We start from the raw sequence: 50,789 nt of genomic DNA on the forward strand, positions 1-50,789 counted from the left end.
TTTGTAAGTCCGGCGGTGTCCTAGTCTCCCACAGGGTCCCCCCTGCAGTACCATCGGCTCTAAAAGGCTTAACTTCCGGGTTCGGAATGGGACCGGGTGTTTCCCTTTTGACATGACCACCGAAACACTATGGAAATATCAGTCGTTCCCGACCGTATTTCGGGAACCGTACAGTGGACGCGAACATCGTTGTAGGTTTGATACAAGCCCTCGGCCTATTAGTATCGGTCAGCTCCACACATTGCTGTGCTTCCACATCCGACCTATCATCCCCGTGGTCTACAGGGGGCCTTACCAGATTGTTCTGTGGGAACCCTCATCTTGAAGCGTGCTTCCCGCTTAGATGCTTTCAGCGGTTATCACTTCCCAACGTAGCCAACCAGCCGTGCTCTTGGCAGAACAACTGGCACACCAGAGGTTAGTCCGTCCCGGTCCTCTCGTACTAAGGACAGCTCTTCTCAAGATTCCTACGCGCGCAGTGGATAGGGACCGAACTGTCTCACGACGTTCTAAACCCAGCTCGCGTGCCGCTTTAATGGGCGAACAGCCCAACCCTTGGGACCGACTCCAGCCCCAGGATGCGACGAGCCGACATCGAGGTGCCAAACCATGCCGTCGCTGTGAGCGCTCGGGCAAGATCAGCCTGTTATCCCCGGGGTACCTTTTATCCGTTGAGTGACGGCGCGTCCACATGCCACCGTCAGATCACTAGTCCCGACTTTCGTCCCTGCTCGACCTGTCGGTCTCACAGTCAAGCTCCCTTGTGCACTTACACTCAACACCTGATTGCCAACCAGGCTGAGGGAACCTTTGGGCGCCTCCGTTACCTTTTGGGAGGCGACCGCCCCAGTCAAACTACCCATCAGGCACTGTCCCTGAACCAGATCATGGTCCTAGGTTAGATATCCAGAACAGCCAGAGTGGTATTTCAACGATGACTCCACAACCACTGGCGTGGCCGCTTCACAGTCTCCCACCTATCCTACACAAGCTGTACCGAACACCAATACCAAACTATAGTAAAGGTCCCGGGGTCTTTCCGTCCTACTACGCGTAACGAGCATCTTTACTCGTACTGCAATTTCGCCGAGTTCATGGTGGAGACAGCGCCCAAATCGTTACTCCATTCGTGCAGGTCGGAACTTACCCGACAAGGAATTTCGCTACCTTAGGATGGTTATAGTTACCACCGCCGTTTACTGGGGCTTAAGTTCACCGCTTCGCCGAAGCTAACAGTTCCCCTTAACCTTCCAGCACCGGGCAGGAGTCAGTCCGTATACATCCTCTTTCAAGTTGGCACGGACCTATGTTTTTAGTAAACAGTCGCTTGGGCCTGGTCTCTGCGACCCTCCACGCTTCACCGCGCAAGACGGCTAACGCATCGGGTCCCCCTTATCCCAAAGTTACGGGGGTATTTTGCCGAGTTCCTTCACCATGATTCTCTCGATCGCCTCGGTATTCTCTACCAATCCACCTGTGTCGGTTTAGGGTACGGGCGGCTCACAACTCGCTCACGAAGCTTTTCTAGGCAACATAGGATCACCCACTCACCACACACAGTGTGGCTCCTCATCATGTCTCAGGCATACAGACGGCGGATTTGCCTACCGTCAACCCTACACACTTGACCCGGGACAACCATCGCCCGGGATGGGCTACCTTCTTGCGTCCCTCCGCAGCTTGCCTACTACACCCTCGGTTCACAGACTCACCAACACATCACCCGAAGGATCCGTGCCGGCTCGCGTGCTTAGCATCAGATGATTCAGCATGGACGTTGTTTCGCCGGTACCAGAATATCAACTGGTTGTCCATCGACTACGCCTGTCGGCCTCGCCTTAGGTCCCGACTTACCCAGGGCAGATTAGCTTGACCCTGGAACCCTTGGATATTCGGCGGACGGGTTTCTCACCCGTCATTCGCTACTCATGCCTGCATTCTCACTCGTGTGCACTCCACGGACTGGGTCACCCCGCCGCTTCACCGCACACACGACGCTCCCCTACCCACCCACACACCTGCCTTACAGAGGTTATTGTGTGAGTGCCACAGCTTCGGTGGATAACTTGAGCCCCGCTACATTGTCGGCGCGGAATCACTTGACCAGTGAGCTATTACGCACTCTTTCAAGGATGGCTGCTTCCAAGCCAACCTCCTGGTTGTCTGCGCAACTCCACATCCTTTTCCACTTAGTTATCTCTTGGGGACCTTAGCTGATGATCTGGGCTGTTTCCCTCTCGACTACGAACCTTATCGCCCGCAGTCTCACTGCCACGCTCTCACTTCCCGGCATTCGGAGTTTGGCTGATTTCGGTAAGCTTGTGGGCCCCCTAGACCATCCAGTGCTCTACCTCCGGAAAGAAACACGCGACGCTGCACCTAAATGCATTTCGGGGAGAACCAGCTATCACGTAGTTTGATTGGCCTTTCACCCCTATCCACAGCTCATCCCCTCGGTTTTCAACCCAAGTGGGTTCGGTCCTCCACGACGTCTTACCGTCGCTTCAACCTGGCCATGGATAGATCACTACGCTTCGGGTCTAGAGCGTGCGACTGTATCGCCCTGTTCGGACTCGCTTTCGCTACGGCTACCCCACACGGGTTAACCTCGCCACACACCACTAACTCGCAGGCTCATTCTTCAAAAGGCACGCCGTCACCCTCACGGGCTCCGACGGATTGTATGCGATCGGTTTCAGGTACTATTTCACTCCCCTCCCGGGGTACTTTTCACCTTTCCCTCACGGTACTTGTCCGCTATCGGTCACCAAGGAGTATTTAGGCTTAACGGGTGGTCCCGCCAGATTCACGCGGAATTTCAGGGGTTCCGCACTACTTGGGGTAACACTCACAAGTGCACAACATACGGTTACGGGACTCTCACCCACTCCGGTCCAGCTTCCCAACTGATTCACCTTCGCTGCACATTTCTCACTTGTTGATCACATGACAGTATGATCCGAATGGCCCCACAACACCGCGCATGCAACACCTGTCAGCTATCACACACACACGGTTTGGCCTCCTCCGCTTTCGCTCGCCACTACTCACGGAATCACTATTGTTTTCTTCTCCTACGGGTACTGAGATGTTTCACTTCCCCGCGTTCCCTCCAACTGCCCTATACATTCAGGCAGAGGTTGCCGGACACAACTCCGGTAACTTCAAGGTTTCCCTATTCGGAAATCCCAGGATCACAGCTCGTTTACCAGCTCCCCAGGGCTTATCGCAGGTTACAACGTCCTTCATCGGCTCTTGGTGCCTAGGCATCCACCGATCGCACTAAGTAGCTTGTAAAAAAACACTACAAAGATGCTCGCGTCCACTGTCCAGTTCTCAAAATACGGGCGACACCACCACCAACAACCACAACAGTCATCAGTATGCGGTTCGACACAGAGAGCGTCACCATGCGTGACCGACCCCTCAGAACCCCAACAGCGTGTCACACCCCTCCTCACGGACACCACCTCGTTCCACACCCCAAAAGGGCAGTACTAGAAACAACATCCACTCAGACGAGTGCATTGGTCAATGTTCCACAATCCAGAGCCACGACCGGCCAACAACGTGCGTGTTGGAACCAGCGTGAATGACAAACAACACAACGGCTGCCTGTACAAAGCTCCTTAGAAAGGAGGTGATCCAGCCGCACCTTCCGGTACGGCTACCTTGTTACGACTTAGTCCTAATCACCAGTCCCACCTTCGACAGCTCCCCCCCAAAAGGGTTGGGCCACTGGCTTCGGGTGTTACCGACTTTCATGACTTGACGGGCGGTGTGTACAAGCCCCGGGAACGTATTCACCGCAGCGTTGCTGATCTGCGATTACTAGCGACTCCGACTTCATGGGGTCGAGTTGCAGACCCCAATCCGAACTGAGACCGGCTTTTTGAGATTCGCTCACCCTTACAGGCTCGCAGCTCATTGTACCGGCCATTGTAGCATGCGTGAAGCCCTGGACATAAGGGGCATGATGACTTGACGTCATCCCCACCTTCCTCCGAGTTGACCCCGGCGGTCTCCAATGAGTCCCCACCACTACGTGCTGGCAACATTGGACGAGGGTTGCGCTCGTTGCGGGACTTAACCCAACATCTCACGACACGAGCTGACGACAGCCATGCACCACCTGTGTACCGACCAAAAAGGGGCCTCCATCTCTGAAGGTTTCCGGTACATGTCAAACCCAGGTAAGGTTCTTCGCGTTGCATCGAATTAATCCGCATGCTCCGCCGCTTGTGCGGGGCCCCGTCAATTCCTTTGAGTTTTAGCCTTGCGGCCGTACTCCCCAGGCGGGGTACTTAATGCGTTAGCTGCGGCACGGATCACGTGGAATGTGACCCACACCTAGTACCCACCGTTTACGGCGTGGACTACCAGGGTATCTAAGCCTGTTTGCTCCCCACGCTTTCGCTTCTCAGCGTCAGGAAAGTCCCAGAGAACCGCCTTCGCCACCGGTGTTCCTCCTGATATCTGCGCATTCCACCGCTCCACCAGGAATTCCGTTCTCCCCTAACTTCCTCTAGTCTGCCCGTATCAGAAGCAGGCTCAGGGTTAAGCCCTGAGTTTTCACTTCTGACGCAACAAACCGCCTACAAGCTCTTTACGCCCAATAATTCCGGACAACGCTCGCACCCTACGTATCACCGCGGCTGCTGGCACGTAGTTGGCCGGTGCTTCTTCTACGCATACCGTCACTCTCGCTTCGTCTGCGTTGAAAGCGGTTTACAACCCGAAGGCCGTCATCCCGCACGCGGCGTTGCTGCATCAGACTTCCGTCCATTGTGCAATATTCCCCACTGCTGCCTCCCGTAGGAGTCTGGGCCGTATCTCAGTCCCAATGTGGCCGGTCGCCCTCTCAGGCCGGCTACCCGTCGAAGCCTTGGTGAGCCACTACCTCACCAACAAGCTGATAGGCCGCGAGCCCATCCCAAACCAAAAAATCTTTCCAACAACCACCATGCGATGAAAGCTGAATATCCAGTATTAGCCACCGTTTCCGGCGGTTATCCCAGAGTCTGGGGCAGGTTACTCACGTGTTACTCACCCGTTCGCCACTCGTGTACCCCGAAGGGCCTTACCGTTCGACTTGCATGTGTTAAGCACGCCGCCAGCGTTCGTCCTGAGCCAGGATCAAACTCTCCGTTGAAAAATATCGACAACCACCAAAGGCGGCAACGTCGTCACATCAACAAGTTCGAAACCCGACATACCAGAAAACTGGCAAATCAAAATTCCATACTCAAAGAAACCATAACCACCAACCAAACCCCCACAAAAGGGATCCAATCAATGGCCACGGGTAAATTTAGGCATTGACCTTAGACACGCTGTTGAGTTCTCAAGTTTCGGGCACGACCCGCGCTCACATCCCACGACGCTCGCTTGGGGCAACTCGACAACCTTACCGGCAATCTTTCGGAGTGTCAACTCCGATCCTCGACCGGCTGGCAGTGGGCCATGCGTCGCAACGCCTGACTTCCTGCCGTGGACTGCCTTGCGGCAACCCGTTCAACTTTAGTTCATCGAACTTTCCGTTGCAAATCCGTCGTTTCCGGCGGATCTGGCGCCATCATGCCCCGGGCTTGGCCGGAGCGGCAGGCGCGAGAGAAGACTATAGCCACTCCGCGGCGCGTCGTCCACTCGGCGCCGAGACGGTCGACCGGGCGCGCCTACGGTCTGACCACAAGTGCCATTTTCTCACCCCGCCACCCCCGCGCAGACAGGCCTCCCGCTAGGGTTTGAAGTGCTGGTTCGACCTGTGCACGCAGGCCGACGCAAGAGGGAATCCGGCGAGAATCCGGAACTGTCCCGCAGCGGTGAGTGGGAACGACACCACCCGTCCGGCATGCGAGGGATCGCACGCCACCGGACGAGCAGCACTGGGTCTGGGCCTGGGAAGCGGTGGTCGAGGAAGACGCCTTCGGGCGAAGTGCCCACGAGTCCGAATACCTGCCAGCGGCGTCGTACCCGCCAGGTGCGAGCGCAGGGGCGCCGGCCCCGGGATCAGTCCTGCAGGGTGTTCCCGGGCTCACGCGTCACCACCAGAACGGAACCGAGGAGTCCACACGTCAGGTCGGTCACCCTTCGGGGGAGCCGACGACAACCTCATCGGAGCAGGAGTCCCATGACAACGACTGAGCCGGACGCCCGCGGGGGTGCTGGAGAGTTCAAGCTCGCCAGCGACTTCGCGAAGCCGGGGATGGACAAGTGGCGCGAGGCAGCCGCCAAGGTCCTGAACCGCGGACGTCCAGAAGACAAGCTACTGACCGGTGACCAGGCGGTTGCCCGACTGGTCACCACCACCGTCGACGGCGTGGAGATCGCGCCCATCTACACGCTGGAGGATGCCCCGAAGGAGCTGGGCTACCCCGGCGTCGCCCCCTTCACCCGCGGCACCACAGTGCACAATGGCGAGGCCGACGCGTGGGATGTGCGGGCCCTGCACGAGGATCCCGATGCGGCCTTCACCAGCCAAGCGGTGCTCACCGACCTGGAGCGCGGCGCCAGCAGCCTGTGGTTCCGGGTTGACCCCGACGCCATCAAGGCCGAGGACCTGGCCCGCACACTGGAGGGCGTGCTGCTGGAGCTGATCACCGTCGAGGTGTCCAGCCGTACCGACCAGGAGGCCGCCGCCGAGGCGCTGCTGCAGGTCCTGGACGCCAGCGACAAGCCGCGCAACCACAAGTCCGCCGTGCTGGGCCTGGACCCGATCGGTCTGGCCGCCCTCAACGGCACCACTCCCGAGCTGGGCGCGCTGGCCGAGTGGGTCAAGAAGCTGGACGGGATGCGGAGCTCCCGCGCCATCGTCGTGGACGCCACCATCTGGCACAACGCCGGCGCCGGCGACGTGCACGAGCTGGGCTACGCGCTGGCCACCGGTGCCGAGTACGTCCGGGCACTGATCGACCAGGGGCTCACCCCCGACCAGGCCTTCGACGCGATCGACTTCCGGGTCACCGCCACCGTCGACCAGTTCGCCACGATTGCCCGGCTGCGCGCGCTGCGCACCTGCTGGTCCAAGGTGGGCGAGGTCTTCGGGGTCTCCGAGGCCAAGCGGGGTGCCCGGCAGCACGCCGTCACCTCCTGGCGCGAGGTCACCCGCGACGACGCCTACGTGAACATGCTGCGCGGCACCATGAGCACCTTCGCCGCCGGTATCGGTGGCGCCGAGGCGATCACCGTGCTGCCCTTCGACACCGCGTGGGGCCTGCCCGGCGACTTCAGCCGTCGCATTGCCCGCAACACCCAGGTGATCCTGGCCGAGGAGTCCAACATCGTCCGGGTCAATGACCCGGCGGGCGGCTCCTGGTATGTCGAGTCCCTCACCAAGAAGCTGGCCGAGGCCGGCTGGGCTGTCTTCGGCAAGCTCGAGGCTGCCGGTGGCATGGCCAAGGCCGTTGTCGACGGGCTTGCCAAGACCGAGCTGGAGCCGGTGATCGCCGAGCGCGCCAAGCGCCTGGCCACCCGCAAGAAGCCGATCACCGGTGTCTCCGAGTTCCCGAACATCGAGGAGCTGGACGTCACCACCGCCCGCCCCCGCCCCGAGGCCCCGGCCTTCGCCGGGCTCGAATGGCACCGGGACTCCGAGGTCTTCGAGGCCATGCGCGACGCCGTCAAGGCCCAGCCCAATGCCTCGGTCTTCCTGGCCTGCCTGGGCCAGCGTCGTGACTTCGGTGCCCGGGAGGGCTTTGCCGGCAACCTCTTCCACGTTGCCGGGCTGCCCACGCCCAAGGCCGAGGGCGGCTCCACCGAGGAGATCGTCGCGGCCTTCAAGCAGGCCGGCACGCCCGTTGCCTGCCTGTGCTCCAATGCCAAGGTCTACGCCGAGCAGGCACTGCCCGTCGCCAAGGCCCTGAAGGAGGCCGGTGCCAAGACCGTGTACCTGGCCGGCAACCTGAAGGAGCTGGGCGAGGGCGCATCCGAAGCCGAAGGAGTCATTGACGGCACCGTCGCCCTGGGCGTCGACGTCGTCACTCTGCTCGGCACCACCCTCGACACGTTGGGAGTCTCCAAGTGAGCACCGAGGTTCGTTTCGATTCCGTCCCGCTGGACGAGCAGGCCATCCCGGCCGACGCCCAGGCCCAGTTCGAGCAGCTGCTCGCGCAGGCGCCCGCCGTCGAGCAGTGGGTGACCCCCGAACAGCTGCCGGTTGAGCACATCTACGGCACGGACGTCTACGAGGGCATGGACTTCCTGGAGACCATGCCGGGCATCCCACCCTTCCTCCGCGGCCCGTACGCCACCATGTACACCAACCAGCCGTGGACCATCCGCCAGTACGCCGGCTTCTCGACGGCCGCCGAGTCCAATGCCTTCTACCGTCGCAACCTGGCGGCCGGGCAGAAGGGCCTGTCGATCGCCTTCGACCTGGCGACCCACCGGGGCTACGACTCCGACCACCCGCGCGTCTCCGGCGACGTGGGCATGGCCGGCGTGGCCGTCGACTCGATCCTGGACATGCGCCAGCTCTTCGACGGCATCCCGCTGGACCAGATGAGCGTCTCGATGACCATGAACGGCGCCGTGCTTCCCGTGCTGGCGCTCTACGTGGTGGCGGCCGAGGAGCAGGGGGTGAAGCCGGAGCAGCTGGCCGGCACGATCCAGAACGACATCCTCAAGGAGTTCATGGTTCGTAACACCTACATCTACCCGCCGCTGCCGTCGATGCGGATCATCGCGGACATCTTCGCCTTCACCAGCGCGAACATGCCCAAGTTCAACTCGATCTCCATCTCCGGCTACCACATGCAGGAGGCCGGAGCGACGGCCGACATCGAGATGGCTTACACCCTGGCCGACGGCGTGGAGTACATCCGCGCCGGCGAGTCCGTGGGCCTCCAGGTGGACAAGTTCGCTCCCCGCCTGAGCTTCTTCTGGGCGATCGGCACCAACTTCTTCATGGAGGTGGCCAAGATGCGTGCGGCTCGCATGCTCTGGGCCCGCCTGGTGAAGCAGTTCAATCCGCAGAACCCGAAGTCGATGAGCCTGCGCACCCACTCGCAGACCTCCGGCTGGTCCCTGACCGCGCAGGATGTTTACAACAACGTGGTGCGCACCTGCATCGAGGCGATGGCCTCCACCCAGGGCCAGACGCAGTCCCTGCACACCAATGCCCTCGACGAGGCCATTGCGCTGCCGACAGACTTCAGCGCCCGGATTGCCCGCAACACCCAGCTGTTCATCCAGCAGGAGTCGGGCAACTGCCGCGTGATCGACCCGTGGGCCGGCTCCACCTACGTGGAGAAGCTGACCCAGGACCTCGCGGAGAAGGCCTGGGGCCTGATCCAGGAGGTCGAGGAGGCCGGCGGCATGGCCAAGGCCATCGAGCAGGGCATCCCGAAGATGCGCATCGAGGAGGCCGCCGCCCGTACCCAGGCGCGGATTGACTCGGGCCGTCAGCCGGTGATCGGCGTCAACAAGTTCCAGCTGGACAAGGACGATCCGCTCGACGTGCTCAAGGTGGACAACGCCAAGGTGCGTGCCGAGCAGATCGCCAAGCTGGAGAAGCTGCGGGCCGAGCGGGACGAGGCCGCCTGCCAGGCCGCCCTGGAGAAGGTCACCTGGGCGGCTGCCAACCCCGACCCGACCGACCCGGAGCGCAACCTGCTCAAGGTCGCGATCGACGCGATGCGTGCCCAGGCCAGCCTGGGTGAGCTGTCGGACGCCCTGGAGAAGGTCTTCGGCCGCTACACCGCGCAGATCCGCACGATCAGCGGGGTCTACTCCAAGGAAGCGGAGGGTTCGACCGTGATGGAAGAGGCTCGCAAGGCCGTCGAGGCCTTCGAGGAGGCCGAGGGACGTCGTCCTCGCATCATGATCGCGAAGATGGGCCAGGACGGTCACGACCGGGGCCAGAAGGTGATTGCCACGGCCTTCGCCGATCTCGGTTTCGACGTCGACGTGGGCCCGCTCTTCCAGACCCCCGAGGAGGCTGCCGCCCAGGCCGTTGAGGCCGATGTGCACGTGGTGGGCGTCTCCTCGCTGGCAGCCGGACACCTCACCCTGGTGCCCGCGCTGCGCGCCGAGCTGGACAAGCTCGGCCGTCAGGACATCCTGATCGTCGTCGGCGGCGTGATCCCGGAGCAGGACTTCGAGGATCTGCGCAAGGCCGGTGCGGTTGACATCTACCCGCCGGGCACCAACATCCCGTCGTGTGCGGTCAGCCTGATCGAGAAGATGCGCCAGGCGATGGATGCCTGAGAAGGCAACTGGCTGAACGCCTCGGGCGGTTCGAGTTCGCTCGGGCCGCCCGAGGCGCTTTTTCCCGCACAACCCCATAGCATCCGATTGAAGAACCCGACTCGAAGGAAGCAACGATGCCCCGCACGTTCGACGTCCCGAAGCTGGCCGAGGGAGTCCGCGCCGGAGACCGCGCCGCCGTGGCGCAGGCCATCACCCTGGTGGAGTCCAAGTTGCCGGCCCACCGGCCGATGGCCCGCCAGCTGTTGACCGATCTCACCAACGCCCCGACACATGCCGTCCGGGTGGGCATCTCCGGTGTCCCCGGGGCAGGCAAGTCGACCTTCATCAACTCCATGGGGCAGCGGCTGATCGAGCAGGGGCACAAGGTGGCGGTGCTGGCGGTGGACCCGTCCAGCACCCGCACCGGCGGCTCCGTGCTGGGTGACCGGACCCGAATGGGCGAGCTCACCCAGAGCAGCAATGCCTTCGTCCGTCCCTCCCCCAGCGGCAATCACTTGGGCGGCGTCGCCCGCGCCACCCGCGAGGCGATGCTCGTGGTGGAGGCCGCGGGTTACGACGTGATCATCGTCGAGACCGTCGGCGTCGGCCAGTCGGAGGTGGCGGTGGCCGGCATGGTGGACACCTTCCTGATGCTGGCCCTGGCCCGCTCCGGTGACCAGCTGCAGGGCATCAAGCGCGGCATCCTGGAGATCACCGACGTGATCGCGGTCAACAAGGCCGACGGGGACAATGCCGGCGAGGCCAGGGTCACTGCACGGGAGCTGAGCATTGCGATGAAGCTGGTGCAGCAGTCCGGTGACCGGCGGGTGCCGGTGCTCACCTGCTCCGCACTGCAGCGGATCAGCCTCGACGAGGTCTGGCAGGCCGTGCTGGACCATCGCGCCTGGCTCGAGGAGAATCGCGGTCTGGCGCAGCACCGGGCCGAGCAACAGGTGGTGTGGATGCACTCCCAGCTCGAGGCGACGCTGTTGGATTCCATGCGTTCCAGCGAGCACCTGCGGGAGCTGAACCGCCAGTTGGAGGACGACGTGCGCCACGGCCGCACCAGCGCCATGGAGGCCACCGCGGACTTCCTGGCCGACTTCGCCCAGGAGGTGCCCACGATGGACTGGGCCCGAGGCAAGAACAGGCTCTGACCCCGCGCCGACCGCGGAGCCGACAAGCTCCGAGAACGTTAGAGCGGCCCCGCAGGAATCAACTCCTGCGGGGCCGCTCTCGTCCGGGCTGGTGCCTCACAGACTCGGATTGGGTCCCTCATTGGCGGCGGGCGCCGCGTAGGTGGGGAACTCCTTGAGCGCCTGCTCGGCGATCTTGTTCATCATGTAGCCGTCGAGCACGCCGCCCACGGCGCCACCGACCACCGGGACCCCCTTGCCCAGCTTGGCCAGGGTTCCCTGCCCGACGCTCTTCAGCAGCCGGAAGCCGACCGCCTTGTTCACCATCATCATGGCCGGGCGGGGAAGGTTGCGCAGCGCCATGGTGGTCAGGCGTCCGGTACCGGTCACCACACCGGCCTTGGCCATCACGTCCTCCGCATTGGAGCCCACCAGGGTGAGCAGGATCGCGGTGCGGATGTTGGGCTGGCTGATGTCGTAGCCGCGCAGCGTGGCGATGGCGGCGGTCATCCGGGTGGCCTGCACGTAGAACTCCAGCAGGTTGGCGGGGATCGCCACCGGCATGGTGATGAAGCCGCCCAGGCTGGTGACCAGCCCACCGGCGGCGCCGGAGGTGATGTGGCTGCGCACCACCTTGTTGACCGCCTTGTCCACGTCACCACCGGCAGACTCCAGGGCGTCGTGGGCCACCGCGGAGGCGGAGTCGAACGGCTTTCGGCCGTCGATGCCGATCTGGAGGATGTTCTCGATCAGCTTGGTGATCGCGTTGTCATCACCCGCCGGGTCATTGGCCTGGTCCAGGGCACTGCGGGTCACGCTGACGTCGTGCTTCTGGCCACGCAGGATGTCGAAGATTCCCATGGGTTCTCCCTTGTCGTCGAGTCAGGTTGGCGGCGAGGAGCTGGTCAGCCGCGGTCGGGGCGGCCGTCGCCGTCCCGATCCGAGATCAGGCCCTGCGACTCCATCTCAGTACGGTACTGGTTGCGCACCGCGCGGCTGGTGCGGCCCGGCAGGCCGATCCCCCAGCCCAGCAGCAGGCCGCCAAGAGCGGCCAGACCGACGGTGTAGTAGATCCGGTTGGTCGGGTCACCGACGCCGGTGTTGTAACCGCGCACCGCTGCCATCAGCTTTCCCATGTCCCAGATCACGTTCACGAGGATGGCGCCGCCGGCAATCAGCGCGGCGAGCCCCAGTAGCATCAACAGCCATTTCAGAAACTTCATGGCACGAGCGTATCGGCCACCACCCTGCCCGGGGGCCGGCTGGGCCCGCCGGAGGCCGGGTTTCGCCCAGAGCGTCAGGCCGGCAGGGACGGGATGGGCCGCCCCACCACGGTGGTGGGGCGGCCCAGATGATGCCTGCTGGCTGGGGTCAGAGCGCGTCGTCGGCGATCCGGTCCAGCGCCTTGGTCCAGTGCTCGGTCAACCATTCCCGGTCGGCGTCGTCGGGCAGCTTGTCGTGCACGATCTCCAGTTCGGTGGACTGGTCATCGACGGCGCGGAGTTCCAGGTCCACGATGGTGGCCGGGGCATCCTGGTCACGATGCCAGCTGAACCGGATCTGCTCCAGCGGGTGGAAGCTGCGGGTGACACCGTGGGTGCCGTCGTCGGCCTGCCAGGTGTGGCCCTTGTCACCAAGTTTTCCGCCGGGGCCGAGGAGGGCTTCGGTGCCCTCGTCGGTCAACAGCACCTTCCAAACGTCCTTGATGGGGGTGGACACCTGCCGGCTCACGCGAACCGCGGTGTCCTGCGACGAGCCTGGTGCCTCGCCAGCAATCTGCTCGGACATGTCGGGACCTCTTTCTTGCTGCCATAGCAATCTCGAGAATCCACCGGCCCCGGTCTTGGGAACCGGTGTAACGAGAGCCTAGCCCTCCCGGCAGGCCTTCGGAAGGAATTCGCGGGGCCAAGTGAGCAATGTCACCGAGCGCTTGAACACACGTTCACAAGGGAAAACATGCCTCGACGTCGGAGCTGGCGGGAGGCGACACGGACGCCGGGTAGGCTTGCCCGGTGCTTGGAGCGAGCGGGCGTCGACGGTGTGGGGCAGGCCTGGTGGGCCTGGGGTTGGCGCTGGCCCCGACGGCCTGCAATCCGGCCACGCCGCCCGCCTCCCCCGCTGCCTCCACGCCGGCCAGCGCCAGCCCCAGCGCTTCGACCGCCGTGGACCTGACCCGGCCCAGGGCCGCGCGTCGAGCCGTGGACCAGCTGGTCAGGGCCGCCGATGGACTGCCCGTGATCAAGGTGGACGTCACCGCCACCACGGCCACTCTGAGCGCCCTGAAGGACGGCAAGGTGGTGGCCTGGGCCTGGGCCGACGGCAAGGTCGAACCGGCCGAGAGCGACATCGCCTACATCAAGCAGGCCAGCTTCACCCCGGCCGACTACAACCTGGACGACGTCGGCGCACTGTTCCAGCAGGCGGCCCGGATCTCCGGCTCCAACACCAACCAGGAACTGCAGATCGTGGAGTACGACCACGGCGAGGTGCTGATGACGGTCACCACTCGGCCCGAGTCGATGCCGGTCTTCCTGCGCCCCGACGGGTCCCCGATCAACCGGCTGGACTTCGGCACCGCAGCCGGCTTCGCCGAAGGGCTGCGCGACGCCACCACGGGCCAACAGCGGGTGCTGGCGCTCGGCTGGGACGCGTCGGGAGGGTTTTGGGCGGACACCCCGGGCACCCAGGAGGGCGTGGTGGACCGCCGCACGCGGCAGGCCAGGGTTCCGGCCTGGGAATCCTCCCGCAAGGCCGACGCCACCGGGCCGAGCTTCCCGCCGTCGGTGGTGGACCCCGAGGTGCTGGCCCGGCTGGTGGCGAGCCTGCCCCAGAGCACCGGTCACCCCGGGGAGCAAGTCAGCTTCGAGATCTCCCGGCGCTATCAGATGGCCTTGCCGGTGATCACCTTCGACGTCGGCGGGCAGAAGGTGGTCACCACGCTCGGCGGAACCGAGATCACCCGGGTGGCCGGCGGCTGAACGCCGGCCCGCGGCGGGTGGATCAGGACTCGAGGTCCTGGGCGGTCATGGCGGTGGAGCAGACCTTCGGGTCACCGGAGGTGAAGCCCTTGCCAACCCAGTTCTGCCGCATCTGGGCCGAGCCGTGGGTCCAGCTCTCCGGGTTGACCTGACCGGTGGTGCTGGACTGGATCCGGTCATCACCCACCGCCGCGGCGGCGTCGACGATCCGGTTCAGGTCATCCTGCTGGATGCCCGAGATGATGCCGGTCTGGTCATTGGTGGCCGCATTCTTGAACCACACGCCCGCATAGCAGTCGGCCTGCAGCTCGGTGCGCACCGCCATCGAGTCCGGGCCGCTCTGCTGGCCGCCGGACTGGGACTTGGCCAGGTCACCGGTCATGTTGGAGATGTGGTGGCCGTACTCATGGGCCAGGATGTAGGCCTCGGCGGCCGGGCCACCCTGGGCGCCCAGCTGCTGCAGCAGCTGATCAGCGAACTCGGTGTCGATGTAGACCTTGCGATCACCGGGGCAGTAGAACGGCCCCACCTGGGAGGTGGCCGCACCGCAGGCGGTGTTCACCCGGCCGCTGAAGGAGACCGTCGGGGCCTTGACGTACTGGCCCTGCTGGAACTGGGTGGCCCAGTAACCCTGGATGGAGTTCACATAGGCAACCCACCGGCACTCGCGGTTCTTGGCGATGTCGGCGCCCGTCTTGCACTCGGCGTACTGGTTGGCCTGCTCACCGCTCTGGGTGGCAGCATCCTGCGTCGCACCACCCAGCAGGTCGTTCGGATTGAAGCCGAAGATCAGGCCCAGGATCATGATGATCAGACCGAGGCCGCCGCCGATTGCGACACCACCGCCGCCACCGCCGCCCGCGGACTGCATCTGCGAGCTGTCCAGCGTGGCATTCTCATTGAACTGCATCGTTGCCCTTCCTTGGCCGAGCCGACGGCCCCAGACCGCCATGCACGGTCAGCCTACCCAACGCCACCGACACCGCAGTGCAGTGACGGGCACTCTCGCTGACGGCGAAGCCCGGCATGGCAGGTTCGACCCGCGCGGCGAAGATGACATGATTGCCCAATGCGCATCATCGGAGTCGGTTCACCCGGAACCGGGGAACTGGTGCGCTTCCACGTCGAGCACGGCCAGCACCCACACCAGCAGCTGTGGCGACGCGGGCTGGTGATGACCGACCTGCTGAGTGCCCGGATGGACGACGGTGAGGTGGTGCTCACCGCCCGGGTCCAGCCGCGGCACGCCACCTCCCGCCCGCCGCGGATCAAGCACCGCGGCATCGACCCCGACCTAGCCCTGCTGCCCGACGAGTTGCCCGTCGAGAACCAGCGGATCGCGGCCTACGCCGTGGTGCGCTCGTCGCGCGGCGTGCTGGGCACCGAATGCAGCGAGAAGACGGCCGTACCGGGCCTGTGGCAATTGCCCGGCGGCGGACTCAATCCCGGGGAGTCGCCGTCGGAGGCGCTGATCCGGGAGGTGGCCGAGGAGACCGGCCAGGAGGTCCGCATCAACCGGTTGATAGACCTGCAGAGCGACCACTGGGTGGGCCGGGCCCCCAATGGGGTACTGGAGGACTTCCACGCCCTGCGGATCATCTACACCGCCACCTGCCTGTCCCCCACCACCCCCTCGGTGGTGGACGTGGACGGCACCACCTCCCAGGCCGCGTGGATCCCGCTGCGCAGCTGGCGTTCCCTGCCCTGGACGTCGGGCGCCCGCTCCCTGCTGGACAAGCACCTGGACGGCGTCCCCACCTGGTGACTTCCTGCCCCTGACGACGCACAACCTGTGAGGACGCAGAACGGCCCGCACCCCGAGGGGCTGCGGGCCGTTCCGGGTGCTGGCTGCGGTCAGCGACGGAAGTAACTGAGCAGGCGCAGGATCTCGGTGTAGAGCCAGACCATGGTGACGGTGATGCCGAAGGCGGCCCGCCAAGCCTCACTGGCCGGGGCATTCATGGCGATGCCCCGCTCGATGTCGTCGAAGTCCACCACCAGGTTGAACACACCCAGGCCGACGCCGATCAGGGCCGCGACCAGGCCGATGACACCGGACCGCATGCCCAGGTCAATGCCGAAGATCGACAGCACGAAGTTGATCAGCATCACGCCGGCGAAGGCCGCGGTGCCGATGAAGACCATCCGACGCATCTTGTTGCTGACCCGAATGTTGAAGAACTTGTAGGCGGCCAGGGTGGCCCCGGCGGCGGCGAAGGTGCCGAGCACGGCCTGCACCACGATGCCGGGGTACATCCCCTCGAACATGAAGCTGAAGGCGCCGATGAACACGCCCTCGATCAGTGAGTAGGCCAGCACCAGGGCCGGGCTGATCTTCTTGCGGGCCGAGACCAGCAGCACGGTCACGAAGCCGACCAGACCGCTGACCACCAGCGCGCCGTAGGTTGCGGGCTGCAGCACGGCGTAGTCCAGGGTGCCGAGGAAGAAGAAGGTGGCGGCCGCGGTGGCCATCAGCGCGAGCATGGTGACACCGGTCTTGTTGACCACGTCGTCCAGGCTCATCGGCGGCTCCATGGTGCCCTGCGGCTGCTGGAACTGCTGCGGCTGGCCATAGCCGGGCTGGGCATAACCCTGGGGCGCGTAGCCCTGGGGCGCGTAGCCGGGCTGGCCGTAGGGCTGCTGGGGGAAGGGCTGCTGCGCGTACGGCTGCTGGGTGCGGGCCGTGAACGCGTCGGGGCGGGAAAGAATGGGGTTGGCCATGGTGGCTGGGTTCCTCCTGGTCAGGGACGTGCCTTCAGTGTACGTAACGCCCGGAGCCGGGCCGGGATTCCTCAGGCAACCCTGAGACGCCCCTGATGAGCGACGGGTTCCGGCAGTCCCACCCGGGTTCCGGCACGGGCCCGGCCTCCCACCGCGGCCAACCACCCCTCGCTCGTTCCTCGCTCGGGGGGCCAGGCCCATCCACGGCCGCGGCCGGGAGGCCGGGCCCGGACCGGAACATTCCCGCTGTGGTTGCGCTTCCTCGCGTTCGGCGCCCTCGACAAGCTCGGGGACCGTGGCTGGGTGTGGGCTCGGGGACCGTGAGCCGAGGGGCGGTTGGCCGCGGGGCAAAGCCCCAAGCCACACCAAGCCCCCACCACCAGTACCCCCGATGGGACTCGAACCCACACTTGGGCGGGTTTAAGCCGCCTGCCTCTGCCGGTTGGGCTACGGGGGCCCAAGAAGCCAGTCTAGGGGCGTGGCCTCGACGGGCTCGGCCGGCGTCAACAGGTTCGGGCGGCGTCAGCAATCTCGGCCAACGTCGCAGCCTCGGCCGACGTCAGCCCAACAGGCCCATCGCCAGGGCGTCCAGGATGTCGGACTCGCTGACCACCATCGGCTCCGCCACGCGGGCAACGATCCGGGACAGGATCAGGGCGCCGGCGCAGATCACCTCGGCACGCTTGAGCGGCAGGCAGGTGGTGGCCTCGATCTGCTCCGCCGGGGTGGCGAGCAGGTCGGCGGCCAGCCGCTGGATCTGGCGGGGTTCCAGCCGTGATCCATGCACCAGCTCCCGCTGGTATTCGGCCAGTTCCTGCTGGATGGCCGACAGGCTGGTGGCGGTGCCGGCCACGCCGATGAAGCGCTGCACCGCGTCGAAGGCGACTCCGCTGCGGTCCAACAGGCCGTCGATGAAGGCAGTGGCGGCGGCAATCTCCTCGGCGGTGGGCGGATCGCTGTGCAGGAAGCGTTCCCGCAGCCGCACCGAGCCCATGTCCAGACTGATGGCGTGCTGGATCTGGGCGTCGCGGCCGCCCTGGATGAGCTCGGTGGAACCGCCGCCGATGTCGATCACCAGCACCGGTTCGGCGTCGGGATGGACGCCGGCCAGGGCGCCGGCAAAGCTGAGCGCCGCCTCCTCGTCGCCGGGGATGATCTCCACCTCGACGCCGAGCCGTTCCCGAATGCCGGTGAAGAAGGTCTCTCGGTTGTGGGCGTCGCGGGCGGCGGAGGTGGCCACGAAGCGCACCCGCTGACAGCCGAAGCTCCGGATCCGCTGGGCATAGTCGTCGACGGCGGCGAAGGTGCGGCGCAGCGCGTCGGGATGGAATTCGCCGGTGGCGTCGACGCCCTGCCCCAGCCGGACCAGTTCCAGCCGGCGGTCCAGCTCCGCCATCCGGCCGTCGGGACCGGCCTCGGCGATCAGCAGCCGGATGGAATTGGTGCCACAGTCGATGGCGGCGACGCGCATCAGTTGCCCTCGGTGGGTTCGGGCGACGGGGAATCCTGCAGGCAGGGGCGGGTCCAGAAATCGCCCAGCGCGGCCACCGCCTCGTCGCCCAGCGGGTTCACGCCGGGGCCGGCGGCCAGCGAATGGCCGACCAGCACGTGCAGGCACTTGACGCGGGTGGGCATTCCGCCGGCGCTGATCCCCTGGATCTCCGGCACCTCGCCCAGCGCGGCCCGGTCGGCCAGGTAGGCCTCGTGCGCGGCCCGATAGGCGTCGGCCAGCTCCTCGTCGGTCTGCAGCCGCTGGCTCATCTGGGCCATCAGGCCCGAGGCCTCCAGCGTGGAGCAGGCCGACGTGGCGCGGGGGCAGGTCAGGTAGTAGGTGGTGGGGAAGGGGGTTCCGTCGGGCAGCCGTGGCTGGGTAGCGACCACGCCCGGCTGGCCGCAGGGGCAGCGCCAGGCGACGCCGGCCACGCCGCGGGGCATTCGGCCGAGCTGCTCGTGGATCGCCTGTTCGTCGGCGGGGGTCATCGGTTCGAGCTGTGCCATCTATCGCTTCTTCGTGGGAGTGGGGGTGGGGGTGGGGGTGCTGCCGGGTTCGGGGGAGGCGGTGACCACGGGTTCCTTGCTGCCGGGGGCCACCAACGGCTCGTCGGCGGTGGCGATGGAGCCGGACAGCCGGTCCCACCACGCGGTCTCGTGTTCGCCGGCGGGCAGGGTGCGGGTGGAACTGATGCTCACTCCCCCGCCCAGCGGTTCCCCATTGGCGTCGACGACGCGGTAGCCCACCTCGCCGGGCACCACCCAGCCGAGCCGTTCCCGGGCCTGGGCCTTGACGAAGTCCGGGTTCTTCCACCGCTCGATCTCGTCGGCCAGCTCGGCATTGGCCCGGGTGCGCTCGGCGATCTGCTGCTGGGCCACGGCCAGTTCCCGCTCCTGGCGCAGATAGACCCGCAGGCTGGAGCCGAAGCTGATCAGCAACACGGCGCACACCACCAGCAAGGCGATGGCGCGACGGGTGAACCCCGCGCCGCGGATCAGTCGGGGAACCGGGGTGGCGGCAGGCAGTTGCGTGCCGTCGGGACGCTCCACCCGTCGGGTCTGGCGCGGGCTGCGGGAACGGTTCCGGGCAGACGCAACGGCCCGGGTACGCGGCGTACCGCGACCCGGACCGTTGTGGGTGGGCTTGTTGACCATCTACCCAGTGTTACAGGTCCTGACGAATGCTCAGGCCTTGAAACGCGGGAAGGCGGCCGCGCCGGCGTACACCGCGGCGTCGTCGAGGTCCTCCTCGATCCGCAGCAGCTGGTTGTACTTGGCGACGCGCTCCGAGCGGGCCGGGGCGCCCGACTTGATCTGGCCGCAGCCGAGGGCGACGGCCAGGTCGGCGATGGTGACATCCTCGGTCTCACCCGAACGGTGCGACATCATCGAGCGGAAGCCGGCGCGGTGGGCCATGGTGACGGCGTCGATGGTCTCGGTCAGCGAACCGATCTGGTTCACCTTGACCAGCAGGGCGTTGGCGGCATTCTCGTCGATGCCGCGCTGCAGGCGCTCGACATTGGTCACGAACAGGTCGTCGCCGACCAGCTGCACCTTGTCGCCCATCTGCTCGGTCATCTTCTTCCAGCCGTCCCAGTCCTCCTCGTTCAGCGGGTCCTCGATGGAGACCAGCGGGAAGTCCTCGACCAGCTTCGCGTAGTAGGCCACCATCTCGTCGGCGGACTTCTTGCCACCCTCGAAGCTGTAGGTGCCGTCCTCGTTGTAGAACTCGCTGGCGGCGACGTCCAGGGCCAGGGCGATCTCCTTGCCGGGCTCGAAGCCGGCCTTCTTGATGGCCTCGACGATCAGCTCCAGCGCGGCGCGGTTGCTCTCCAGGTTGGGGGCGAAGCCGCCCTCGTCACCCAGACCGGTGGCCAGGCCCTTCTCCTTCAGCACGGACTTCAGGGCGTGGTAGACCTGCGCACCGTGCTGCAGGGCCTCCTTGAAGCTCTCGGCGCCGATCGGGGCGATCATGAACTCCTGGATGTCCACATTGCTGTCGGCGTGCGAACCACCGTTGAGGATGTTCATCATCGGCACGGGCAGCATGTTGGCGGTGGGGCCGCCCAGGTAGCGGTACAGCGGCAGGCCGGCCGACTCGGCGGCGGCGTGCGCGACGGCCAGGGAGACGCCCAAGATGGCGTTGGCGCCCAGCTTGGCCTTGTTGTCGGTGCCGTCCAGCTCCAGCATGGCCTGGTCCAGCAGACGCTGCTCGGAGGCCTCGAAGCCCAGCACCTCCTCGCCGATGGTCTCGACGACATTCTCGACCGCCTTCAGCACGCCCTTGCCGTCGTAGCGCTTCTTGTCGCCGTCGCGCAGCTCGACGGCCTCGAAGGCGCCGGTGGAGGCACCCGAGGGAACCGCGGCGCGGCCTTCGGCGCCGTCGTCCAGGATGACCTGGACCTCGACCGTGGGGTTACCGCGGGAGTCCAGGATTTCCCGGGCGTCAATGAATTCGATGGTTGCCATCTGATCTGCCTTTCGCAAGATGGAAAATGTTCCACCTGCAGCCTAGCGGCCCATTCCCGCGGGCGGCATTGGAGGTGCCAGAAAGAATGCGGCGTTCGCTTCTGGGTAACTCGGGCTTAACCCCTGGCGCCGGAAGCCTGCTCCGCGGCCAGCACCTGCGCCTCGAAGGCGCGCAGGGCATCGCGGGTGGCCTGGTCCGCGTCGACGCCGCTGGCCTGGGCCCGCTGCACCAGCCGCAGCACCTGCCGGCCCACCTCGTCGGCGGTGATCGGCTCGTCGGCCAGCTCCACCGCGACGTCGTGATTGCGCACCCGGGAGGTGACCTTGGTGGCCCGGGCCAGCGCGGACAGTTGCTGGGCGATCCCGTCCAGGCTGGAGGTGCGCCCCTTCTCGGCGCGCTTGCGCTGCTCCCAGGAAGCCATCATGTCCGCGGGGACCTCGGCGTCGGTGAAGACATAGGGGTGCCGGCGGACCAGCTTGTCGGCAATGTCATGCGCGACGTCGTCCAGATCGAAACGTCCCTCCCGGGCGGCGATCTCGCAGTGGAAGACCACCTGCAGCAGCAGGTCGCCCAGTTCCTCGCGCAGGTCGGCGTCGTCACCGGACTCGATGGCGTCCAGCACCTCCCCGGTCTCCTCCACCAGGTAGGTGGCCAGGCTGCGGTGCGTCTGCTGGGCATCCCACGGACACTCGTCGCGCAGCCGGTGCATCACCCCGGCCAGCCGCGCCACCTGGTCACCAGCGGGATCCGACGGATTCACTGGCCGCCGAAGACCTTGCCCTGCCCCAGGTCCTCCATGCTCAGCGAGCCGGAGGAACTGGCGAAGGCACCCTTGTCCCGGTCCCAGGTGCCGAAGACCGGGTTGACCTGCACGTCCAGCCCCTTGATCGCCGTGGACAGCTTCTCCTTGCCCAGCTTCTGGGCCAGGGCCGCATAGTCGGCGAAGCCATTCACCGCGGCGGCGCACTCGGGATTGGCCAGCAGGGGCTCACCCTGCAGCTGCTTCAGGGCCTCGGCGCGCATGGCGGGTGTGATCTCGACGCGGGTGGCCTGCGCGGCCCCGCGGGCCAGCTCCTTCATCAGCAGCATGTTGGCCACCTGCGGCTTGATCATGGTGGCGTCCTGCTGGATGATCCCGGCGCACCCCTTGGCCGAGTCCTCCACCTGGCTGATCCGGGTGGTCTGGCCGTCCACCTGGAAGGCGGTGCTGCCAGTGGGGGTACCGCAGCCGGCGAACAACGCCAGGGCCATCAGGGGAACCGCCACGCGAGCTGACTTCATCTGTTGTCCTTCCGGAATGCCCGTTCCTGTGCGTTGCCGGGCCGTCGTGGTGATTGTAGCCGTCGGTTCAGGAGCCGTCCGCAGCCGGCGTCGGGACGGCGTCGAAGATGTCGACGAGCACCCGGGTGGCCCACCGCAGCAGGTCGAGGCCCACCACGGGCTGGCCCAGCACGGGCGCCGTGGTGGGCCGCGGGACCAGCAGGAAGCCGGCCTGGCGCTTGATCACGCTGCCGGGGTACAGCCGGCCCAGCCGCAGCTCCCGGGAGTCGGTCAACGACGCGGGGGCAAAGCGGATGTTGTTGCCCTGGCCCACCACCTCGGTCAGGCCGACCGAGCGACACAGCAGCCGGAAGCGGGCCACTTCCAGCAGCACCTCGGTGGGGCCGGGCAGCGGGCCATAACGGTCGGCCAGTTCAGCCCGCACCTCCGCGATGTCGGCCTCGCTGCGCACCTCGGCCAGCCGCTTGTACATCTCCAGCCGCAGCCGCTCGGACTCGACGTAGTCATTGGGCAGGTTGGCGTCCACCGGCAGCTCGATCCGCATCTCCGGCTCGGGTTCGGCGTCGGGATCACCGCGGAAGTCGGCGACTGCCTCCCCCACCAGCCGGATGTAGAGGTCGAAGCCGACGTCGGCGATGTGACCGGACTGCTCCCCGCCCAGCAGGTTGCCGGCGCCGCGGATCTCCAGGTCCTTCATGGCAATCTGCATGCCGGCGCCCAGGTCCGTGTGCGCCGCCATGGTGGCCAGCCGGTCATGCGCCGTCTCGGTCAGCGGCTTCTCTGGCGGGTACAGGAAGTAGGCGTAGCCCCGTTCCCGGCCGCGGCCCACCCGGCCGCGCAGCTGGTGCAGCTGGGACAGGCCCATCAGGTCCGCCCGCTCGATCAGCAGGGTGTTGGCGGTGGAGATGTCCAGCCCCGCCTCGACGATCGTGGTGGAGACCAGCACGTCGGCCCGACGCTCCCAGAAGTCCTGCATCACCTGTTCCAGCTGGTGCTCGTTCATCTGCCCGTGCGCGGTCACGACGCGCGCCTCGGGCACCAGTTCCCGCAGCCGGGCGGCGGTCTTCTCGATGGACTGCACCCGGTTGTGCACGTAGAAGACCTGCCCCTCCCGGGCCAGCTCGCGGCGCACCGCCGCCACCACCTGCGCCTCGTCATAGGGACCGGCAAAGGTGAGCACCGGGTGCCGCTCCTCCGGCGGGGTGGCAATCACACTCATCTCCCGGATGCCGGTGATGGCCATCTCCAGGGTGCGCGGGATCGGGGTGGCGGACATGGCCAGCACGTCCACATTGAGCCGCAGCTTCTTCAGCGCCTCCTTGTGCTCGACGCCGAAGCGCTGCTCCTCGTCGATGATCACCAGGCCCAGGTCCTTGAACTGCACCTCGCCGCTGAACAGCCGGTGGGTGCCCACCACCACGTCCACCTTGCCCGACGTGATGCCCTCCTTGACAGCCTTGGCCTCGGCATCGGTCTGGAAGCGGGAGAGCTGGGCCACGTGCACCGGGAAGCCGGCATAACGCTCGGCGAAGGTGGCGTGGTGCTGGGTGACCAGCAGCGTGGTGGGCACCAGGATGGCCACCTGCTTGCCGTCCTGCACGGCCTTGAAGGCGGCGCGGACCGCAATCTCGGTCTTGCCATAGCCCACGTCGCCGCAGATCAGCCGGTCCATCGGGACCACCTGCTCCATGTCCTGCTTGACCTCCTGGATGCAGGCCAGCTGGTCCGGGGTCTCGACGTAGTTGAAGGCGTCCTCCAGCTCCCGCTGCCAGGCGGTGTCCGGGCCGAAGGCATGCCCCCGGGTGGCCTGCCGCGCGGCATAGAGCTTGATCAGCTCGGCCGCGATCTGCTTGACCGCCTTGCGGGCCCGGGACTTGCGCTTGTTCCAGTCCGCGCCACCCATCTTGTCCAGCGTTGGGGACTCGCCGCCCACATAGCGCGTGACCTGGTCCAGCTGGTCCATCGGCACGAACAGCCGGTCCCCCGGTTGACCACGCTTGCTGGCCGCGTACTCGATCACCAGGTATTCCCGGGTGGAGCCGGCCACGGTGCGCTGCACCATCTCCAGATAGCGGCCGACGCCGTGCTGCTCATGCACCACCGGGTCCCCGGTCTTCAGCTCCAGCGGGCTGATCTGGTTCTTGCGCCGGCTGGGCATCTTGCGTTCGGACTTGTCGGCCGGCTTGTTGCCGGCCAGGTCCCCGGTGGTGAACAGGCTCAGGCCCAGGCCGGGCACCCGGAAGCCGTGCCGCTGGCTGGCCGGGACGATGGTGACGGTGCCCCGTTCCGGCTCGGCCACCAGGGCGTCGGCGATGTGCGAGCCGATCTCGTGGTCGGTCAGCACCTCGCTCATCCGGCTGGCCAGGCCCTTGCCCTCCACGCCCAGCACCACGGCATCCCCGGCCTTGACCGCCTGGGCGATCTCGGCCACCGCCGCCTCGGTGTCGCCCTTCCACAACTCGGTGGCCTGCCAGGCCAGGCTGTGGGAGTCGACGCCGTCGGTGGCCAGGTGGGACAGGTCGATCAGTTCGCCGTCGTCGGCGATGGTCGGGTCCGCGGCGCGGGGCGCGGGGCCAGCGGTGAAGCTGGACAGGCTCCACCAGGCCTGGCCCCGGTGCAGCGCGTGCGCCCGGACGTCGGCCAGTTCCCGGTAGGCTGAGGCCCCCAGGTCGATCGGTGCCTTGCCGCCGGCGGCCGCCGCCGCCCAGGAGGCGTGCAGGAATTCCTGGCTGGTCTGCACCAGGTCATGGGCGCGGCTGCGGACCAGCTCCGGATCGCTGACCAGCACGACGGCGTCGGCGGGCAGCACGTCCACCAGCAGTTCCAGGCCATCCACCAAGGCCGGGGTGAGGGCCTCCATGCCCTCCACCGCATGTCCCTCGGCGATCTTGTCCAGCATCTCCGCCAGCTCCGGATGGTCCGGGAGCAGCGCCCGGGCGCGAGCCCGCACGGCGTCGTCGAGCAGCAGCTCCCGGCAGGGAGAGGCGGTGATCTCGTCCAGCCGGGTGGGCATGGAGCGCTGGTCGGCGACGGTGAAGTGCCGGATCTCCTCCACCTCGTCGCCGAAGAAGTCCACCCGCACCGGGTGCTCCTCCGTGGGCGGGAAGATGTCCACGATCCCGCCGCGGACCGCGAACTCCCCGCGCCGCTCCACCAGGTCAACCCGGTGGTAGGCGGCCCCCACCAGGGCGGTGGCCAGCTCGTCGACGTCGAAGTCCTGACCGGCGACGATCCGCACCGGCTTCAGCTCCGCCAGCCCCTTCACCTGCGGCTGCAGCAGGGAACGCACCGGGGCCACCACCACCCGCGGGGCCGGCAGCTGGTCCTTGCCGGCCAGGCGGCGCAGCACCGCCAGCCGTCGCCCGACGGTGTCCGAGCGGGGGCTCAGCCGCTCGTGCGGCAGCGTCTCCCAGGCCGGGTAGTAGGCCACCTCGTCGGCGCCCAGCCAGCTGTCCAGCTCCGCCGTCAGCTGCTCGGCCTCCCGATAGGTGGAGGTGACCAGCAGCACCGGCCGGCCCAGGGCCTCGGTCAGGGTGGCGGCCAGCGCCGCGCGGGCGGCGGCCGGTGCCGTCAGGTCCAGCGTCGGGGTGGCCGACGCCCGGGAGACTGCCCGGGACAGGACGGGATCGGAGGCGAGCAGGCGGGTCAGGCCGGTCACAGTCACCCGACAAATCTACCCGTCGCCGCCAACCGGCCCGCGACACGCCGAGGCCGGGGCATCAGGTTGAGTCGTCTTCTAGAGTCATCGCGTGAGTACTCCCGCAACCCTCGTGATCCTGGGCGCCTCCGGCGACCTGACCCACCGCCTGCTACTGCCCGGACTGGGCACCCTGCTGAAGCAACACTCCCGGCCGGAGCTGACCCTGGTGGGCGCCGCCATGGAGGAGATCTCCGACGAGCAGTGGAAGCAGATCGTCGCCGACGCCCTGGCCGAGGGCGGCTGCCCGCAGGGCCGGATCGGCCAGGTGCTGGCCACCACCCGCTATGTGAAGCTGGACGTCACCAGCCCCGACGAGCTCAAGACCTTGCTGGACCAGCTGCCCAGCGATCCGGTGCTCTACTTCGCCCTGCCCCCCGCGGTCACCGTCAAGGCGTGCGAGGCGCTGGCCACCATCGACTACCCGGCGACGCTGCGGCTGGCGCTTGAGAAGCCCTTCGGCCGCGACGCCGAGAGCGCGCACCAGCTGAACCAGACGCTGGCCAAGGTGGTGCCGGAGAAGCAGATCTTCCGGGTGGACCACTTCCTGGGCAAGTCCACCGTGCTGAACCTGCTGGGCCTGCGCTTTGCCAACCGGCTGTTCGAGCCGGTCTGGGATGCCAACAACATCGACCATGTGGTGATCGTCACCGACGAGACCCTGGCCCTCGAGGGCCGGGCCGGCTACTACGACAAGGCCGGCGCCCTGAAGGACATGATCCAGAGCCACCTGCTGCTGGTGATGGCGATGTTTGCCATGGAGGAGCCGGCCCGGATCGACGAGCTGGAGCTGCGTGACCTGATGGCCCATGTGTTGCGCGCCACCGAGCTGTGGAGCAATGACCCCGTCAAGGACTCGCGCCGGGCGCGCTATGTGGCCGGCCGGATCGGGGACCGGGACGTGCCCAACTACGTCGACGAGCAGGGTGTGGACCCGGCCAACAACACCGAGACGCTGGCCGAACTCACCGTGCGGATCAAGACCTCCCGGTGGGCCGGGGTGCCGATCAAGCTGCGCAGCGGCAAGGCGCTGGGCGATGGCCGCAATGGCATCACCGTGGTCTTCAAGCCCGTCGGCCACCTGCCGGAGGGCTTCAAGAACCAGCCGGTGCCCAATGTGATCAGCATCGGCATGAAGCCGGAGAACATCGCGGTGGGGATCACCACCAATGCCGAGGGCGACGTGCTGGACCTGGAGGATTCGGTGCTGTTCACCGAGCTGGGCAGCAGCGCGGTGCGGCCCTATGGCGAAATCCTGGAGGGGATCCTGGACGGCGACCCGCTGCTCAGCGTCCGCGGCGACATCGCGGAGGAGTGCTGGCGGATCCTCGGCCCGGTGATCCAGGCCTGGTCCGAGAACCGGGTGCCGATGGACGAGTACCGGGCGGGCTCCTCCGGCCCCTCTGCCTGGATGTGACCGGGTGAGGGCGGACGACGCGCGCACCCGGCGCGAATTCCTGACGGTGGCGGGCGCCGGGCTGGTGGGCGGCCTGCTGGCCGCCTGCAGCGGTGACCCCGCCACCTCCTCGACGGCCACCCCCACCCCGGTGACCCGGGTGGCAGTGCTGGACTGGGAGCGCGCGGAGGACGTGCTCAGCCTGGGGCTGCAGCCGGTGGCCGCGCCGGAGGTGGCGGCCTTCACCAAGACCCTGGCCGGGCTCAGGCTGGCCTCCGCGACGGCCGATCTGGGCACCCGGGCCGGCGGCTACCGGCTGGCGGAGCTGCGCTCGGCCCAGCCGCAACTGTTGCTGGGCACGCTCACCGTCGTGCCCGCCGCCATCCGCAAGGATCTGGAGCAGATTGCGCCCCTGCACCTGCTGGACGGCCCCTCCAACCTGCAGCCGCTGGCCCGGGCTCGGCAGAACCTGGCCCGCACCGGGGGCCTGCTCGGCCGCGGGCAGCGGGCCGATGCCCTGACCACGGCCCTGGACCATGCGGTGGGCAAGGCACGCGAAGACCTGCGGGGGCGGGTGCATCCGGGCACCTGGCTGGTGCAGTTCACCGTCGCCGGGAAGCAGGTCCAGGTACACCACCTGGGGCCGGGATCGGCCGCCGGGATGCAATTGGACCAGGTGGGGATCATCAACCCGGGCACCGACCTGGGCGACCCCCGGGGCGTGGTGGGCACCGATCTGGCGGCGCTGAAGGGCGCCGAGGTCCTGCTGGTGGTTGACGATGCCGGCTACCGGACCGCCCGGCCGCTGCTGGCCAAGGATCCGGCGTGGCGGGCGGTCCACGCGGTCCGCGCCAAGCGGGTCTGGCCGGTGCTGGCCGGCCGCTCACCCTTCGGCGGGGTCGGCACCCTGACGACGCTGGTGCAGCAGGTGGCCGCGGCGCATGCCCCCGCGAAGGAGGCCGCGGACAGCCCGTCGCCGAGCGTCAAGAAGTAGCTCCGCCGGCTCAGGAGTTGAACCGGTTCTGCGCCGCCTCCAGGCCGTCGGTGAGCAGCAGTTCGACGGCGTCGGCGGCGCGGCCCACCTCCAGTGCGACGTCGGTGCGCAGCGATGCGGGGATCTGGGCCAGCACATAGTCGGCGGGCTGCTGCCGGCCCGGCGGGCGTCCGATCCCGAACCGCACCCGGGCGAAGTCCCCGGTGGACAGGTGGCGCCGCATGCTCTTGAGGCCATTGTGGCCATTGTCGCCGCCACCCAGCTTGAGCCGCAGCTGGCCCAGGTCCAGGTCCAGCTCGTCGTGCACGGCAACCACCTGCGCGGGCGCCACCTTGTGGAAGGCGGCCAGCTTGCCGACGGCTTGGCCGGACTCGTTCATGAAGGTGCGAGGCTTGACCAGCACCACCTTGTGGGCGTCGATACCGGGGGCGCCCATTCCGGCGCGGCTGATCCGCGTCTCCGCGACGTCGGCCCGCATCTGCCGGGGGGCCGACCAGCTGGCCCGCGCGCGGCGGGCCAGCTCGTCGACCACCATGAACCCGACATTGTGCCGGGTGTTGGCGTAGCTGGGGCCGGGATTTCCCAGCCCCACCACCAGGAAGGTGGTCACTCGCCCTCGGACTCGCCCTCGGCGGCCTCGTCACCCTCGGCAGCCTCGTCACCCTCCTCGGCGTCGCCCTCGACGTCGAGCTCCTCGGCGGCATTGATGCCGACGATCAGGGTCTCGGCGGCCTCACCGTTGAAGGTCGCGCCCTCGGGCAGGGTGATGTCGGCCACGCTGATCTGGCTGCCGGCTTCCAGACCCTCGATCGAAACCTCGATCTCGGTCGGGATGTTCATGGCGGAGACCTCCAGGGCCAGGGTGGTGAGGTCCTGGTTGACGGACGTCTCGGCGGCGGCCTCGCCGGTCAGCAGGACGGGGACCTCGACCGTGACCTTCTCGCCGCGCTTGACCAGCAGCAGGTCCACGTGCTCGATGAAGCCCTTGATCGGGTCGCGCTGCACCTGCTTGGGCAGGCACAGCTGCTCCTTCTCACCGGCGATGTCCAGGCTCAGCAGCACGTTGGCGGTGCGCAGGGCCAGCAGGATCTCGTGGCCCGGCAGCGTCAGGTGCTCGGGCTCCATGCCGTGGCCGTACAGCACGGCGGGCACCTTGTCGGCGCGACGGATGCGACGGGCAGCGCCCTTGCCAAACTCGGTGCGCTTCTCGGCGAAAATCTTCAACTCATTGGTGGCCATTGGTGGTCCTCCTCAACCTTCGTCTCTGGGGTGTCCAGATCACGTAGACGCCCACGAGGGAGGAAAGAGCTTGCGCTCACACCACGTCGATAACGGACCGGATTCTTCCGGTACCCTCGCCAGGCAACCCACACAGCCTACCCGGGCCCGGCCCCAGCATCCAAAACTTGCCCGCGGGGAGGATACTTGCCTGCGATGAACACTCCCGGCCCCCTGATCGTCCAGTCCGACCGCACCCTGCTGCTGGAGGTGGACCACCCCGACGCAGCGGACTGCCGCATCCAGATCGCCCCCTTCGCGGAGCTGGAGCGCGCGCCCGAGCACGTGCACACCTATCGGCTCACCCCGCTGGGCCTGTGGAATGCCCGGGCCGCGGGGCACGACGCGGAGCAGGTGGTGGACGTGCTGCTGCGCTTCTCCCGCTATCCCGTCGCCAGCTCCCTGCTGGTGGACATCACCGAGACGATGGGCCGCTATGGCCGGCTGCGGATCGAGAAGCACCCCACCCACGGGCTGGTGCTGGTCAGCACGGACCGGGCGGTGCTGACCGAGGTGCTGCGTTCGGCCAGGATCAAGGGTCTGGTGGGGGCCCGGATCGACGACGACACGGTGACGGTGCACCCGTCGGAACGCGGCAACCTGAAGCAGCAGCTGCTCAAGCTGGGCTGGCCGGCCGAGGACCTGGCCGGCTATGTCAACGGCGAGCACCACCGGATCGAGCTGGTCACCGACGGCTGGGAGCTGCGCCCCTACCAGCACGAGGCCGCGGAATCCTTCTGGCATGGGGGTTCCGGCGTGGTGGTGCTGCCCTGCGGGGCCGGCAAGACCATCGTCGGCGCCGACGCCATGGCCCTGGCGCAGGCCACCACACTGATCCTGGTCACCAACACCGTCAGCGCCCGGCAGTGGCGCGACGAGCTGCTGCGCCGCACCAGCCTCACCGAGGACGAGATCGGCGAGTACTCCGGCAGCAAGAAGGAGGTGCGGCCGGTCACCATCGCCACCTACCAGGTGGTGACCTCCAAGCGGAAGGGGATCCATCCCCATCTGGAGCTGTTCGACGCCCGGGACTGGGGCCTGGTGATCTACGACGAGGTACACCTGCTGCCCGCGCCGGTCTTCCGGATGACCGCGGACCTGCAGGCCCGGCGCCGGCTGGGCCTGACCGCCACCCTGGTGCGGGAGGACGGCCGGGAGGGCGACGTGTTCAGCCTGATTGGCCCCAAGCGCTATGACGCGCCGTGGAAGGACCTGGAGAACCAGGGCTGGATTGCCCCCGCGGACTGCGTCGAGGTCCGGGTGACCCTCACCGACGCGGAGCGGATGGCCGTCGCCACCGCGGATCCGGACGTGCGCTACCGGCTGGCGGCCACCGCCGAGAGCAAGACCCGGGTGGTGCTGGACCTGGTGGCCCAGCACCGTGGCCAGCCCACCCTGGTGATCGGCCAGTACGTGGACCAGCTGGAGGAACTGGCCGAGGCCTTGGGCGCCGAACTGATCACCGGCGCCACCACCAACAAGCAGCGCGAGGACATCTACCACCGCTTCCGCACGGGCCAGATCGATCTGATCGTGGTCAGCAAGGTGGCCAACTTCTCCATCGACCTGCCCACCGCCGAGGTGGCCATCCAGGTCTCCGGCGCCTTCGGCTCCCGACAGGAGGAGGCGCAGCGGCTGGGCCGGCTGCTGCGCCCCAAGAACGGCCGCACCGCCCGCTTCTACGCCGTGGTCAGCCGCGACACCTCCGACGCGGAGTTCGCCCAGCACCGGCAGCGCTTCCTGGCCGAGCAGGGCTATGCCTACCGGATCATCGACGCCGAGGACATCACCGGGTGAACCGCAGGAGGCCCGGACCCGAAGTCTGGCTGAAAGTTTGCCAAGCAGAGCGGGGGCGGGCGGACGGCCGGGGAATTCTCGGTAGTGTGACGCCTGCCTGATTTCTTGACCTCAAGGAATTTCGCGGGTCACCGTCGCTCCGCGGGCAGTGTCACTCCCATCTCCCGATGGGCGGTACAAGGAGTAGTTGAATGAACGTTTCCATGAAGTCCCGGCTGGTTGCCGAGTTCCTCGGCACCCTCTGGCTGGTTTTCGGCGGCTGTGGCTCCGCCGTGCTGGCCGCCAAGGTGCTCAGCACCGACCCCACCCCCGTCAACCTGGGCATCGGCTTCGTCGGCGTCGCGCTGGCCTTCGGCCTGACCGTGATGAGCGCCGCCTATGCCTTCGGCCACCTGTCCGGCGGCCACTTCAACCCGGCCGTCACCCTGGGTCTGTTCGCCGCCAAGCGCGTCGAGGCCAAGGCCGTGCTGCCCTACATCGTCACCCAGGTGGTGGGCGGCATCGTCGGTGCCGGGATCCTCTTCCTGATCGCCTCCGGCAAGGACGGCTTCGACGCCAAGGCCTCCGGCTTCGCCTCCAATGGCTACGGCGCCCACTCGCCCGCCGGCTACTCGCTGCTGGCCTGCCTGCTGATCGAGGTGGTGCTGACTGCGATGTTCCTGTTCATCATCCTGGGCTCCACCGATGACCGAGCCCCCAAGGGCTTCGCCCCGATCGCCATCGGCCTGGGCCTGACCCTGATCCACCTGATCTCCATCCCCGTCACCAACACCTCGGTGAACCCGGCCCGTTCGCTGGCCGCCGCCGTCTTCCAGGGTGGCTGGGCGCTGGGTCAGGTCTGGCTCTTCTGGGTGGCCCCGATCCTGGGCGCCATGATTGCCGGCGCGCTGTACAAGACGCTCACCGACGAGGGTGTCTCCCGCCATGAGCAGCGTGAGGGCCGCGTCGAGGCCTGATCGCCCGCCGCACGTCCCACCCGACGGCCCGTCCCCACCAGGGGCGGGCCGTCCCGCTTCCCTGCGGTGGACCACCGCCGTGTTTGACTGCCCGCGTGATGAAGAAGACCTCCGTGGCGATTGCAGTCCTGATGGCAACGCTCCCCGTGGCAGGGTGCGCCGCCAAGGAACCGCCCAGCCCCGCAGAATCCGCGGCCGCCAGCGCGGACCAGGCCACGGCCGAGAGCGCCACTGCCCAGAACACCACCACCCAGAACACTGGCCAACCGACGGGCGAGGACAGCCCATCGGCCACCAGCACCGCCGCCGAAGACCTGGGCGACCCGGTCGGCACCAAGCAGATCACCAGCGGTGGCGTCGGTTACAAGGTGTCGATGTATCCGCTGCGACGCCAGGGCAAGGCCGTGCTGATGACCGCCGACCTGGGTTACACCAAGCTGGGCTCGAACTCGTCCGTCGACGGCCGGATCCTCACCGACAGCAGCAGCACCTGGTCCACGGTCAAGCAGGTGCCCAATGGCTTCGCCCTGATCGACCAGGCCGGGGAGAAGATGTACCTGCCGGCCCTGGCAGACCCGGACGTGGTGGAGAGTTCGCTGTGCTCGCCCACACCGCCGTCCTCGGCCCGGGTGGGCGACGTCGTGACGGTGACCTGCACCTTCGCGGGAGTCCCCGAGACAGAGAGCATGATGAGCATCAAGACCGACAAGTTCGGGACCTTCGCCAATGTCCAGATCAAGTGACGCCCGGGCCGCGGTACTGGTGCTCGGCCTGCTGACCCTGGCCGGCCCCGGCCTGCTGGCCGCCCCCGCGGTGGCCGACGAGACCCCGCCGCCCACCGCGCACCCCCGGATCGTGGAACCCCACGCCCGGGTGATCGAGCTGACCACCCGCACCCAGGACGTCAAGGGCACCGCCCGGACGTCGGAGAGCAGCAAGCGGTTGGACGTCACCCTGAACAGCAATGTGCTGTTCGGCAAGGACTCCGCCGCCCTGCTCCCGGCCGCGCAGACGCGGTTGGCCGAGATCGGGGCCCAGCTCAAGGCCAAGGGCCCCGGCACGCTGACCATCACCGGCTACACCGATGACCTGGGTTCGGCCGAACACGGCCTGGCCCTGTCCAAGCAGCGGGCCGAGGCGGTGCGCACGGCCCTCGCCCCGCAGCTGTCCGGGATCACGGTGAGCGTCGCGGGCAAGGGCGAGGCCGATCCGGCCGTGCCGAACAAGGACGAGAAGTCCCGGGCCCAGAACCGGCGGGTGGAACTGCACTTCACCAGGAAGTGAGCTCGACGGGCACGGTGGACTCCTCCACCGCACCCAGGTCCCGGCAGGCCTCGCCCGCCCAGCGGGCCAGCTCCGCCGTCTCGGCCGGCCAGATCTCCAGCTCCGCCAGCTCGGACGGGCCGAACCAGCCCCAGCCACCCATCCGGGTCTGCTCCGCGGCGGTGAAGGCGGAGGTGTCGACGTCGAAGCGGCGGGCGTCCAGCAGGAAGATCTCCTCGTCCTGCACCAGGATCCGGTCCGAATAGCCGTGGGTGGCCACCCGTCGGGCAATCGGCCCGCGCAGCTCTTCCGGGTCCACCACGTACCCGGTCTCCTCGGCCAGCTCCCGTGCGGCGGCCACCCGGGTGGGCTCGTCGCCGTCCAGTCCACCGCCCGGCAGCACCCACCAGCTGCTGCCCGGCACGCCGGGGTCGGAATCGCTCATCAGCAGCACGTGTTCCCCCTCGCGGACCAGCACCCGGGCGCCACGGCGCTGTTTGCGACGACGCTCTGCCGGCGGGACTGGTGGGACCATGCCCCCAATCTAGGCAACCCTTGAGGCGGCCGCAGCCGCTGTGGCGCGGTGGGACAACAATCGGACAACATTCGGACAACACCGCAGGGCGGTTGGACGCTCGCCCACGCACCGGTCTTCGATTTGGCTGGTTGCATGAGACGCATCGCCCTGATCCCGCTTCTGGTGCTCACCGCCTGCAGCGTGCCCGACGCCTCCGGCCCTGCCACCGACTCCCAGCCAGTCACCAGTGGAGCAAGCCCGACACCCAGCGAGGCGTCCGGCCCCTCGGCGCGGGCCACACCCACCACCGACGCACCCGTCGCCACCCGGGAGGTGACCGCGCAGGGATTCCGGCTGGCCCTGGACGTCTACCCGGTGCGCCGGGAAGGGCGGACCGCAGTGCTGAACACCAGGCTGCGGGTGCTGGAGCGTCCCGCGGACGAGTTCGCCAATGCGGACACGGTGCTGTCCGGACAGGGCTTCGCCGATTCCATCCACGGCCGGGCCAATGGCTTCAGCCTGGTGGACGGACCCCGTCGGGTGGTGCTGCACCCGGCCACCGCCGATGGCTCCGAGCTGTGCCAGCCCGACTTCCACGGCGGCTGGGAGCGCGGGGATGTCTACTGGACCAGCTGCCTGTTCGGGGCTCCGGACCCCGCGGCCACCGAGCTGACCGTGCGGGCCGCCACCTTCGGCAGCTTCAACCGGGTCCCGGTCCGATGAACGCCCGGTGCGGGCGGCGGCCGGAACGGCGGTTGGTGTTGTTGCTGCTCTGGCTGCTCGCCCTGTGCTGGTGTGCCCGCAGCAGCAGCGTCAGCGTCGCCAGCCTGCCGGAGCCCACCCCGGGCAGCCGGACCTTCTACCCCACCGCCTTCCCCCGGCCCGACGCGCTGCCCACCCGGGAGATCACCGCGGTCAGCCAGGACCTGCAGGGCGTGGTCCAGCGACGGGAGGGCTCCCGACGGCTGGACCTCCGGCTGGACGCCAACCTGCTCTTCGCCAGGGACTCGGACGTGCTGTTGCCCCAGGCCAGCACCCGGTTGCGGGGGATCGGGCGGGAGCTGCGGGCCCGGCCCCCGGCCCGGGTCAGCATCACCGGGTACACCGACGACCTGGGCAGTTCCGAGCACGGCCTGGACCTCTCCCGGCGCCGCGCGGCCCGGGTGCAGGCCGCGCTGGCCGACTCCCTGGCGCGGCACCGGGTGACGGTCAGCGGGCGGGGTGAGGAGCAACCCGTGGTGCCCAACGACTCGGAGGCCAACCGGGCCCGGAACCGCCGAGTGGAGATCCGGGTGAGCGGTGGTGTGCCCTGACCGCTGGTGGCCGGGTAGGGTGGGTCGCCTGCCCCTCCACCGCTCGCCGCCCTCCCGGACGTCGCGGGCCGCCCGCCGGGTTCAGCCGTCGGGCCGGCAGAGCCACCACGTGCGCAGGAGAACAGTCGTGTCCGAAACCGTCGACGTCCTGGCCCGGGAGCGGGCCCACCTTGAGGCCGCCCACCGGGCGCTGGAGCAGATGCGCGCCCAGGCTGCGGACTGGACCACCGCCGTGGGTGGGGACGCCGTGAGCACCGCCCATCTCAAGCAGATGCTCTACCGCCGGATGGAGAGCCTGGAGAATGACCCCGAAACCCCGCTCTTCTTCGGCCGGCTGGACTATGCCCGTCGCCTGGGTGCGGAGTTCGACGAGGTGGCCCACATCGGCCGTCGGCATGTCACTGGCGAGGTGGGTGGAGACCCGCTGGTGATCGACTGGCGGGCGCCGATGAGCCTGCCCTTCTACCGGGCCCGGGCGGGCGAGCCGATGGGCTGCCGCCTGCGCCGGCGCTTCGGCTTCCAGCACGGGCAGATGACCGCCTTCGAGGACGAGGACCTGGCCACCGGCTCAGGAACCGACGGCGCTTCGGCCCTGCTGGAGGCGGAGATCGAACGCCCCCGCACGGGGCCGATGCGGGACATCGTCGCCACCATCCAGCCGGACCAGGACGTGCTGGTCCGCACGGATCTGGCCACCTCGCTGGCCATCCAGGGCGCCCCGGGCACCGGGAAGACCGCCGTCGGGCTCCACCGGGCCGCCTACCTGCTCTACGCCTATCGGGACACGCTGAGCCGGCAGGGGGTGCTGGTGATCGGCCCCAATGCCAACTTCCTGCGCTACATCGGCGACGTGCTGCCCGCGCTGGGGGAGATCGACGCCCGGCAGGAGACCATCGAGAGCCTCACCGCCCAGGCCACCGGGCTGACCGTCAAGGCCGTCGACTCCCCGGAGCGCGGCACCCTGCTGGGTGACCCACGGGTGGCGGAGCTGGCCCGACGGGCGGTCTGGGGGCATGTCAGCGAACCCCAGACCATCCTGGAAGTGCCGATGGGAATCCGCACCTGGCGGATTGCCCCCTACTACCTGACCGACGCGGTCGCCAGCCTGCGCAGCCGCGGGGTGCGTTACCTGGCCGGGCGGGAGATGCTGCCCCAAAGGCTGGCCCACCAGGTGCTGCTCCGGATGGAGGTCAGCGGCGCCACCACCGATGACCGGGTGCAGAACAGGGTGGCCCGGATGAAGACCGTCAAGGACCTGGTCAACCAGATCTGGCCGGCTCTGACCGTGCCGAAACTCACCCACCGGCTGCTCACCGACGCCGACTTCCTGGCCGCCTGCGCCCAGGACCTGTTCACCGTCGAGGAACAGGAGTTGCTGCTGGCGCCCAGGCGGACCAAGGCCCCCGGCTCCCACCGGTGGAGCGCCGCGGAGATCGTGCTGGCCGACGAGGTTGCGGACCTGCTGAACCGCACCCCCAGCCTGGGCCATGTGATCATCGACGAGGCCCAGGACCTGTCCGCCATGCAGTTGCGGGCGGCCGGGCGGCGGGCCAGCACCGGGTCGGTCACCCTGCTGGGGGACCTGGCCCAGGCCACCACCCCCTGGGCCAGCCGGTCCTGGCGGGACTCCCTGACCCATCTGGGCCATCCGGAGGCCACCATCAGCGAGCTCACCGAGGGTTTCCGGGTGCCCGGCGAGGTGATCGACTATGCCGCCCGGTTGCTGCCCCGGATCGCGCCCCAGCTGGCGCGGCCCACCTCCATCCGGCACAACCGGGGTGAACTGGGCGTGCGGCGGGCCGAGGACGTCCTGGCCGCCACCCCCGTCGAGGCTGCTCGGCTGCTGGAGCGGGAGGGGACGGTGGGGCTGATCGTGGCCGACGCCGCCCTGCCCGAGCTGACGGCGGGCCTGGACCGGGCCGGCCTGGCCTGGTGCCCCATGGGCGAGGAGCGCGCCGGGGTCCGGTTGGACGTGGTGCCGGCCAGCCTGGCCAAGGGCCTGGAGTTTGACCACGTGCTGCTGGTGGAACCCGCCGCGCTGGTGGCCGGGGAGGCCGACGAGGTCACCGGCCTGCGGCGGCTCTATGTCTGTCTCACCCGGGCGGTCACCTCCCTGGTGGTGCTGCACCGCGAACCCTTGCCCCCGGAACTGGCCGGCTGAACCACCCAGACTCTGCCACCCGTCATATCCGTCCGTCGGCTGTGAAAGGCTGGTCCCGGATCCGCTCGACCTGCCCCTGCCAGCGCGCCGCGCAGCACCACGCCGGGTGCAACCAAATGGTCGTCGCGGGCGTATCAGTGGTAACCGAAAGCACAATGACGAACTGGAGGCAGCACATGTCCACCATGAAATCCCCAGCCGCCCGCGCGAGCCTGGCAGCCCTGCTCACCCTGACCGGCATCGGTTCCGTGCCGCTCGCCGCCCAGGCGGCCCCCGCCGGCGGCCAGCAGCAGGTGATCTGCGACGACATCGGCCTGGTGCGGGTGGAGCGCTCCGCCGGCAGCTGGCGGGTCCTGGACCAGGCCCCGCTGTCGGTGGCCGCCACCGGTCTGGCCTGCCGCGCCGCCACCACCGATGCGCAGGGCCACCTGAAGGTCAGCGGGGATCCGCTGCTGCATGTGGTGGCCGACACCGAAGCGGTGGTGGCCGCGGCGGATCGGGCGGTGGCCGAGAAGCAGGCCAAGGGCGAGCGTGGGATCACGGCCGCCGCCGTCGCGGACCCGGCCGGCTACGGCCCCGTGGTGGCCTTCCCCTTCCAGAGCCAGCTGGCCAACTATGCCGCCAGCCGTTCCGGCAGCATCGGCGTGGCCTGGCGCAAGGCCGGCAGCAGCACCATCCACAGCTACTACAAGGGCAGCAAGTCCAATGTCACCGCCAGCATCGTGAAGGTGCAGATCATGGCGACGGTGATGTACCAGGCCCAGCAGAAGGGCCGCGGCCTGACCAGCTGGGAGATCTCCCAGATGATCCCGATGATCAAGCAGTCGGACAACACCGCCGCCACCAACCTGTACCAGCACGTGGGTGGCCGCACCGCGGTGCAGTCGGTGATCAACCGGATGGGCCTGCGCGAGACCACGCTGGGCCCCGGCGGCTACTGGGGCCTGACCGTGACCACCGCGCCGGACCAGGTGGTGCTGGTGGACCACTTCTCCCGCAAGAACCCGGTGCTGAACGATTCGATGCGCAGCTACGGTCTCTCGCTGATGCGTGGCGCCTCCTCCTGGGGCGTCAACCAGGGCCCGGGCACGGACATCGCCGTGAAGAATGGCTGGCTGCCGCGCACCGACGGCTGGCACGTGAACTCGGTGGGCTACAACCACCACGCCCCGGCCTACACCGCCGCGGTGCTCACCCATTCGGCCTCCGGCAGCCTGGAGACCCAGAAGGCCACCATCGCGGGCATCTCCCAGATCATCTGGAAGAACCGCAATGCCTCCTCCACCCCGACCCCCACTCCCGTCCCCCTGGTCCGGGGTGACTGGACCAAGGACGGCCGGACCGACCTGCTCGGGATCAAGAACGGGGTGATGTACCGGTTCACCGCGGGCAGCGACCGCAAGCTGGGCGCCGCGGTGCAGATCGGCCAGGGCTGGGGCAAGGTGAACTGGATCGGCTCCCCGGGCGATGTCACCGGTGACCGGATCACGGACCTGCTGGCCCGGGACGCCTCCGGCAACCTGTGGCTCTACGTCGGCAATGGCAAGGGCAGCCTGAGCGCCGGCCGGCAGATTGGCCAGGGGTGGGGCAACATGACCGCGTTGAGCGCCGTCGGTGACTTCAACGCCAATGGCACCCCGGACATCCTGGCCCGCCACCGCAATGGCGACCTGTTGCGCTACTCGCTGCCGAAGACCGGCGCCGTCGCGGCCGGCCGGGTGGGCACCGGGTGGAACAAGACCGTCGCCATCTTGGGGGTCCAGGGCGTGAACTCCGACGCCCGGGCCGATGTCCTGGGCATGGGCAGCGACGGCCTGATGCGCGCCTACACCTCCACCGGCACCCGCCTGCAGGGCGGGGCCGTGGTGGGCCAGGGCTGGAAGCCCGGGATGGTGGCCTCGCCCGGCGACCTGACCGGTGACGGGATCGACGACATCGCCTACCAGTCCGGCACCCGGCTGCTCACCTACCCGGTGAAGCGGGGCGGCAGCATCTCCGCCGGCCTCGCCAATGGCGGCACGGCGAGCGGCTTCCAGCGGATCGGCTGAGCGGCCGGCCGGGTTCAGCGCACGCCACCCTGCTCCCGTCGCGGATCATTGACCCCCGTGGTCAGCACCACGGTGGTCACCGCGAAGGTGAAGGGGATCGCCAGGATCCCCATCAGCAGGGTGGCGTAGCGCTCGTCGAAACTGACGGCCTCCACCAGCAGCACCGAGCCGAGCGTGGTGAAGGTCAGGTTCACCAGGGTGGACAGCGGGAAGCCCAGGAAGCGACGCCAGGTGGGGCGCACCCGGTAGGTGAACCAGCAGTTCAGGAAGAAGCTGAACACCACCGAGAGCGCCCAGGCGATCAGGTGCGCGGCCAGGTAGGGCAGCAGGAGCAGGAAGAGCCGGTAGCACAGGTAGTAGACGGCCGTGTTGGCGACGCCGACCAGACCGAAGCGGACCAGCCGCCGCAGGGTCTCAGCCATCACCCGCGGGCCGCCCGGCCTTGCTGTCCAGGGCCACCACGTAGTGCGGCCGGTGCTTCACCTCGGCATAGATCCGGCCGATGTACTCCCCCATGATCCCCAGGCTGAGCAGCTGGACGCCGCCGAAGAAGACGATCACCGCGATGGTGGTGATGTAGCCGGGCACGTCGATCCCCACCAGCATGGCGTTGACCAGCAGCCACGCCAGGTAGGCCAGGCCCAGCCCGAAGGAGGCCAACCCGGCATAGATCAACAGCCGCAGCGGCCGATGGTTGAAGGCCACCACCCCGTCGATCCCGTAGTTCAGCAGGGAGGACAGGGTCCACGACGACTCCCCGACGGCCCGCCCCACCCCGGAGTACTGCAGCTCCACCACCGGGAAGCCGATCCAGGCGAACAACCCCTTGGAGAACCGGTTTGCCTCGGTCAGTTGCAGCAACGCGTCCACGGCGCGACGGCTGAGCATCCGGTAGTCGCCCACGCCGTCCTGCAGCTCCACCTCGATCAGCGAGTTGACGCAGCCGTAGTACAGCCGGGAGAGCTGCCGACGCAGCCACGGATCATGCTGCCGGGTGCGGCGGGCCACCACCTGGTCAGCCTCACCCGTCGAGATCATCTGGTACATCCGGCAGAGCAGCCGAGGCGGGTGCTGCAGGTCGGCATCCATCAGCGCCACCACCTCACCCCGGGCGGCGCGCAGGCCCGCAAGCATGGCGGCCTCCTTGCCGAAATTGCGGGAGAAGGAGATCACCCGCACGCGCGGGTCACGCTCGGACAGCCGCAGCGCCACCGCGCGGGTGGCATCCCGGGAGCCGTCGTCCACCAGCACCAGCTCGGCGTCGACGCCCAGCTCGGTGAGGGCCTGGAGGGCCTCGTCGTGCAGCCGCTCAAGGTTCCCGGCCTCATTGAAGCAGGGAACGACGATGGACAGGGCGGGGGCCGGCACCAGTCGAGTCTATCGGGTGCCCCCGGTAGGGTGTCCTTCCGTGCGCCGTGTCCTGCCTGCCCTGCCCCTGGTACTGGTGTGGACGCTGGCGGCCATCGCCTGGCAGCGGCTGTGGGTCTTCCCCACCCTGTCCAATGACGACCTGTTCTTCATGACCCGCAATGAGGTGCCGCCCACGGAGCTGACCTGGCGGTTGTGGCGGGAGAACCTCAGCCATGACCTGGCCCGACGCAATGGCCGCAGCGCCGACGCCGTCGCCCAACTGGTCTTCGCCCTGGGCCCCACCGGCACCCGGTTGGTGATGGCCGGGGTCTGCTGGGCCACCTGCCTGCTGGTCTGGCTGTGGGCGCGGCAGTTCATCCCGGCCGACGTGGCCCGCACCGCCCGGGGCCGGGTGGCCGACGCCCTGGCCGTGGCCGGCGCACTCACGCTGCCCACCGCCTGCTCCTTCTGGGACCGCTGGCTGGACTCCACCACGCTGTACTTCATGGCCGCCACCATCGGCTACCCCGGCGGCCTGGCGCTCTTCCTGGCCGCCACCCTGCCGCTGAGCCACGCCCTGCGTCGGCCGACCACCCGGCCCTGGCTGGTCTGGCTGAGCCTGCCGGTCACCGTCGTGACCGCCTACCACCACGAGATCCTGGCCCTGATGCTGGCCGGCTTCGCCGCCACCGCGCTGCTGTGCTGGCCCCGGTGTCGCTACCGCGCCAGCACCGCGGCCGCGCTGCTGCTCACGGTGGGGATCAGCCTGTACCGGCTCACCACCCCGGGGCTGCAACGTCGTCGCAAGATCACCGCCGATGTCCAACGCCAGGAGCCGCACCACCTGCAGGATGCCGTCTTTGCCCTGGCGCACTTCCAGCAGCGCCACTGGGGTTACCTGCTGCTGTTGGCCGGCGCGGTGGTCCTGGTTGGGCTGGCCGGGCTGGCCCGGGGCTCGGCCCGGCGCTGGGTCAGCCTGGCGGGAATGACCCTGACGGTGACCGCCGTGAGCCTGTGGTGCTGGCTCGGCGACCGGACGCTGGCCCAGCTGGACGCCCGCGACGTGCAGGCCTGGTTCCAGATGCCCACTGGGTGGCCGCTGGTGCTGTGCTTCGTCGGGCTGTGGTTGGGCGGGGTGCTCACCGCGCTGGCTGGGCGTCGGCCCGCGGTCGTCGACGACGGGGAGTGGCCGCTGGTGCTGGTGCTGGCCCCCGCCGCCATCGCCCCGTTGGTGCCCTTCGCCCTGCGCGGCTTTGAGAACCGCCCGCTCTTCTTCGCCTATGCCATGTTCCTGCTCACCGGGCTGTGCGCCGCGGTCTGGGTGGTGGCGACGGGCAGGCTGCGCCCGGTCTCGCTGACCGTCCAGCTGGCCGCGGTGGTGATGGCGCTGGTGGCCCTGGGCCCGGGCACCGTGTCCTGGTACCGGGCCTGGCACGGGCTGCAGGAGAACCACGCCACCGAGCTGTGGGCCACGCAGCAGTTGGAGATGGCCCGGGACCACCAGCTCTACGTCGTGGTGCTGCCCCGCACCCTGCCCCGGACCGACTATGCCAGCAACTGGCCGGGCTTCCGGGACTCGTCCCTGGGCCGGATCCGCACGCTCTACCAGCTGGAGGAGAATGTCTCGCTCAGCTGGGGCGACTGACGCCGGCCACTTCCTCGTCAACCAGTTCCCGCCAGGTCCGCACCAGCGGGGCATCCACATAGGCCTTGTACTCCCCCAGTGGACGCGCTGCCCGGCCGATGTGGAAACTACGCACCCCGGCCCGGGCCAGCCATGGCACGTGCTCGGGCTGCAGCCCGCCGCCGGCCATCACCAGCGCGGCCACCTGCGGGTCCGCCTTGCACCGGGCCAGCAGCTCGTCCAGACCGTGCTCGACGCCGCGGGCGGAACCGGCCGTCAGCACCTGGTCCAGCCTCGGCAACCGGGGCAGCACCCGCCAGGCCTTGTCCAGGTCCAGCACCTGGTCAATCGCGCGGTGGAAGGTCCACGGACAGTCCGCGGTCTGGGCCAGCGCCGCACAGACCTCAGTGTCCACCTCGTCGTAGCCGTTCAGGAAGCCGAAGACCACCCCGTCCGCGCCGGCATCCCGGTAGGCATTGACCAGGCCCTGCAACCGGACGAACTCGCCGCCGTCGGTGCCGAAGCCGGCACGCAGCCGCACCATCACCCGCAACTCCAGGCCGGTGGCGGCCCGCACCTTCTCCACCATCGCCGGCTCGGGTGACATCCCGCCGTCGTCCAGGCTGCCGAGCAGCTCGACGCGGTCGGCGCCGCCTTCCTCGGCGCGCCGGGCGTCGGCGTCGTGCAAACAGATGATCTCCAGCAGACCGGGCATGGATTCATGGTGCCACGTTCCCGCCGCCACAGGCGGGAATGCCACCGGCCACGCAGCACAGGCCCACCACCAAGCCCCTTGCCCATCTCCATCACTTCCCGGTACGCCGGGGCAGATTGGCGGCCTCGCGACAGCAGGGCACCACGATGGAAAGTACGCTGATCACCAATCGAGGCTCCCTGCTGACCACCAGCCTCGTCCCCCACGGGAGCACTCGCCTTCCAGATTTCCCAGGAGCACCCTTGCCGCCCCGACGCGTGACCACCCACACCCTCCACCGGGTGGCTCCCCCGGGGTTGGCTGCCCTGCTCGCCGGGCTCATCCATCTGGCCGTCCTGCGCAGCAGCCATCTGTGGCCGCTCGGCACGCGGTCCCGGGCAATGGGCGACTTCGGGACGCAATACCTCCCCTTCCACCACGCCCTGGCCGAACTGCTCCACGGCAACCCGATGATCGGCCCCGAGTTCAACTGGTTCAGCGGGGCCGGTGTCGGTTTCCTGCCCGACTACGTCACCTACCTGGCGAGCCCGCTCAACGTCGTGCTCGCCGTCGTCCCGGCGCGCCACGTGGACCTGGCCGTGGCCCTGCTGGTCCTGCTGAAGGTGATGTTGGCGGCCGCGGCGATGACCGGGCTGCTCACCCGCCTGACCCCCCGCAGCGCCTGGTGGCCGGCCGTATTCCTGGGCGCTGGCTATGCGAGTTCCGCCTGGGTCTTCGAGCTGGGGGTCTTCACCCCCATGTGGCTGGACGGACTGATCGGTTTCCCCCTGCTGTGCCTCGCGGCACGGTGGACCGTCGAGCGTCGCCGCCCGATAGGGGCCGCGTTCCTGGTGGCCCTGGTCTGGTGGGCCAACTTCTACAGCGCCTACATGGCCAGTCTGGGGGCCGGTCTCTTCCTGCTCACCTGGCTGGCCAGCACCGCGTCGGGTTGGCGCACCGCCCTGGGCAGCCTGGGCCGCCTCATCATGACCGGCTTCCTGGGCGTGCTGCTCGACGCCGTGCTGCTGCTGCCCACCGCGTTGGCCGTCGGGCGGGGCATCCCCTATCCCACGGCCCCGCTGGAGCCCCTGCCCCAGCAGGCCATCTGGAGCCGGATCCTGCCCTTCACCGAAGGCGTGGCGAGCACGCCGATGATCTTCACCGGCACCGTCACGGTGATCCTGGCGGCAAGCCTGGTGGTGCCCCATGGCCTCCGGCTGCGCGAATCACTCCCGTGGCCACTGGCCCTGGGCGCCATGGTGGCCAGCATGCAGGTCCCGGCCGTGGTGATGGTCTGGAACCTGTTCGACACTCCCAATGGCAATCCCTTCCGGTACTCCTTCGTCATCTGCGGCTTCATGGCCATCACCGCCATGCTGGGCCTGCAGCAGGGTTCCCTGCGCGACGCGGCCACCCGGACCGTCTCTCCGAAGCCTCTTGCCCTGGTTCCCGGAACCTGCCTCGTGCTCTGGCTCGCCGCACGGGTGGATGATGTCGGCGTCCACAACCTGTACGTCGATTCGCGGCTTGCGATGGGGTGGAGCATCTGCTTGGCCGTGGGCCTGGGAATCGTGGCCCTGCCGCACCGCTGGCCCCGGGGCGAGGCCGTCGTGGCAGGGATGCTCGCGCTGGCCTGCACAGCGGAGATGGTGGCCTGCGCGGGGTTCGTCGACGAGCATTCCCGCCGCTTCCTCGCCGTCGCCCCGTTGGAGGATGCGGTGACCGCGAAGCGTACCGAACGCGCCGCCCAGGCAACCGTGAAGGCTGGCTGGCCCACCGGCCGCGTCGGTGGTGCCCCGGCACCTGGCCAGACGTACTTGACCGCGCTCAACGAACCGCTGACCCTCAAGTACCCATCGCTGCCGTACTACAGCTCCACCATCAACGGCGACGTCGCCAAGACCCTCACCGGACTGGGGAAACCCCAGCGAGCCGGTAGGCGCATGGTGCTCGATCGCAGCGATCCGGCGCTCGACGCCCTGCTGGCCGTCACGGTGCGCGCCGCCGATCCCCAGTTCGGCCGGGTTGCGCACCAGAAGGCCTTCCCCATGGTCCGAGTCCTCGTCTCCCCCACCCCCGAGGTCGACGAGAACCCGGTAGCCCCGTTGGCCCCCGTGCTCGCCCGACGCAATGCCCTGCTGGAGTCAGCCGTCTTCGCGCCCACCCAGAGCATCGCCTTCCCGACGCCGGCGGTCCTCGGCCAGCACCCCGTGGCCGCCGGGGCAGAGATCGACATCTCGGCACGCTGCGCCCCGGGACAGACCCTGTACTTGCTGACAGAACGCGTCGACGCCACGGCGAGTTGGACCACCCCAGCCGGGGAGCGGCGTCGCATCGGTCTCCAGGACCGCCGCGTGACGCCTCTGACCGGTCTGTCATCGGGCACGATCCACCTGGGCAACATCAGGCGAGACGCCCTGATCAGCAGCAATGCTCTGGCGTGCCTCGACGACGAATCGCTGCGGCGACAGGTCAGCCAGGCCGTCGCACCACGAATCCAGATCGCGCGCTCCCGGCTCAGCGCGACCTTTCCCGAGGAGGTCACCGGCGACATCGTCGTCGCCACCGCCGCGCAGGCCGGGTGGAGCTGCCGGCTCGATGGTCGATCGACCCCGGTGACGGCACGCTCGGGACTGCTGAGGGTGCACGCCGAGGCCGCCAGCGAACTGCAGTGCCGATATCGCACGCCGGGCCTGGTGCCGGGCGCCCTGGCCAGCCTGGTCGCGCTCATCGGCATCCTGTCACGGGGCCCCAGCCCGCTGAGGAGCCAGTTCGCTGCGTCTCGTCGACGATGAGCTCGCGCCAGGTCCGAACCAGCGAGGCAGCCACCTGAGCCTGGCACTGCCCCAGCGGAGGTGGTACCCCCGCCCACGCAACACACGCCCACGCAACACAAGGGCGGTTCCCCGGGATGGGGAACCGCCCTTGCGGGTGACTTCGTGTGGTGGCCTCGGCTGGCTCGGCCACCGGGGTTGGATCAGAAGTCCATGCCACCCATGCCGCCGTCGGCGCCGCCAGGCATGGCGGGAGCCTTCTCCGGCTTGTCGGCGATCACGGCCTCGGTGGTGAGGAAGAGGGCCGCGATGGAGGCCGCATTCTGCAGGGCAGAGCGGGTCACCTTGGCCGGGTCGATGATGCCCGACTCGACCATCTTCACGTACTCACCGGTGGCGGCGTTCAGGCCCTCACCGGCGGGCAGGTTGGCCACCTTCTCCACGATCACGCCGCCCTCCAGGCCGGCGTTCAGCGCAATCTGGCGCAGCGGGGCCTGGGCGGCCTGCAGCACCATCTGGGCGCCGGTGAGCTCGTCGCCCTCCAGGCCCTCCAGCTTCACGGCCTTGGCGGCCTGCAGCAGCGCGACGCCACCGCCGGGGACGATGCCCTCCTCCACGGCAGCCTTGGCATTGCGCACGGCATCCTCGATGCGGTGCTTGCGCTCCTTCAGCTCCACCTCGGTGGCGGCACCGACCTTGATCACCGCGACGCCGCCGGCCAGCTTGGCCAGCCGCTCCTGCAGCTTCTCCCGGTCGTAGTCGGAGTCGGAGTTCTCGATCTCCTTGCGGATCTGGGAGACCCGGCCGGCAATCTGGTCGGCATCGCCGGCGCCGTCGACGATGGTGGTCTCGTCCTTGGTCACCAGCACGCTGCGGGCCTGGCCCAGCAGCTCCAGGGTGGCGGTCTCCAGGGAGAGACCGACCTCCTGGCTGATCACGGTGCCACCGGTCAGGATGGCGATGTCGGCCAGCATGGCCTTGCGCCGGTCACCGAAGCCGGGGGCCTTGACGGCCACGGACTTGAAGGTGCCGCGGATCTTGTTGACGATCAGGCCGGCCAGGGCCTCGCCGTCGGTGTCCTCGGCAACCACCAGCAGCGGGCGGCTGGACTGCATGACCTTCTCCAGCAGCGGCAGCAGGTCCTTCAGCGAGGAGACCTTGCCGTCCACCAGCAGGATGTAGGGGTTCTCCAGCTCCGCCTCCATCCGCTCGGTGTCGGTGACGAAGTAGGGGGAGATGTAGCCCTTGTCGAAGCGCATGCCCTCGGTCAGCTCGAGGTCCAGCCCGAAGGTGTTGGACTCCTCGACGGTGATCACACCCTCCTTGCCGACCTTGTCCATCGCCTCGGCGATGATCTCGCCGACGGTCGGGTCCGCGGCGGAGATCGACGCGGTGGCGGCAATCTGCTCCTTGGTCTCGACGTCGATGGCCAGGTTGCCCAGCTCCTCGCTGATGGCCTTGACGGCGGTCTCGATGCCCTTCTTCAGGCCCATCGGGTTGGCGCCGGCGGTGACATTGCGCAGGCCCTCGCGGACCATCGCCTGGGCCAGCACGGTGGCGGTGGTGGTGCCGTCGCCAGCGACGTCGTCGGTCTTCTTGGCGACCTCCTTGACCAGCTCGGCACCGATCTTCTCGAAGGGATCCTCGAGCTCGATCTCCTTGGCGATGGACACGCCGTCATTGGTGATGGTGGGGGCGCCCCACTTCTTCTCCAGCACCACATTGCGGCCCTTGGGGCCGAGGGTGACCTTGACCGCGTCGGCCAGCGTGTTCATGCCACGCTCCAGCCCGCGGCGGGCCTCGATGTTGAATTCGATCAGCTTTGCCATGGTCTTTCGGGAGTCCTCCCGCGTCGGGGGCTCACGGCCCCGGTGTTGTCAGTGTCTGGGTCTGAGGCTGCCGATGCCCGCGACGGACGGCCCCTGGGGCCTCATCCACAACCTCACGTCTGGCACTCGAACCCGTCGAGTGCCAAGTCCATGTTTAGCACTCGACACAAGAGAGTGCAAAGCCCTGTCGCTGGCCGTGGGCCGGGCGACGATCCCCGTGCCCGGCCGAAGCGTCCGACCCCGCCGCGGGCAGAATGGTGCCGTGTCCAGACCCTCACCCGGCCGGCAACCCGCCACCCGCCCGATGTTGCTCGCCCGGACTCTGGGCAACTGGCTGAACCTGTCCACCCCGCTGGGCCTCAGCCTGGCCCTGGCCGGCGGCGCCCGGGTGCGGCGCGGGCCGCGCGGCCTGTGGCTGGCCGACGGCTACCGGTGGCGCTATCCCGACGGCGGCGCCTTCACCATCGGCAACGTGATCTCCACCCACCACCCGGACATCGACGCCCTCTTCCAGCGCCGCGACGGCCTGCTGGCCCACGAGGAGAGCCATGCCTGGCAGTGGACCATGTGCGCCGGGCTGCCCTTCCTACCGCTCTACGGCGCCATGACCGCCTGGTCCCTGCTGCGGCACGGCAACCTGGCCACCGGCAACTTCTTCGAATGCCAGGCCGGGCTGGCCGATGGCGGCTACCACCGCCACTGCTGAGGCGCCCAGCAAGCCCAAGTGGACATGCAAAACGCCCGCCGCACGAGGCGACGGGCGTTCCGCGAGTCAGCGTGACCGAATCAGTTCTTCAGGTCATTGACCGCATCGTTGAGCTTGTCCTTGCCCTGCTCAACCTTCTGGCCGACATCCCCGTCGAACTTCTGGGCTGCGCCCTCGGTCTGGAGCTGCTCGTTGTCGGTGGCGTCGCCCGCGGTCTCCTTGACCTTGCCGACGGCCTGGTCCTTGGCGTTCTGAACCTTGTCTGCGAAACCCATAGGACTTCTCCTTCTTGTCGAACCCGGCAGCTCCCGGGAGGATGGATTAGACGCTAGACCCGTTGAGAGCCGGGCACCAGCGCTTCCGCCGCCAGCGAAAGCCCCGAGGCCCCCGGGCCGACGCCCCCTCAGCGCGGCAGCCGGGCGGCTGAACGCGCCCGCTGGCGCTGCTCCCGCAACCGGCGCAGGCGCTTGACCAGCAGGGGATCGTGCCGCAGGGCCGCGGGGCTGTCGATCAGCTGATTCAACAGCTGGTAGTAGCGCGGCAGGGAGAGGTCGAAGCGGGCGCGGATCTCCTGCTCCCGCATCGCGCGGCCGCCGGTCCAGTCCCGTTCGAAGTCCAGCAGGGCAGCCTGCGACTCGCTCAGGGGCGGACATTCGTCACGTTGCAGGGCTTCAGACATGCGCTCGATTCTAGGTCTGTCGGCGTGCCGCGCAGGACAGGCGCGGCGACGGGAGAACCAGGAACCTGCCAGACTGGATGGGCACTTGCGCCCCCACCACGACCCACTGAACCACCACTACGCGAAGGACCAGACGATGCAGCCGATGTCGGGAGCCATCCAGAACTACGCCTGGGGATCCGTGACCGCGATCCCGGAGACGCTGGGCTTCCCGGAGACCGGCGAGCCACAGGCCGAGTACTGGCTGGGCGCGCACGCCAGCGCCCCGTCGACGGTGGGCGATCAGAACCTGGCCGAGTTGATCGCCGACCGGCCCGGGATCGTCGGCGAGGCCAGCGTGCGGGAGTTCGGCCCCCGGTTGCCCTACCTGCTCAAGGTGCTGGCCGCCAACCGGCCGCTGTCCCTGCAGGCACACCCGTCGCGCGCCCAGGCGGAGGAGGGCTTCGCCCGGGAGAACCAGGCCGGCGTCGCCTTGGACGACCCCACCCGCAGCTACAAGGATGACTGGCCCAAGCCCGAACTGATGCTGGCGCTGACCCCCTTCGATGCCCTGTGTGGCTTCCGGGACCCGAAGCAGACCGTCGAGCTCTTCGAGGCCCTGGACATTCCCGAACTGGACCAGATGGTGGCCCCCCTGCGACTGCGCAGCGGCTCGGCCGGGCTGGCCGAGGTCTTTCTGGACGCCTTGGGCCAGAGCGACGAACGTCGGGACCTGGTCAATGCCGTCACCGCCCAGTGCGTGCGGCATGTGGGTGAGGAGGGCGCCTTCGGCGACTTCTGCCGCACCGCGGTGCTGCTGGACGAGTTCTACCCGGGCGACAGCTCGATCCTGGGCGCCCTGATGATGAACCGGTTCACCATGCAGCCCGGCGAGGGGGTCTACCTGCCCGCCGGCAACCTGCACGCCTACCTCAAGGGCACCGGAATCGAGATCATGGCCAATTCGGACAATGTGCTGCGCGGGGGGCTCACCCCCAAGCACATCGACGTCGACGCGCTGGTCTCCGTGGTGGACTTCGACGCGGCGCCCGTGGAGCTGGTGCGGGCCGTCGATGAGGCGCCGGGACTGCTGCGCTATCCCACCCCGGCGCCGGAATTCGCGCTCTGGCAGCTGGAGCTCACCCCCGGCATCCAGGTGGAGCTGCCCGCCACCGAGACCGGCCGCACCCTGCTGGTGATCGACGGGACATTGCGCGACGCCGAGGGCACCGAACTTGCCAAGGGCCAGGCCGCCTTCCTGCCCGCCGGCGAGCACTGCGTCGTCAGCGGTGAGGCGACGGCCTTCCTGGCCGCCCCCGGCCTCTGAGCCCCCGGGTCACGACCCGTTACCTTGCTGGTGACCCCGTAGGGCGGGGTTACGGTCGCCGGGCCCGGCATGACTCTGTGCCCCTGTCGTACGCATGATCCGGGGGGTGTTGTCACCGGGCCTGGTGGCGCCAGCCGACCGC

At 68.2% G+C, this 50,789-nt stretch carries 40 protein-coding genes, 1 tRNA gene, 3 rRNA genes and 1 riboswitch; of the genes, 19 read left to right on the top strand and 25 right to left on the bottom strand.

What is annotated here, in order from left to right; all coding sequences use genetic code 11:
• Positions 1 to 7: 7 nt before the first annotated feature.
• The 3 genes from rrf to AAEX60_RS15920 form a co-directional block, all read right to left on the bottom strand.
• A 5S ribosomal RNA gene (gene rrf, locus AAEX60_RS15910) occupies positions 8 to 124 on the bottom strand.
• Between the two features lie 74 nt (positions 125 to 198).
• Positions 199 to 3,297, bottom strand: a 23S ribosomal RNA gene (locus AAEX60_RS15915).
• A gap of 336 nt (positions 3,298 to 3,633) precedes the next feature.
• Positions 3,634 to 5,152, bottom strand: a 16S ribosomal RNA gene (locus tag AAEX60_RS15920).
• Together the 16S, 23S and 5S rRNA genes form the textbook arrangement of a ribosomal RNA operon.
• A 585-nt stretch (positions 5,153 to 5,737) precedes the next feature.
• Positions 5,738 to 5,977, top strand: a riboswitch (cobalamin riboswitch).
• Positions 5,978 to 6,130: 153 nt separating this feature from the next.
• On the opposite strand from AAEX60_RS15920, the gene mutA reads away from it, so the two are divergent.
• The 3 genes from mutA to meaB all read left to right on the top strand — a co-directional run bounded on the left by mutA (position 6,131) and on the right by meaB (position 11,345).
• Positions 6,131 to 8,023, top strand: a complete 1,893-nt coding sequence (mutA, locus tag AAEX60_RS15925; protein WP_342104929.1) for a methylmalonyl-CoA mutase small subunit — start codon at positions 6,131 to 6,133, stop codon at positions 8,021 to 8,023.
• Positions 8,020 to 10,206, top strand: coding sequence for a methylmalonyl-CoA mutase (scpA, locus tag AAEX60_RS15930; protein ID WP_342104931.1), 2,187 nt, complete (start codon positions 8,020 to 8,022; stop codon positions 10,204 to 10,206). Before mutA ends, scpA begins: the two co-directional genes overlap by 4 nt.
• Before the next feature lie 116 nt (positions 10,207 to 10,322).
• A complete protein-coding gene (meaB, locus tag AAEX60_RS15935) occupies positions 10,323 to 11,345 on the top strand; it encodes a methylmalonyl Co-A mutase-associated GTPase MeaB (protein WP_342104934.1) in 1,023 nt (340 codons plus the stop codon).
• Positions 11,346 to 11,441: 96 nt separating this feature from the next.
• Here meaB and AAEX60_RS15940 read toward each other — a convergent pair whose 3' ends face one another.
• The 3 genes from AAEX60_RS15940 to AAEX60_RS15950 form a co-directional block, all read right to left on the bottom strand.
• Positions 11,442 to 12,185 carry an EcsC family protein gene (locus AAEX60_RS15940; protein ID WP_342104936.1) on the bottom strand — a complete coding sequence of 248 codons (744 nt, stop codon included), beginning with the start codon at positions 12,183 to 12,185 and terminating at the stop codon, positions 11,442 to 11,444.
• A gap of 44 nt (positions 12,186 to 12,229) precedes the next feature.
• Positions 12,230 to 12,547: a hypothetical protein gene (locus tag AAEX60_RS15945; RefSeq protein WP_342104938.1), complete on the bottom strand. Its 318-nt coding sequence runs from the start codon at positions 12,545 to 12,547 to the stop codon at positions 12,230 to 12,232.
• A 148-nt stretch (positions 12,548 to 12,695) separates the two neighbouring features.
• Positions 12,696 to 13,112, bottom strand: a complete 417-nt coding sequence (locus tag AAEX60_RS15950; RefSeq protein ID WP_342104940.1) for an SRPBCC family protein — start codon at positions 13,110 to 13,112, stop codon at positions 12,696 to 12,698.
• Between the two features lie 224 nt (positions 13,113 to 13,336).
• Here AAEX60_RS15950 and AAEX60_RS15955 point away from each other — a divergent pair, with 224 nt between their 5' ends.
• The gene (locus tag AAEX60_RS15955) at positions 13,337 to 14,302 is read left to right on the top strand and encodes a hypothetical protein (RefSeq protein WP_342104942.1); all 966 of its coding nucleotides are present in this window, start codon (positions 13,337 to 13,339) and stop codon (positions 14,300 to 14,302) included.
• Positions 14,303 to 14,324: 22 nt separating this feature from the next.
• Here the strand turns inward: AAEX60_RS15955 and ypfJ are convergent, their stop codons facing one another.
• Positions 14,325 to 15,212, bottom strand: a complete 888-nt coding sequence (gene ypfJ / locus AAEX60_RS15960; RefSeq protein ID WP_342104943.1) for a KPN_02809 family neutral zinc metallopeptidase — start codon at positions 15,210 to 15,212, stop codon at positions 14,325 to 14,327.
• A gap of 159 nt (positions 15,213 to 15,371) precedes the next feature.
• Between ypfJ and AAEX60_RS15965 the strand changes: the two genes are divergently transcribed.
• Positions 15,372 to 16,067, top strand: coding sequence for an NUDIX hydrolase (locus tag AAEX60_RS15965; RefSeq protein ID WP_342104945.1), 696 nt, complete (start codon positions 15,372 to 15,374; stop codon positions 16,065 to 16,067).
• Between the two features lie 89 nt (positions 16,068 to 16,156).
• Here AAEX60_RS15965 and AAEX60_RS15970 read toward each other — a convergent pair whose 3' ends face one another.
• The 9 genes from AAEX60_RS15970 to mfd form a co-directional block, all read right to left on the bottom strand.
• The gene (locus AAEX60_RS15970) at positions 16,157 to 17,023 is read right to left on the bottom strand and encodes a Bax inhibitor-1/YccA family protein (RefSeq protein ID WP_342104948.1); all 867 of its coding nucleotides are present in this window, start codon (positions 17,021 to 17,023) and stop codon (positions 16,157 to 16,159) included.
• 383 nt (positions 17,024 to 17,406) lie between these two features.
• Positions 17,407 to 17,480 (bottom strand) — tRNA-Leu (locus AAEX60_RS15975).
• 102 nt (positions 17,481 to 17,582) lie between these two features.
• Positions 17,583 to 18,494 carry a Ppx/GppA phosphatase family protein gene (locus tag AAEX60_RS15980; RefSeq protein WP_342104950.1) on the bottom strand — a complete coding sequence of 304 codons (912 nt, stop codon included), beginning with the start codon at positions 18,492 to 18,494 and terminating at the stop codon, positions 17,583 to 17,585.
• Positions 18,494 to 19,021 carry a DUF501 domain-containing protein gene (locus tag AAEX60_RS15985; protein ID WP_342104952.1) on the bottom strand — a complete coding sequence of 176 codons (528 nt, stop codon included), beginning with the start codon at positions 19,019 to 19,021 and terminating at the stop codon, positions 18,494 to 18,496. Before AAEX60_RS15985 ends, AAEX60_RS15980 begins: the two co-directional genes overlap by 1 nt.
• Positions 19,022 to 19,669 carry an FtsB family cell division protein gene (locus AAEX60_RS15990; protein WP_342104954.1) on the bottom strand — a complete coding sequence of 216 codons (648 nt, stop codon included), beginning with the start codon at positions 19,667 to 19,669 and terminating at the stop codon, positions 19,022 to 19,024. It abuts the gene before it with no gap.
• Positions 19,670 to 19,699: 30 nt separating this feature from the next.
• Positions 19,700 to 20,983 (bottom strand): phosphopyruvate hydratase, encoded by a 1,284-nt coding sequence (eno, locus tag AAEX60_RS15995; RefSeq protein ID WP_342104956.1) that lies wholly within the window; start codon positions 20,981 to 20,983, stop codon positions 19,700 to 19,702.
• A gap of 116 nt (positions 20,984 to 21,099) precedes the next feature.
• Entirely contained in the window at positions 21,100 to 21,693 is a 594-nt protein-coding gene (locus AAEX60_RS16000) for a MazG family protein (protein WP_342105012.1), read from the bottom strand.
• Between the two features lie 47 nt (positions 21,694 to 21,740).
• On the bottom strand, positions 21,741 to 22,265 hold the full coding sequence (locus tag AAEX60_RS16005; protein WP_342104958.1) for a hypothetical protein: 525 nt from the start codon (positions 22,263 to 22,265) through the stop codon (positions 21,741 to 21,743).
• A gap of 67 nt (positions 22,266 to 22,332) precedes the next feature.
• On the bottom strand, positions 22,333 to 25,938 hold the full coding sequence (gene mfd / locus AAEX60_RS16010) for a transcription-repair coupling factor (RefSeq protein WP_446721329.1): 3,606 nt from the start codon (positions 25,936 to 25,938) through the stop codon (positions 22,333 to 22,335).
• A gap of 76 nt (positions 25,939 to 26,014) precedes the next feature.
• On the opposite strand from mfd, the gene AAEX60_RS16015 reads away from it, so the two are divergent.
• Positions 26,015 to 27,379 carry a glucose-6-phosphate dehydrogenase gene (locus AAEX60_RS16015; protein WP_342104962.1) on the top strand — a complete coding sequence of 455 codons (1,365 nt, stop codon included), beginning with the start codon at positions 26,015 to 26,017 and terminating at the stop codon, positions 27,377 to 27,379.
• Between the two features lie 4 nt (positions 27,380 to 27,383).
• Positions 27,384 to 28,352 carry a hypothetical protein gene (locus AAEX60_RS16020; RefSeq protein WP_342104964.1) on the top strand — a complete coding sequence of 323 codons (969 nt, stop codon included), beginning with the start codon at positions 27,384 to 27,386 and terminating at the stop codon, positions 28,350 to 28,352.
• 10 nt (positions 28,353 to 28,362) lie between these two features.
• Here the strand turns inward: AAEX60_RS16020 and pth are convergent, their stop codons facing one another.
• Positions 28,363 to 28,962, bottom strand: a complete 600-nt coding sequence (gene pth, locus AAEX60_RS16025; RefSeq protein ID WP_342104966.1) for an aminoacyl-tRNA hydrolase — start codon at positions 28,960 to 28,962, stop codon at positions 28,363 to 28,365.
• Positions 28,959 to 29,591 (bottom strand): 50S ribosomal protein L25/general stress protein Ctc, encoded by a 633-nt coding sequence (locus AAEX60_RS16030; RefSeq protein ID WP_342104968.1) that lies wholly within the window; start codon positions 29,589 to 29,591, stop codon positions 28,959 to 28,961. Before AAEX60_RS16030 ends, pth begins: the two co-directional genes overlap by 4 nt.
• Positions 29,592 to 29,786: 195 nt before the next feature.
• Between AAEX60_RS16030 and AAEX60_RS16035 the strand changes: the two genes are divergently transcribed.
• The 4 genes from AAEX60_RS16035 (at position 29,787) to AAEX60_RS16050 (ending at position 33,667) form a co-directional block, all read left to right on the top strand.
• Positions 29,787 to 31,427, top strand: coding sequence for a DNA repair helicase XPB (locus AAEX60_RS16035; protein ID WP_342104970.1), 1,641 nt, complete (start codon positions 29,787 to 29,789; stop codon positions 31,425 to 31,427).
• A 191-nt stretch (positions 31,428 to 31,618) separates the two neighbouring features.
• The gene (gene aqpZ, locus AAEX60_RS16040; protein ID WP_342104972.1) at positions 31,619 to 32,383 is read left to right on the top strand and encodes an aquaporin Z; all 765 of its coding nucleotides are present in this window, start codon (positions 31,619 to 31,621) and stop codon (positions 32,381 to 32,383) included.
• A gap of 98 nt (positions 32,384 to 32,481) precedes the next feature.
• On the top strand, positions 32,482 to 33,126 hold the full coding sequence (locus AAEX60_RS16045; RefSeq protein ID WP_342104974.1) for a hypothetical protein: 645 nt from the start codon (positions 32,482 to 32,484) through the stop codon (positions 33,124 to 33,126).
• Complete coding sequence (locus AAEX60_RS16050; RefSeq protein WP_342104976.1) at positions 33,110 to 33,667, top strand: OmpA family protein; 558 nt, start codon at positions 33,110 to 33,112, stop codon at positions 33,665 to 33,667. The genes AAEX60_RS16045 and AAEX60_RS16050 overlap by 17 nt, the downstream gene beginning before the upstream one ends.
• Here AAEX60_RS16050 and AAEX60_RS16055 read toward each other — a convergent pair.
• Positions 33,654 to 34,181: an NUDIX hydrolase gene (locus tag AAEX60_RS16055; RefSeq protein WP_342104978.1), complete on the bottom strand. Its 528-nt coding sequence runs from the start codon at positions 34,179 to 34,181 to the stop codon at positions 33,654 to 33,656. The two genes, AAEX60_RS16050 and AAEX60_RS16055, sit on opposite strands and share 14 nt — an antisense overlap.
• Before the next feature lie 135 nt (positions 34,182 to 34,316).
• On the opposite strand from AAEX60_RS16055, the gene AAEX60_RS16060 reads away from it, so the two are divergent.
• The 4 genes from AAEX60_RS16060 to AAEX60_RS16075 all read left to right on the top strand — a co-directional run bounded on the left by AAEX60_RS16060 (position 34,317) and on the right by AAEX60_RS16075 (position 39,685).
• Complete coding sequence (locus tag AAEX60_RS16060; protein ID WP_342104980.1) at positions 34,317 to 34,886, top strand: hypothetical protein; 570 nt, start codon at positions 34,317 to 34,319, stop codon at positions 34,884 to 34,886.
• A gap of 35 nt (positions 34,887 to 34,921) precedes the next feature.
• Positions 34,922 to 35,476, top strand: a complete 555-nt coding sequence (locus AAEX60_RS16065; RefSeq protein ID WP_342104982.1) for an OmpA family protein — start codon at positions 34,922 to 34,924, stop codon at positions 35,474 to 35,476.
• A 127-nt stretch (positions 35,477 to 35,603) separates the two neighbouring features.
• Positions 35,604 to 37,637 carry a HelD family protein gene (locus AAEX60_RS16070; protein WP_342104984.1) on the top strand — a complete coding sequence of 678 codons (2,034 nt, stop codon included), beginning with the start codon at positions 35,604 to 35,606 and terminating at the stop codon, positions 37,635 to 37,637.
• Positions 37,638 to 37,813: 176 nt separating this feature from the next.
• Entirely contained in the window at positions 37,814 to 39,685 is a 1,872-nt protein-coding gene (locus tag AAEX60_RS16075; RefSeq protein ID WP_342104986.1) for an FG-GAP-like repeat-containing protein, read from the top strand.
• 14 nt (positions 39,686 to 39,699) lie between these two features.
• Here the strand turns inward: AAEX60_RS16075 and AAEX60_RS16080 are convergent, their stop codons facing one another.
• Entirely contained in the window at positions 39,700 to 40,107 is a 408-nt protein-coding gene (locus AAEX60_RS16080; RefSeq protein ID WP_342104988.1) for a GtrA family protein, read from the bottom strand.
• A complete protein-coding gene (locus AAEX60_RS16085; protein ID WP_342104991.1) occupies positions 40,100 to 41,053 on the bottom strand; it encodes a glycosyltransferase family 2 protein in 954 nt (317 codons plus the stop codon). The genes AAEX60_RS16080 and AAEX60_RS16085 overlap by 8 nt, the downstream gene beginning before the upstream one ends.
• Before the next feature lie 40 nt (positions 41,054 to 41,093).
• On the opposite strand from AAEX60_RS16085, the gene AAEX60_RS16090 reads away from it, so the two are divergent.
• Positions 41,094 to 42,680, top strand: a complete 1,587-nt coding sequence (locus AAEX60_RS16090) for a hypothetical protein (protein ID WP_342104994.1) — start codon at positions 41,094 to 41,096, stop codon at positions 42,678 to 42,680.
• Here the strand turns inward: AAEX60_RS16090 and AAEX60_RS16095 are convergent.
• Entirely contained in the window at positions 42,664 to 43,374 is a 711-nt protein-coding gene (locus tag AAEX60_RS16095; RefSeq protein WP_342104997.1) for a copper homeostasis protein CutC, read from the bottom strand. The genes AAEX60_RS16090 and AAEX60_RS16095 overlap by 17 nt on opposite strands.
• 257 nt (positions 43,375 to 43,631) lie before the next feature.
• Between AAEX60_RS16095 and AAEX60_RS16100 the strand changes: the two genes are divergently transcribed.
• Complete coding sequence (locus AAEX60_RS16100; protein WP_342104999.1) at positions 43,632 to 46,148, top strand: YfhO family protein; 2,517 nt, start codon at positions 43,632 to 43,634, stop codon at positions 46,146 to 46,148.
• Between the two features lie 182 nt (positions 46,149 to 46,330).
• Here the strand turns inward: AAEX60_RS16100 and groL are convergent, their stop codons facing one another.
• Entirely contained in the window at positions 46,331 to 47,956 is a 1,626-nt protein-coding gene (gene groL, locus AAEX60_RS16105) for a chaperonin GroEL (protein ID WP_342105001.1), read from the bottom strand.
• Positions 47,957 to 48,218: 262 nt separating this feature from the next.
• Between groL and AAEX60_RS16110 the strand changes: the two genes are divergently transcribed.
• Positions 48,219 to 48,662 (top strand): hypothetical protein, encoded by a 444-nt coding sequence (locus tag AAEX60_RS16110; RefSeq protein WP_342105003.1) that lies wholly within the window; start codon positions 48,219 to 48,221, stop codon positions 48,660 to 48,662.
• A gap of 80 nt (positions 48,663 to 48,742) precedes the next feature.
• On the opposite strand, the gene AAEX60_RS16115 is transcribed toward AAEX60_RS16110, so the two are convergent.
• Positions 48,743 to 48,937, bottom strand: a complete 195-nt coding sequence (locus AAEX60_RS16115; RefSeq protein WP_342105005.1) for a CsbD family protein — start codon at positions 48,935 to 48,937, stop codon at positions 48,743 to 48,745.
• A 128-nt stretch (positions 48,938 to 49,065) separates the two neighbouring features.
• Positions 49,066 to 49,341, bottom strand: coding sequence for a DUF3263 domain-containing protein (locus tag AAEX60_RS16120; protein ID WP_342105008.1), 276 nt, complete (start codon positions 49,339 to 49,341; stop codon positions 49,066 to 49,068).
• A gap of 136 nt (positions 49,342 to 49,477) precedes the next feature.
• Between AAEX60_RS16120 and manA the strand changes: the two genes are divergently transcribed.
• Positions 49,478 to 50,647 carry a mannose-6-phosphate isomerase, class I gene (gene manA, locus AAEX60_RS16125; RefSeq protein ID WP_342105010.1) on the top strand — a complete coding sequence of 390 codons (1,170 nt, stop codon included), beginning with the start codon at positions 49,478 to 49,480 and terminating at the stop codon, positions 50,645 to 50,647.
• Positions 50,648 to 50,789: the final 142 nt, after the last annotated feature.

Origin of the sequence: Luteococcus sp. H101 (genome assembly GCF_038433155.1) — a bacterium.
Classification (GTDB): domain Bacteria; phylum Actinomycetota; class Actinomycetes; order Propionibacteriales; family Propionibacteriaceae; genus Luteococcus.

Coding starts and splice junctions, on each gene's coding strand:
- mutA (WP_342104929.1), top strand. CDS start 6,131: ATGACAACGACTGAGCCGGACGCCCGCGGGGGTGCTGGAGAGTTCAAG.
- meaB (WP_342104934.1), top strand. CDS start 10,323: ATGCCCCGCACGTTCGACGTCCCGAAGCTGGCCGAGGGAGTCCGCGCC.
- AAEX60_RS15940 (WP_342104936.1), bottom strand. CDS start 12,185: ATGGGAATCTTCGACATCCTGCGTGGCCAGAAGCACGACGTCAGCGTG.
- AAEX60_RS15945 (WP_342104938.1), bottom strand. CDS start 12,547: ATGAAGTTTCTGAAATGGCTGTTGATGCTACTGGGGCTCGCCGCGCTG.
- AAEX60_RS15950 (WP_342104940.1), bottom strand. CDS start 13,112: ATGTCCGAGCAGATTGCTGGCGAGGCACCAGGCTCGTCGCAGGACACC.
- ypfJ (WP_342104943.1), bottom strand. CDS start 15,212: ATGCAGTTCAATGAGAATGCCACGCTGGACAGCTCGCAGATGCAGTCC.
- AAEX60_RS15965 (WP_342104945.1), top strand. CDS start 15,372: ATGCGCATCATCGGAGTCGGTTCACCCGGAACCGGGGAACTGGTGCGC.
- AAEX60_RS15970 (WP_342104948.1), bottom strand. CDS start 17,023: ATGGCCAACCCCATTCTTTCCCGCCCCGACGCGTTCACGGCCCGCACC.
- AAEX60_RS15980 (WP_342104950.1), bottom strand. CDS start 18,494: ATGCGCGTCGCCGCCATCGACTGTGGCACCAATTCCATCCGGCTGCTG.
- AAEX60_RS15985 (WP_342104952.1), bottom strand. CDS start 19,021: ATGGCACAGCTCGAACCGATGACCCCCGCCGACGAACAGGCGATCCAC.
- AAEX60_RS15990 (WP_342104954.1), bottom strand. CDS start 19,669: ATGGTCAACAAGCCCACCCACAACGGTCCGGGTCGCGGTACGCCGCGT.
- eno (WP_342104956.1), bottom strand. CDS start 20,983: ATGGCAACCATCGAATTCATTGACGCCCGGGAAATCCTGGACTCCCGC.
- AAEX60_RS16000 (WP_342105012.1), bottom strand. CDS start 21,693: ATGCACCGGCTGCGCGACGAGTGTCCGTGGGATGCCCAGCAGACGCAC.
- AAEX60_RS16005 (WP_342104958.1), bottom strand. CDS start 22,265: ATGAAGTCAGCTCGCGTGGCGGTTCCCCTGATGGCCCTGGCGTTGTTC.
- AAEX60_RS16030 (WP_342104968.1), bottom strand. CDS start 29,591: ATGGCCACCAATGAGTTGAAGATTTTCGCCGAGAAGCGCACCGAGTTT.
- AAEX60_RS16035 (WP_342104970.1), top strand. CDS start 29,787: ATGAACACTCCCGGCCCCCTGATCGTCCAGTCCGACCGCACCCTGCTG.
- aqpZ (WP_342104972.1), top strand. CDS start 31,619: ATGAACGTTTCCATGAAGTCCCGGCTGGTTGCCGAGTTCCTCGGCACC.
- AAEX60_RS16045 (WP_342104974.1), top strand. CDS start 32,482: ATGAAGAAGACCTCCGTGGCGATTGCAGTCCTGATGGCAACGCTCCCC.
- AAEX60_RS16050 (WP_342104976.1), top strand. CDS start 33,110: ATGTCCAGATCAAGTGACGCCCGGGCCGCGGTACTGGTGCTCGGCCTG.
- AAEX60_RS16055 (WP_342104978.1), bottom strand. CDS start 34,181: ATGGTCCCACCAGTCCCGCCGGCAGAGCGTCGTCGCAAACAGCGCCGT.
- AAEX60_RS16060 (WP_342104980.1), top strand. CDS start 34,317: ATGAGACGCATCGCCCTGATCCCGCTTCTGGTGCTCACCGCCTGCAGC.
- AAEX60_RS16075 (WP_342104986.1), top strand. CDS start 37,814: ATGTCCACCATGAAATCCCCAGCCGCCCGCGCGAGCCTGGCAGCCCTG.
- AAEX60_RS16080 (WP_342104988.1), bottom strand. CDS start 40,107: ATGGCTGAGACCCTGCGGCGGCTGGTCCGCTTCGGTCTGGTCGGCGTC.
- AAEX60_RS16095 (WP_342104997.1), bottom strand. CDS start 43,374: ATGCCCGGTCTGCTGGAGATCATCTGTTTGCACGACGCCGACGCCCGG.
- groL (WP_342105001.1), bottom strand. CDS start 47,956: ATGGCAAAGCTGATCGAATTCAACATCGAGGCCCGCCGCGGGCTGGAG.
- AAEX60_RS16115 (WP_342105005.1), bottom strand. CDS start 48,937: ATGGGTTTCGCAGACAAGGTTCAGAACGCCAAGGACCAGGCCGTCGGC.
- AAEX60_RS16120 (WP_342105008.1), bottom strand. CDS start 49,341: ATGTCTGAAGCCCTGCAACGTGACGAATGTCCGCCCCTGAGCGAGTCG.
- manA (WP_342105010.1), top strand. CDS start 49,478: ATGCAGCCGATGTCGGGAGCCATCCAGAACTACGCCTGGGGATCCGTG.